This is a genomic window from Citreicoccus inhibens, assembly GCF_019039035.1.
GTDB classification, from domain to species: Bacteria; Myxococcota; Myxococcia; order Myxococcales; family Myxococcaceae; genus Citreicoccus; species Citreicoccus inhibens.
In genome coordinates, this window is the sequence record NZ_JAHNZT010000038.1 from 1 (window position 1) to 57671 (window position 57671).

48 protein-coding genes and 1 tRNA gene are annotated in these 57671 nt (G+C 70.0%); 31 read left to right on the forward strand and 18 right to left on the reverse strand.

Going from position 1 to position 57671, the window contains the following annotated elements:
* The 4 genes from KRR26_RS30405 to KRR26_RS30420 all read left to right on the forward strand — a co-directional run.
* Positions 1-422, forward strand: a 422-nt coding sequence (locus KRR26_RS30405; RefSeq protein WP_217081521.1) for a transposase, incomplete at its 5' end; no start/stop codon positions are given.
* 61 nt (positions 423-483) lie between these two features.
* Entirely contained in the window at positions 484-2574 is a 2091-nt protein-coding gene (locus tag KRR26_RS30410) for a DUF927 domain-containing protein (RefSeq protein WP_217081522.1), read from the forward strand.
* On the forward strand, positions 2571-2825 hold the full coding sequence (locus KRR26_RS30415; protein WP_217081523.1) for a helix-turn-helix domain-containing protein: 255 nt from the start codon (positions 2571-2573) through the stop codon (positions 2823-2825). Before KRR26_RS30410 ends, KRR26_RS30415 begins: the two co-directional genes overlap by 4 nt.
* Positions 2822-4036 (forward strand): tyrosine-type recombinase/integrase, encoded by a 1215-nt coding sequence (locus KRR26_RS30420; RefSeq protein WP_217081524.1) that lies wholly within the window; start codon positions 2822-2824, stop codon positions 4034-4036. Before KRR26_RS30415 ends, KRR26_RS30420 begins: the two co-directional genes overlap by 4 nt.
* Positions 4037-4083: 47 nt before the next feature.
* Here KRR26_RS30420 and KRR26_RS30425 read toward each other — a convergent pair.
* The 6 genes from KRR26_RS30425 to KRR26_RS30450 all read right to left on the reverse strand — a co-directional run bounded on the left by KRR26_RS30425 (position 4084) and on the right by KRR26_RS30450 (position 10704).
* A tRNA-Leu gene (locus KRR26_RS30425) sits at positions 4084-4165 on the reverse strand.
* Positions 4166-4258: 93 nt separating this feature from the next.
* Positions 4259-4642: a preprotein translocase subunit SecG gene (gene secG / locus KRR26_RS30430; RefSeq protein ID WP_120200762.1), complete on the reverse strand. Its 384-nt coding sequence runs from the start codon at positions 4640-4642 to the stop codon at positions 4259-4261.
* 82 nt (positions 4643-4724) lie between these two features.
* Positions 4725-5495, reverse strand: a complete 771-nt coding sequence (tpiA, locus tag KRR26_RS30435) for a triose-phosphate isomerase (protein WP_120200764.1) — start codon at positions 5493-5495, stop codon at positions 4725-4727.
* A 39-nt stretch (positions 5496-5534) separates the two neighbouring features.
* Positions 5535-6722: a phosphoglycerate kinase gene (locus KRR26_RS30440; RefSeq protein ID WP_120200766.1), complete on the reverse strand. Its 1188-nt coding sequence runs from the start codon at positions 6720-6722 to the stop codon at positions 5535-5537.
* 36 nt (positions 6723-6758) lie between these two features.
* Positions 6759-7769, reverse strand: a complete 1011-nt coding sequence (gene gap / locus KRR26_RS30445) for a type I glyceraldehyde-3-phosphate dehydrogenase (protein ID WP_217081525.1) — start codon at positions 7767-7769, stop codon at positions 6759-6761.
* Positions 7770-7869: 100 nt separating this feature from the next.
* Positions 7870-10704 (reverse strand): golvesin C-terminal-like domain-containing protein, encoded by a 2835-nt coding sequence (locus KRR26_RS30450; protein WP_217081526.1) that lies wholly within the window; start codon positions 10702-10704, stop codon positions 7870-7872.
* An 80-nt stretch (positions 10705-10784) separates the two neighbouring features.
* On the opposite strand from KRR26_RS30450, the gene KRR26_RS30455 reads away from it, so the two are divergent.
* Positions 10785-11429 carry a diacylglycerol kinase family protein gene (locus tag KRR26_RS30455; protein WP_120200772.1) on the forward strand — a complete coding sequence of 215 codons (645 nt, stop codon included), beginning with the start codon at positions 10785-10787 and terminating at the stop codon, positions 11427-11429.
* 162 nt (positions 11430-11591) lie between these two features.
* Here KRR26_RS30455 and KRR26_RS30460 read toward each other — a convergent pair whose 3' ends face one another.
* Positions 11592-11804: a hypothetical protein gene (locus tag KRR26_RS30460; RefSeq protein ID WP_120200774.1), complete on the reverse strand. Its 213-nt coding sequence runs from the start codon at positions 11802-11804 to the stop codon at positions 11592-11594.
* A 323-nt stretch (positions 11805-12127) separates the two neighbouring features.
* Between KRR26_RS30460 and KRR26_RS30465 the strand changes: the two genes are divergently transcribed.
* The 5 genes from KRR26_RS30465 to KRR26_RS30485 all read left to right on the forward strand — a co-directional run bounded on the left by KRR26_RS30465 (position 12128) and on the right by KRR26_RS30485 (position 18989).
* Entirely contained in the window at positions 12128-13723 is a 1596-nt protein-coding gene (locus tag KRR26_RS30465; RefSeq protein WP_217081527.1) for an NAD(P)/FAD-dependent oxidoreductase, read from the forward strand.
* Positions 13724-13768: 45 nt separating this feature from the next.
* A complete protein-coding gene (locus KRR26_RS30470; protein WP_120200876.1) occupies positions 13769-14155 on the forward strand; it encodes a hypothetical protein in 387 nt (128 codons plus the stop codon).
* A 154-nt stretch (positions 14156-14309) separates the two neighbouring features.
* Positions 14310-15449: a class I SAM-dependent rRNA methyltransferase gene (locus KRR26_RS30475; protein ID WP_158611333.1), complete on the forward strand. Its 1140-nt coding sequence runs from the start codon at positions 14310-14312 to the stop codon at positions 15447-15449.
* Positions 15450-15496: 47 nt separating this feature from the next.
* On the forward strand, positions 15497-17011 hold the full coding sequence (locus KRR26_RS30480) for a 3'-5' exoribonuclease YhaM family protein (RefSeq protein WP_217081528.1): 1515 nt from the start codon (positions 15497-15499) through the stop codon (positions 17009-17011).
* 4 nt (positions 17012-17015) lie between these two features.
* Positions 17016-18989, forward strand: coding sequence for an HD domain-containing phosphohydrolase (locus KRR26_RS30485; RefSeq protein WP_120200780.1), 1974 nt, complete (start codon positions 17016-17018; stop codon positions 18987-18989).
* Positions 18990-18996: 7 nt separating this feature from the next.
* Here the strand turns inward: KRR26_RS30485 and KRR26_RS30490 are convergent, their stop codons facing one another.
* From KRR26_RS30490 to metG, 3 genes are read right to left on the reverse strand one after another with little or no spacing between them, the layout of a single operon-like run.
* Entirely contained in the window at positions 18997-19773 is a 777-nt protein-coding gene (locus KRR26_RS30490; RefSeq protein ID WP_217081529.1) for a TatD family hydrolase, read from the reverse strand.
* A complete protein-coding gene (locus tag KRR26_RS30495) occupies positions 19770-20747 on the reverse strand; it encodes a HEAT repeat domain-containing protein (protein ID WP_120200784.1) in 978 nt (325 codons plus the stop codon). The genes KRR26_RS30490 and KRR26_RS30495 overlap by 4 nt, the downstream gene beginning before the upstream one ends.
* Position 20748: 1 nt before the next feature.
* On the reverse strand, positions 20749-22848 hold the full coding sequence (gene metG / locus KRR26_RS30500; RefSeq protein ID WP_120200787.1) for a methionine--tRNA ligase: 2100 nt from the start codon (positions 22846-22848) through the stop codon (positions 20749-20751).
* 110 nt (positions 22849-22958) lie between these two features.
* Here metG and KRR26_RS30505 point away from each other — a divergent pair, with 110 nt between their 5' ends.
* Positions 22959-23771: an NRDE family protein gene (locus KRR26_RS30505; RefSeq protein WP_120200789.1), complete on the forward strand. Its 813-nt coding sequence runs from the start codon at positions 22959-22961 to the stop codon at positions 23769-23771.
* Here the strand turns inward: KRR26_RS30505 and KRR26_RS30510 are convergent.
* The gene (locus KRR26_RS30510) at positions 23740-24648 is read right to left on the reverse strand and encodes a patatin-like phospholipase family protein (RefSeq protein WP_217081530.1); all 909 of its coding nucleotides are present in this window, start codon (positions 24646-24648) and stop codon (positions 23740-23742) included. The two genes, KRR26_RS30505 and KRR26_RS30510, sit on opposite strands and share 32 nt — an antisense overlap.
* A 279-nt stretch (positions 24649-24927) precedes the next feature.
* On the opposite strand from KRR26_RS30510, the gene KRR26_RS30515 reads away from it, so the two are divergent.
* Positions 24928-25806, forward strand: coding sequence for a pirin family protein (locus KRR26_RS30515; RefSeq protein WP_217081531.1), 879 nt, complete (start codon positions 24928-24930; stop codon positions 25804-25806).
* A 6-nt stretch (positions 25807-25812) separates the two neighbouring features.
* Here the strand turns inward: KRR26_RS30515 and KRR26_RS30520 are convergent, their stop codons facing one another.
* The 5 genes from KRR26_RS30520 to holB form a co-directional block, all read right to left on the reverse strand.
* Complete coding sequence (locus KRR26_RS30520; protein ID WP_120200796.1) at positions 25813-26340, reverse strand: AraC family ligand binding domain-containing protein; 528 nt, start codon at positions 26338-26340, stop codon at positions 25813-25815.
* A 200-nt stretch (positions 26341-26540) separates the two neighbouring features.
* The gene (locus tag KRR26_RS30525) at positions 26541-28436 is read right to left on the reverse strand and encodes a M4 family metallopeptidase (protein WP_120200798.1); all 1896 of its coding nucleotides are present in this window, start codon (positions 28434-28436) and stop codon (positions 26541-26543) included.
* 324 nt (positions 28437-28760) lie between these two features.
* The gene (locus tag KRR26_RS30530; RefSeq protein ID WP_120200800.1) at positions 28761-29216 is read right to left on the reverse strand and encodes a methyltransferase domain-containing protein; all 456 of its coding nucleotides are present in this window, start codon (positions 29214-29216) and stop codon (positions 28761-28763) included.
* Positions 29217-29264: 48 nt separating this feature from the next.
* Positions 29265-30569 carry a DNA polymerase III subunit delta gene (gene holA, locus KRR26_RS30535; protein ID WP_120200880.1) on the reverse strand — a complete coding sequence of 435 codons (1305 nt, stop codon included), beginning with the start codon at positions 30567-30569 and terminating at the stop codon, positions 29265-29267.
* 8 nt (positions 30570-30577) lie between these two features.
* Positions 30578-31609 carry a DNA polymerase III subunit delta' gene (gene holB / locus KRR26_RS30540; protein WP_217081532.1) on the reverse strand — a complete coding sequence of 344 codons (1032 nt, stop codon included), beginning with the start codon at positions 31607-31609 and terminating at the stop codon, positions 30578-30580.
* Between the two features lie 81 nt (positions 31610-31690).
* Between holB and KRR26_RS30545 the strand changes: the two genes are divergently transcribed.
* From KRR26_RS30545 to nadE, 9 genes are all read left to right on the forward strand, one after another.
* Positions 31691-33172, forward strand: a complete 1482-nt coding sequence (locus KRR26_RS30545) for a mechanosensitive ion channel family protein (RefSeq protein ID WP_120200804.1) — start codon at positions 31691-31693, stop codon at positions 33170-33172.
* A 134-nt stretch (positions 33173-33306) separates the two neighbouring features.
* Entirely contained in the window at positions 33307-35712 is a 2406-nt protein-coding gene (locus tag KRR26_RS30550; RefSeq protein ID WP_120200806.1) for an ABC transporter permease, read from the forward strand.
* A 166-nt stretch (positions 35713-35878) separates the two neighbouring features.
* Positions 35879-36679, forward strand: coding sequence for a hypothetical protein (locus KRR26_RS30555; RefSeq protein WP_236069351.1), 801 nt, complete (start codon positions 35879-35881; stop codon positions 36677-36679).
* Positions 36680-36683: 4 nt separating this feature from the next.
* The gene (locus KRR26_RS30560) at positions 36684-37226 is read left to right on the forward strand and encodes an acyltransferase (RefSeq protein WP_120200810.1); all 543 of its coding nucleotides are present in this window, start codon (positions 36684-36686) and stop codon (positions 37224-37226) included.
* Positions 37223-37810: an acyltransferase gene (locus tag KRR26_RS37720; RefSeq protein WP_120200812.1), complete on the forward strand. Its 588-nt coding sequence runs from the start codon at positions 37223-37225 to the stop codon at positions 37808-37810. Before KRR26_RS30560 ends, KRR26_RS37720 begins: the two co-directional genes overlap by 4 nt.
* A 93-nt stretch (positions 37811-37903) precedes the next feature.
* Entirely contained in the window at positions 37904-38152 is a 249-nt protein-coding gene (locus KRR26_RS37075) for an acyl carrier protein (RefSeq protein ID WP_120200814.1), read from the forward strand.
* A gap of 6 nt (positions 38153-38158) precedes the next feature.
* On the forward strand, positions 38159-40132 hold the full coding sequence (gene asnB, locus KRR26_RS30575; protein WP_217081534.1) for an asparagine synthase (glutamine-hydrolyzing): 1974 nt from the start codon (positions 38159-38161) through the stop codon (positions 40130-40132).
* Positions 40129-41727, forward strand: coding sequence for a class I adenylate-forming enzyme family protein (locus KRR26_RS30580; protein WP_217081535.1), 1599 nt, complete (start codon positions 40129-40131; stop codon positions 41725-41727). The genes asnB and KRR26_RS30580 overlap by 4 nt, the downstream gene beginning before the upstream one ends.
* Positions 41724-42719 carry an NAD(+) synthase gene (gene nadE, locus KRR26_RS30585; protein ID WP_217081536.1) on the forward strand — a complete coding sequence of 332 codons (996 nt, stop codon included), beginning with the start codon at positions 41724-41726 and terminating at the stop codon, positions 42717-42719. The genes KRR26_RS30580 and nadE overlap by 4 nt, the downstream gene beginning before the upstream one ends.
* A 59-nt stretch (positions 42720-42778) precedes the next feature.
* Here the strand turns inward: nadE and KRR26_RS30590 are convergent, their stop codons facing one another.
* Positions 42779-43732, reverse strand: a complete 954-nt coding sequence (locus tag KRR26_RS30590) for a TPR end-of-group domain-containing protein (protein ID WP_217081537.1) — start codon at positions 43730-43732, stop codon at positions 42779-42781.
* Positions 43733-43944: 212 nt separating this feature from the next.
* Here KRR26_RS30590 and KRR26_RS37080 point away from each other — a divergent pair, with 212 nt between their 5' ends.
* From KRR26_RS37080 to KRR26_RS30615, 6 genes are all read left to right on the forward strand, one after another.
* Entirely contained in the window at positions 43945-44616 is a 672-nt protein-coding gene (locus tag KRR26_RS37080) for a hypothetical protein (RefSeq protein WP_199723628.1), read from the forward strand.
* A 28-nt stretch (positions 44617-44644) separates the two neighbouring features.
* Positions 44645-44815 (forward strand): DoxX family protein, encoded by a 171-nt coding sequence (locus KRR26_RS37085; RefSeq protein WP_268905908.1) that lies wholly within the window; start codon positions 44645-44647, stop codon positions 44813-44815.
* A gap of 130 nt (positions 44816-44945) precedes the next feature.
* Complete coding sequence (locus KRR26_RS30600) at positions 44946-48512, forward strand: DEAD/DEAH box helicase (RefSeq protein WP_217081539.1); 3567 nt, start codon at positions 44946-44948, stop codon at positions 48510-48512.
* 341 nt (positions 48513-48853) lie between these two features.
* Positions 48854-50059 carry a hypothetical protein gene (locus KRR26_RS30605; protein ID WP_217081540.1) on the forward strand — a complete coding sequence of 402 codons (1206 nt, stop codon included), beginning with the start codon at positions 48854-48856 and terminating at the stop codon, positions 50057-50059.
* 114 nt (positions 50060-50173) lie between these two features.
* Positions 50174-50857 carry a hypothetical protein gene (locus KRR26_RS30610; RefSeq protein WP_120200882.1) on the forward strand — a complete coding sequence of 228 codons (684 nt, stop codon included), beginning with the start codon at positions 50174-50176 and terminating at the stop codon, positions 50855-50857.
* A gap of 180 nt (positions 50858-51037) precedes the next feature.
* Positions 51038-52096 carry a M35 family metallo-endopeptidase gene (locus KRR26_RS30615; RefSeq protein ID WP_233576420.1) on the forward strand — a complete coding sequence of 353 codons (1059 nt, stop codon included), beginning with the start codon at positions 51038-51040 and terminating at the stop codon, positions 52094-52096.
* 12 nt (positions 52097-52108) lie between these two features.
* On the opposite strand, the gene KRR26_RS30620 is transcribed toward KRR26_RS30615, so the two are convergent.
* On the reverse strand, positions 52109-52843 hold the full coding sequence (locus KRR26_RS30620) for a pyridoxal-phosphate dependent enzyme (protein ID WP_120200832.1): 735 nt from the start codon (positions 52841-52843) through the stop codon (positions 52109-52111).
* 247 nt (positions 52844-53090) lie between these two features.
* Here KRR26_RS30620 and KRR26_RS30625 point away from each other — a divergent pair, with 247 nt between their 5' ends.
* The 4 genes from KRR26_RS30625 to KRR26_RS30640 all read left to right on the forward strand — a co-directional run bounded on the left by KRR26_RS30625 (position 53091) and on the right by KRR26_RS30640 (position 57544).
* Positions 53091-54929, forward strand: a complete 1839-nt coding sequence (locus KRR26_RS30625; RefSeq protein ID WP_120200834.1) for a sensor histidine kinase — start codon at positions 53091-53093, stop codon at positions 54927-54929.
* A complete protein-coding gene (locus KRR26_RS30630) occupies positions 54926-55651 on the forward strand; it encodes a response regulator transcription factor (RefSeq protein ID WP_217081541.1) in 726 nt (241 codons plus the stop codon). Before KRR26_RS30625 ends, KRR26_RS30630 begins: the two co-directional genes overlap by 4 nt.
* A 119-nt stretch (positions 55652-55770) precedes the next feature.
* Entirely contained in the window at positions 55771-56532 is a 762-nt protein-coding gene (locus KRR26_RS30635) for an energy transducer TonB (RefSeq protein WP_217081542.1), read from the forward strand.
* Between the two features lie 112 nt (positions 56533-56644).
* Positions 56645-57544 carry an SAM-dependent methyltransferase gene (locus KRR26_RS30640; RefSeq protein ID WP_120200840.1) on the forward strand — a complete coding sequence of 300 codons (900 nt, stop codon included), beginning with the start codon at positions 56645-56647 and terminating at the stop codon, positions 57542-57544.
* Positions 57545-57671: the final 127 nt, after the last annotated feature.

The following is a 57671-nucleotide window of genomic DNA, read 5'->3' on the forward strand; positions in this document are numbered from 1 at the left end:
ACCTCACCCGCAACGTCCTCGCCAAGGCCCCCTGGAGGCTGCGCGGACGACTCGGCAAGGAGACCTCGGCCGTCTTCGAGGCTCCGACTCTCCAGGACGCCAGGAAGCGCCTGGAGGCGCTCCAGTCTGGCCTGGGCCGACAGGTCCCCGAAGCCATGGAGTGTCTGCGCGAGGGCTTCGCCTCGGCCACCTGCTTCTTCTCTTTCCCCAAGGCCCACTGGAAGCGGCTGCGCAGCACCAACGGCTTGGAGCGACTCCATGGCGAGGTGAAGCGTCGCATCCGCTCCGTGGGCGCATTCCCGGACCGAGCCAGCGCCCTGCGCCTCATCACCGCCGTCGCTCTTGAAGTCACTGGCATCTGGGATGACCGTCGCTACCTCGACATGGCCTTGCTGACTTCAAACCCAGGCACCGCTGAATGATGCCGCCAAGGAGCTTTCCTCCCCCGTACCCCCTCCGAACCGACTACACACGATTCGGGACTTGACCCCGCCCGCACGGGATGGGCGCACGGAAGAGCAAATCTGGGCCCGCTGGCAACAGACGAGCGACCCCAAGCACGCGGCAGCGGTGAAGCGCGCGAAGAAGGAGCAACCCCTGTTCCCGCCCGGGGAGCATGACGAGAACCTCTGGGCCCTCCTCTCTTACCTGCGATTCAAGACCCCGGAGGCGTCGGACGAAACCGTGTTGCGCATGCTCGGCCCGTCCGTTGCGGCGATGGCCTGCACAGACCATGGCGCCGCGCACGTCGCCAATCGCCTCCAGGAGGTCAACGAGCAGTACGGCGAGGCACTGGCCCAGCGAGAGAAGGACGCCGCCTTGTTCAAAAGCTTGGGCCATTCACGGCCGTCAATCGAGGCCACGCCCCCGCTTGACGTTGACGCATGGATGACAGCCCCGGGCTACGCCACCCACGATGGACAGTCGCTCGGCATTTTCAAGTTCACCGACAAGGACAAGCTCTCCACGGTCGCCGCCGCCCCCATCAACATCACGGAGACCGGCGAGGATGAACACCGCACCTGCTACGTGACGGTGCGCTGGCTGTACGGGGGCCATGCGCGCGTCGAGACGATGCCGCGCGCCAAAGTCTCAGGGAACGAAATCCTGGAGCTGTCTGGGCGGGGTGCCCCCCTCACCAGCAGCAACAGCAAGAAGGTTCAGGATTTCCTCCAGGCACAGGAGCAACACAACCATGCGCGGCTGCCTCAGGTGCGCATCTTCACGCAAAGCGGCTGGTCCCAGGACATGCGGAGCTTCGTCGTGGGGCGGGAGGTGATTGGCGAGCCCGGCCGCGTCATCATGCCCGGCGAAGCGGCCTTCCTCGATGCGCTCATGTCTCGTGGCTCGGCGGATGAGCACCTGCGGTTGACGATTGCCGTTCGCGACAGGAGTCCCTTCGCGGAGATGGCTTGGGCATCGGGCTTCGCCGCGCCCCTGTTGCGGCTGCTGGAGCTGCGCAGCATGTGCTTGTCCATCTGGGGTGCGTCTGGGACAGGCAAGTCCGCCGTTCAGGCCACCACCACGTCAATGTGGGGGCGCCCATCGGGCCTCAAGGTCAGCGGGGATGTCTCGTCCGCCGCGTTGCAGGGGGAGTTGGCGCGACACCGCGACCTGCCCACCTGGATTGATGACACCCAAGTCACGCGCGAGGGGATGACGAACCTAATGGCTTACATCGTGGGCTCAGAGACGAGCGGCTCGCGCGCCACACAGAACGGGGAGCTTCGCGCGCGGAAGTCGTGGCGCTCGCTGGCCTTCATCTCGGGAGAGAGACCGCTGTTGCAGATTGGCGGCGCGGCGGGCGCGAAGAACCGCACGCTGGAGGCATGCGCGCAACCGCTGGGGGATGCGGCCCTGGCCACACAGACGCACCAAGGACTGGAGAAGCATCACGGCCACGCGGGGCCCGCATTCATCCGAGCACTCATGGCGCGCTACACGGATCGACTCGATGAGCTGCGCGACCTGCACCGCCAGGTTGCAGCCCAGTTGGTGACGGAGACGACGGAACAAGCCCGCTATGCCGCGCTGCTGGTGCTTGCGGACCGACTCGCGCGCGTCCACATCTGCGGCGAGGACGAAGCGCGCGCCCAGGCGGCCTCTCTCGAAGCGGGCAAAGCATTCTGCGCGGCGGTGCTGAAGGAGTCTCGCGAGACGAAGACGACCGCCGACGCGGCTTACGACTTCGTCATGAACTTCGTCGCGTCCAACTGGATGGGCTTCGACGGCGTGAGCCCCATCCATCGTCCCGGACTGGTGGTGGACGAGAAGGACGACAGCGGAAGGCGCTTCGTGGCCATCTTCCAAACGGCGATGAACGACATCGCGCGCGCGGGACGCTTCGACATCCGGCAAGTGATGACGGAGCTGTCCGCCAAGGGACTCGCGGCCAAGGAAGATGGGCACCTCACGCGCAAGGTGTCCGTCGACGGCAAGCGAGTGCGTGCCTATTGGTTGGTCCTCGACGAAGAGAAGGTGGGGGCGGAGAGTACGCATGGATCGCCCAATGGCCGCCCCGCCATGTCGCGGCCTCCATCGCATCACGCGCGAATGGGAGGCACGCCCTCATGAGCCACGACACATGGCAGAGAGGCGTCGTCCCCTCTGAGGTTGCGCCCACCTCTGAGGTCCATGAGTTCCTCACCGTCGAAGAAGGCGCCGCGCTCCTGCGAGTGAACCGGAAGACGCTCTACGAAGCCATTCGGCTCGGGCAGGTGCCCGGGGTCGTCCGGGTTGGGAAGGCCCTCCGCATTCGCCGCGCGGCCTTGGTAGGGTCATCGATGGGTCAAGGCGGTCCTGCGCTCAAGGAGACGCACCCATGAGCGTGAGACAGAGGAAGTACACGGATAAGGACGGAAGGAATCAGCAGGTGTGGTTCGTGGACATCAAGTTCAAGCATGCGAACGGGGGAGTCGAGCGCGTCCGAAAGGACAGCCCGGTCAACACCCGACGCGGTGCAGAGCAGTACGAACGAGACATCCGCGCGGCCCTCCTGATGGGGACATTCCGCAAAGAGAAGGAGCCTGAAACAAACGGCGAGACAAAGAAGGTGCCGACCGTGAAGGACTTCACTTCACGTTTCCTCACCTACAGCGAGAACAACAACAAACACTCCAGCGTCGTGAGCAAACGGCAGCTCCTCGACGACCACTTGCTTCCGTTCTTCGGAGAGACAGCCCTCGACGCAATCGGCCCGGCCGAAATCGAGGACTTCAAAGCCGCGATGAAGAAGAAGCCCCGGCGGCTCAGCGGACACTCCGACACGGCCTCCAGGCGTGCCCTCCGAAGGCGCAAGGTCCGCACGACCAAGCTCCTGAGCCTGAAGACCATCAACAACGCGCTCGCCGTCCTCAGCAAGTTGCTCAATCTCGCGAAGGAGCAGAGCGTCCTGGCTCATGTCCCGGACGTGAAGCTCTTCAAGGTGAAGAAGCCCGACTACGACTTCCTCACCTTCGAGGAGGTGGAACGGCTCCTCGCGGCGGCAGGCCCCGAGGACTTCGCCCTCCTGACGGCAGCCCCCAAGACGGGACTGCGGCAAGGGGAACTCATCGGCCTCCAGTGGCAGGACGTTGACGTCCCCCGCGCCAAGCTCCACGTCAAACGGACCATCTGGCGCGGTGTCGAAGGCACTCCCATGGGCGGCAGCACTCGGACGGTGGACCTTCCTCAGTCCGTCGTGGATGCCCTCAAGGCCCACCGGCACCTTCGAGGCCCCTTCGTCTTCTGCCAGGAGAACGGCGAGCACCTCACCCCGGGGATGATGGATCACCTGCTCATCACCACGCTGAAGCGAGCGGGCATCTCACGGGAGACGGGCACGATTGGGTGGCACGACCTGCGGCACACCTACGGCAGCCACCTCGCCATGAAGGGCGTTCCCCTGAAGGTGATCCAGGAGCTGATGGGACACGCCACGCTCGACATGACGATGCGCTACGCCCATCTGAGTCCGCAGGTGAAACAGGATGCGGTGAAACTCTTGGATGGCCCCTTGCTGGAGAGGGGCAATACAGGGGCAATGACAGGAAGCTAAAAAGACAGAAGGCCCGTAACCCCTAAGGATTACGAGCCTTCTGAGAGTGCCCAGGGCGGGATTCGAACCCGCACACCTTTCGGCGCCACCCCCTCAAGATGGTGTGTCTACCAGTTCCACCACCTGGGCAACTTGTGCAGTCCATGTACCGAACCGCGTTGAATCACGCAACGACTATCTCAACCGCTGCGTGATTCTTTTCTGCCTCACCCCGAACTGCGACTACTGCTTCGGGGCTTCCTGCTGGCCCTGCGGTGCCTCGGCCGGCGTCGACGTCGGCGCGGAGGACTCCGCGGGAGCCGCCGCACCACCCGGCGTCGCCGGTGCCGTGGCCGCCGGCGGCTTCTTCGCCGCCGAACCACCCGCCGCCACCGACGTCCGCAGACCCACGAACGACAGGCCCAGCGACGTCAGGAAGAACAGGCCGGCGCAGATACCCGTCAGCTTGCTCAGGAACGTCACCGCCCCGCGCCCACCGAAGGCACTCGTGGCGGCGCCACCTCCCAGCGCGGACCCCATACCGGCGTCCTTCCCGGGCTGCAGCAAGATGACGAAGATCATGAACACGCAGAGCAGGACGTGCACGATCGTAAAGAAGGTCAGCATGGCGCTTCCAGACGCTCCGTGGAAAGAGGGCGCACCCTACACAATGAGGTGAACGCGTGACAACTTCTTCCGGCGAGCCCGATCATCCCGCCGACTTCACGATGGCCAGGAAGTCCCCAGCCTTGAGGCTTGCTCCCCCGACGAGCGCCCCATCCACGTCCGGCTGACCCAGCAATTCCGCCGCGTTGTCCGGCTTCACGCTGCCGCCGTACTGGATGCGCACCCGCCCCGCCGTCTCCCCGTCATACAGCCGAGCAACCAGGCCCCGGATCGCCGCGTGGACCTCCTGCGCTTGGGCCGTCGTCGCCGTGCGGCCCGTGCCGATCGCCCACACCGGCTCGTACGCCAGCACGAACTTCGCCACGTCCGCCGCCTCGAAGCCCACCAGCGCCCCACGCACCTGACGCTCCACCACCTCCAGCGTCCGGTTCGCCTCGCGCTCCGCCAAGGTCTCGCCCACGCAGAGGATCGGCGTCATGCCCGCCTTCTTCACCGCGTGCGCGCGCTTGTTCACCGTCTCGTCCGTCTCACCGAAGAACTGCCGACGCTCCGAGTGCCCCACGATGACGTAGGCGCACCCCAGCTCCGCCAGCATCGGCGCGGACACCTCTCCGGTGAACGCTCCGGAGGCCTCCCAGTGGCAGTTCTGCGCCGCCAACTGGAGGGGCGCACCCTCCAACGCGACATGCACCGCCTGGAGCGCGACGAAGGGAGGCGCCACCACCACCTCCACCTTGTCACCGAGCGGCGCCACCTGGGCCCGCAGCTCGCGCACCAACGCGAGCGCCTCGGGCACCGTCTTGTTCATCTTCCAGTTGCCAGCGACAATCTTGCGGCGCGCTCCGGTGGCCATCGCATCCCCCAGGTGTGAGTCCGGTTCGAACGGCGCAGACTACTTCGTCTCCAGCGCCTTGATGCCAGGAAGTTCACGGCCCTCGAGGAACTCCAACGAGGCCCCGCCGCCCGTGGAGACGTGGCTCATCTTCGAGGCGTAGCCCATTTGCTCCACCGCGGCCGCGCTGTCCCCACCGCCGATGACCGTGGTGGCCTGCGTGTTGTTCGCCATGGCCAGCGCGACGATGCGCGTGCCCTCGGCGAACTTGGGGACCTCGAACAGGCCCATGGGCCCGTTCCACACCACCGTCTTCGCGTCGCGGATCCGCTCGGAGTACATCGCGCGCGTCTTCACGCCGATGTCCAGGCCCATCATGTCCGGCGGGATGACCTGATCCGGCGTCTCGGTCGCGGGGCTCTTGTCCGAAGGCTCGGTGCCCACGATGTGGTCGATGGGCAACACGATGGGCGTGCGCAGCCGCTGCGCCGCGTCCAGCAGGCGCGTGGCCAAGGAGAGCTTGTCCTCCTCCACCCGGCTCTTGCCCACCTCGATGCCCTGCGCCTTGAGGAACGTGTAGGCCATGGCGCCGCCGATGAGCAGCGCGTCCACCTTGGGAAGCAGGCTCTCGATGACCTTGATCTTGTCGCTCACCTTGGAGCCACCCAGGATGGCCACGAAGGGCTTCTCCGGGTTGCTGAGCACCTTGCCCAGGTACTCAATCTCCTTGCGCATGAGGAAGCCGGCGCCCTTCTCCTTCACGAAGGGGACCATGCCCGCGGTGGAGGCATGGGCGCGGTGCGCGGTGCCGAACGCGTCGTTGATGTAGACGTCCGCCTGGGACGCCAGCTCACGCGCGAAGGACTCGTCGTTGGCCTCTTCCTCCTTGTGGAAGCGCAGGTTCTCCAGCAGCACCACCTGCCCTTCCTTCAGCTCCTTCACCTGCTTCTTCACGCCGTCGCCCACGCAGTCATCCGTGAGGATGACCTCGTGCTTGGGGCCGAGCAGCTCGGCGAGCCGCACGGCCACGGGCTCCAGCGACAGCTTCGGATCCGGGCCCTTGGGCCGGCCGAGATGGGAGGCCAGGATGACCTTCCCGCCCATGTCGAGCGCGCGCCGGATGGTGGGCAGCGCCTCACGGATGCGGGTATCGTCGGTGACGCGGCGGCCCTCCAGCGGAACGTTGAAGTCCACGCGGATGAAGACGCGCTTGCCCGTCAGCTGCATGTCATCGATGTAGCGGATCATCTTGGTGCTCCCGTCTCGGTCAGCCTGGCGCTCGAACTAGATGCCCTTGGACACGAGGAACTTGGCCGTGTCCACCATGCGGTTCGAGAAGCCCCACTCGTTGTCGTACCAGGCCATGACCTTCAGGAGCCGCTCGCCCATCACGAAGCAGTTGGTCGAGTCGAAGATGGCCGAGTGCGGGTTGCCGTTGTAGTCCACCGACACCGTCTGCGCGTCGCTGAACTCGAGCACGCCCTTGAGCGAGCCGGCGGCGGCCTGGCGGTACGCCTCCACCACGGCCTCCGGCGTCACGGCCTTGGACGTGTTCACCGTCAGGTCCACCAGCGACACGTTCGGGGTGGGCACGCGCACCGAGATGCCGTGCATCTTGCCCTTCAGCGAGGGGATGACCTCACCGATGGCCTTCGCGGCGCCCGTGCTGGTGGGAATCATGGAGAGCGCGGCGGCGCGAGCGCGGCGCATGTCCTCGTGCGTGAGGTCCAGGATGCGCTGATCGTTGGTGTAGCTGTGCACCGTGGTCATCAGGCCGTTCTCGATGCCGAAGTTGTCCACCAGCACCTTGGCGATGGGCGCCAGGCAGTTGGTGGTGCACGAGGCGTTCGAGACGATGTGGTGCTTGGCCGGGTCGTACTGGTCGTGGTTGATACCGTACGCGATGGTGAGGTCCGGGCCCTTGGCCGGGGCCGAGATGAGCACCTTGCGAGCCCCCGCCTTCAGGTGCTTCTCCGCGCCCTCACGCGAGGTGAAGCGGCCGGTGCACTCGAGCACCACGTCCACGTTCATGGCCTTCCAGGGCAGCGCGGACGGGTCCTTCTCGGCGGTGACGGCGATCTCCCGGCCATCCACCACGATGCCCTTGTCCGTGTGCGACACGGTGCCCGGCCACGTGCGGTGCACGGAGTCGTACTTGAACAGGTGCGCCAGCGCCGAGGGCTTGTCGAGGTCGTTGATGGCGACGATCTCGAGGTTCTCCTTGCGGCTGAGCGCGGCGCGCAGCACGCACCGGCCGATACGACCGAAACCGTTGATGGCGATCTTGATGGCCATGGTGTCCGTGTCTCCTTCCAAAGGCGCGTGGGGCGAAACGGCCCGCACGTCGTGAAGTTCGCTAGAGGGCGGCCGACCGTAGGCACGCGCCCCCGCTGAGTCAACGCTTCACATGGCCTGTTCGGGCCCGCGCGCGCCTCCGATGAACAATCAAACCGAACAGCAGCCACAAGCCCGAGCCCACCCCCGCGCCCCCTGCCCCGCAGCCGCAGCCGCTGTCTCCCAACCCGTAATAGAACTGCGGGAGGCCCTCTCGCACCGTGGGAGGCGGATCCACCGGGGGGATGACCACCGGGTGCGGATCCACCGCGCGCGCCGCGATACACCCCGTCAACGGCCGGGGGCTCACGGATGACACGACATCCGGGGGTGGCAACGCGGGCACCTGGGTCAACAGGCCCGCGTGAACCAGGAACTCGCCCACCAGTTGACCTCGCGTGCTCCCACTGGAGAGGCCCTCGAACGGAACCCCGAGGAACAACACGGTGCCGCCAGGCGAGGAGGCCACCCCGGCGCCCAGGCCCGTGCCGGCGTAGCGCAGCACGCCCGTGCCGCCCGCCAGCGGAGACAACACCTCGGGGGTTCCCACGGCGTAGGCCCCCAGCGTGCCATCGTCCAGGCCCACGGCGCCCACGCCCGCGAGCCAGTCGCCCGGCGCGCCCTCGACTCGGAGCGGCGGCGTCCCCACCAGGACCGAGGCCCGCAGGATGTCCGCGAGGAAGGCCCGGTCCGCGTCGCTGCCCTGGGCCAGCGCGGACGCCACCCGGGTGCCGGACACCAGCAGATGTCCGCCGCCGAGCACGAACGCGCGCAGCGCATCCTGCGCCTCCCGCGACGGCCCGAGCCCCCCCACCCCACCGCGCCCCATGAACCAGTCCACCACGCGATAGCCCGAGGGCGACACGAGGCCGGCCGCCATCGCGCCACTCGTCGCGCCATCGAAGGACTGCGCCGCCAGGGCGAACGCGGCACCGTGACGCGTGAGATAGCCTCCGTCGTTCATCGACTCGATCAGCACGCGGACCGGGGCCTCCAGGTCGTAGGCCTTCAGCTCCTCCGCGCACGTCATCGTCGCGTCCAATCGCTCGAACGCGTTGACGAGCAACACGGCCGCCGTCGTCCCCGCGCGAACGCCCACCGTGGCCGAGGGGAAGGACTCGCCGCCCGCGTTGAGCGCCGCGACGCGGAAGTACTTCACGGTGCCCACCGCCACGGGGAGGACCCATGAGGTCCCCGTCACGTCCGTGCCCTCGTCCCAGCCGAGGCCATCCACGCTCTGATAGACGCGATAGCCCGTGGCCCCGTCACGCCCCTCCTCCGTCGGGTCCAGGGTCGGCGCGGCCCAGCGCACCTCCACCGAGCCCTCCGCCACCGTGCGCGCCACCACGGCCGTCGGAGCCTCGGGAGGCAGGCTCACGGCCACGGAGTCCCGCGCCGCGAAGTACTTGATGAGCCCCTGGACAATGGCCCGCGCGGCCACGTGCCGCACCCCCGGCTCCTTCAGCTTCGCCGCGTCCGCCGTGGCGTCGTGATAGGCCATCTCCAGGAGCACGCTGGGCATCTCGGGGTTGTGGGTGGGGTTCACCTCGCCCAGGTTCGCCGAGCGCAGCGAGCGCACCTTCCAGTTCGGATCCACCTCGCGCTTCATGTCGCGGGAGATTTCATCCAGCAGGGCGCGCGCCATGATTTCGCTGCCCGGCACGCCCGTGAAGTTGTACGTCCCGTCCACCGGGTTGGGGCCGTAGACGTAGCCCTCGGTGCCCACCACGTTGCCCGTCGTCGAGGCGTTGGTGTGCCAGGCCACGTAGACCGCGTCCTCGCCGTCCTCGTGCAGCCACGCCGCGAAGCGCGGGCGCGCCGACACGTCCGCGTTGCGCTCGTTGCCCAGGCCATTGGCGCCCGTGGGCGCGTACACGATGGCCGGCGCGCCGCTGAACTGCACGTGGTAGCGCGCGCTCTCCTCCGAGCGCGGACGCGCGAGCATGGCCACCGTGCCATCGCCCACGTCACCGCGCCCACCGCCGAGGCGCACCGCGTCCGCGGACACCGTGGCGCCCGGCGTGGCCGAGTCGTTCAGCAGCGTCACCGCCCCCGAGTCCGGATGCGTCCCCGCGCGGAAGAAGAAGCGCCCCAGGAGCATCCACGTGCCCCCGTGGCGGCGCTGGTTGACGCGGAAGTGGCTCTCGCCGCCCGCGTGCCGCACCACGTAGTGCGCGTCCGTCGCGCGCGTGGGGTCCGAGCCATACGAGACGTAGACGTTGTACGCCGCGTCCGCAGGCACGTCGGGCGCCCACGTCGCCTGCGCGGATGCGACCGAGGTCGTCGCCACCACGCGCGTGGTGCCCTGCGTGAACGGCTCCGTTGCGTTCGTCAGGGGCGGCGCCACCGTCTTCCAGCCGGGCTGCGCGGGCGTGCTGAAGAGCGTGGCGTCCGACTCGGCGTAGCCCGCCTCGCCGTCGTCCACGATGACCATCAGCGGATTCAGGTCCGTCTCGCGCACCGGAATCACCGTGGCGCCCGCGCCCACCAGCATGGGCAGCAGTTCCTGGCTGGCGACCTCCATGGAGATGAGGTCCTCCACCACCGCCCACGAGTTGCCGCGCTGGGTCGCCCACCGGCGCAGCGAGCTGTCTCGATAGAACCCGTGTCCAGGGCTCAGGTACACGACCTTGCCGGACAGCGCGCCCGTCCGCTCGCGTCCCTGCGGAACGCCCGCGAGCGCGGACTTCGTCCCTCGCGTGGGAGCCTCGCGTCGCACGCCGGCGGGCTCGTGCGCGGACATCCGGGATTCATGGGGGCGCGGGCCGGGGGCAGGCAGGTACTGCACGCCGGGCGGCTCCAGGCCCCAATCATCCCCCTCGAAGGAAGGCGCGGGTTCTTGAGCCGCCGCCAGTGTCGAGGTCAACAACAGGGCCGCCACACAGTCGAGTCGCATCACGGGTCGGACCTTACCCGTTCAGACTCACACGGCAATCGCACCCGTGGATGCTAGCCTGCTCATCCCTTCACGCTCCGATGACCGTCCCTGCCACTCCGCCTCCCCGCTTCCCCTCCCGGCGCAGCACGGGGCTCCTCGCCTCCTTCGGACACGCCTGGGCGGGCCTCATCCACACCGTCGTGTACCAGCGCAACATGCGCATCCACGTCGTGTCCGCCGCGCTCGTGGGAATGGTGGGCAACGGCATCGCGCTGGGGCTCGCGGAGAAGGTGACGCTCATCTTCTGCGTGGTGCTCATCTTCTTCGCGGAGATCCTCAACAGCGCGCTGGAGCAGCTCGTCGACCTGGCCGTGCAGCAGTTCGACGAGAAGGCCCGCCTCACCAAGGACGCGGCCGCCGCGGGCGTGCTCGTGCTCGCGCTGGGCACGGTGGTCATCTTCGCCGCCATCCTCGTGCACAACTGGGAGACGGTACGCACCAGCACCGAGGCCATCGTGAGACAGGTCGCGCTGGGGCTGCCGCTCACCGCGTGCGTCACCGTGCTCGTGCTGCCTCAGCCTCGGCCGCGCTGGGTGGACGCGCTCGCGCTCATGGGCGGCTTCGCGCTCCTGGCCTGGATGGCCACGTTCTCGGCCAGCCTCGTGTTCACCGTGCTGACCGCGGGCCTGCTCTTCATCGCGGGGTCCGCCGCACGCATGCGGCGCCGAGAGCGCGGCGGATAGCTCGCGAAGCGCCGAGCGCGCGGCGGGCAACGCACGGGGCGCCCGGAGCGCGGGCACAAAAAAACCGGCGGCCGCCGGTTCATCCGCCACCACGCGGGCGGGAGCCCCGAAACCAGTCCGGAGCCCACTCGCCCGCGAGGGTCTGGGGGAAAGCCTAATGACTCAGGCGCGCTGGCGCCACTCGGCCCCTTGCTCCGGTGTCGCCTGGACGGCAACGCCCTTGTCGCCTTCCTTCAACTCCGCCAGGTCCGTGGTCACGAGGTCCAACAGCTCCGTGGCGATGCCGATGACCTGGTGGGGCGTGTAACCACTCGCGCGCAGCTGGTTGAAGAACGTGCGCGCCAGGATCCGGGTGCCCTTTTGGTCGGTGCTCACTGTGAATGCCTCCGAAGGTGGCGCGAAATGAGGCGGCGCCGGGAAATCACGGGGCCCAGCTAGTTCAACCGCCGTGCCAGCCGTTGCCTTCCGGACGGATTCCCCTGCGTTCCTCGGGGGTTGAAGCGGCGTGGCGCTGGCATCCCCACTCGGAGACTGCGAAACCGGCTTCGCACCTCGCGGGCGCACCGGGCCTGTAGCACCCCCAGGTGCATCGGCGGGTACGCACCCCGACTGCCAGGCGGCGGCCCGCCGTGTTTTCAAGTGCTTGCATTCTTTCAACAGGGTGGAGCAGATACGCGCCCCCACCAGGAGCGGAACAGATGGCGTATCGGGTGAACAACATCGGGCTGTGGCTGGACGAGCCGGAGGAGCTGCTCGGTCAGCGCGCCGCGGAGAAGCTGGGCGTCACCCGGAGCGACCTCGCTTCTGTGCGCGTCATCCGTTCGGTGCTGGACGCTCGCAAGAAGGGCAGCCCGCGCTACATCTACACGCTGGAGGTGGAGCTCGCGAAGGGGCGCAAGCCCGCGCGCCTGCCCCCCGACGTGGGCGAGGCGCCCCCTCCTCCCGAGGCCCAGCCCCGGGTGAAGGAGCCCGAGCAGTGGCCCATCGTCATCGGGACGGGGCCCGCGGGCCTGTTCGCCGCGCTGGGGCTCCTGGAGCGCGGCGTGCGCAGCATCCTCCTGGAGCGAGGCCGCGAGGTCATCACGCGCCGCAAGGACGTGGCCAAGCTCATGCGTGACGGCACGCTCGACCCCGAGAGCAACATGAACTTCGGCGAGGGTGGCGCCGGCGCGTACACGGACGGCAAGCTGTCCACGCGCATCAACCACCCCATGGTGCGCAAGGTCATCGAGGCGTTCGCCCGCTACGGCGCGCCGGACCACATCCTGATTGAGGGCAAGCCGCACATCGGCTCGGACCTCCTGCCGGGCGCGGTGGCCAGGCTGCGCGAGGAGCTCATCGCGGGCGGCTGCCAGGTGCACTTCGAGACGCGCGTGGACGACCTGCTCTACAAGGACGGCCACATCGCGGGCGTGAAGCTCTCGGATGGCCGCACGCTGGAGAGCAACCGGGTCATCCTGGCGCCGGGCAACTCCGCGCGCGAACTGTACGAGCGCTTCGCCACCGATGGCCGCGTCAGCGTGGAGGCCAAGCCGTTCGCGCTCGGCTTCCGCGCCGAGCATCCCCAGGCCCTCATCAACAGCATCCAGTACGGCGCCGCGGCGAAGAATCCGCGCCTGCCCCCCGCCGACTACAAGCTGGCCGAGAACCTGGACGTGGACGGCGAGGTGCGCGGCATCTACTCGTTCTGCATGTGCCCCGGCGGAATCGTGGTGCCCACTCCGACGGAGGAGGGGCTCCAGTGCACCAACGGCATGAGCAACTCGCGCCGCAACGCGCGCTACGCCAACGCGGGCATCGTCGTCTCCGTGTCCGTGGCGGACTTCGAGCGCGAGGGCTTCACCGGCCCGCTCGCGGGGCTCAACTTCCAGCGGCACTGGGAGCAGAAGGCGTATGAGCTGGGCGGCGGCCGCTTCTTCGCGCCGGCGCAGACCATCCCGGACTATCTGGCGGGCCGCGTGACGAAGGATCCGGGCGGCACCAGCTACCGACCGGGCCTGGCGCACGAGAACCTCAACCGCCTGTTCCCCGAGCGCCTCACCCAGTCCATCAAGGGCGCGCTGCGCACGTTCGATCGGAAGATGCGCGGCTTCATCAGCGACGAGGGCAAGCTCATCGGCATCGAGAGCCGCACCAGCTCGCCCCTGCGCATCACGCGCGGCGACGACCTCCAGTCGGTGTCCATGCGCGGCCTGTACCCAGCGGGCGAGGGCTGCGGCTACGCGGGCGGCATCGTCTCGTCGGCCATTGATGGGCTGCGCATCGCTGAGCAGATTGCGACCGAGCTGACTTGAGCTTTCCCCGTGGACCGGGGGAGGCTCGTGCGAGGAGCGATGGCCATGCCCTATCAGGTGCGGACCCCGGACGGTGAGCTGACCTACCCCACGCTGGGCGACGTCGAGCAGGCCTATGTCCAGGGGCTCATCTCCCCCGAGGACGAGGTGCGCGAAGAGGGCGCCTCGGCCTGGCGTCACGCCGGCTCCATCCCCGCGCTGGCGAATGCACGGGACAAGACCCAGGAGCTGCTGGCACGCCGGGCTCAAATCTACACCGTGGGCCTCGGGGTCTTGATGGGGACGGTGGCCGCGATCCTCCTGCTCCGCGGCCACCTGTACGTGACGTCGGTGATTGGAATCGTGCTGGCCTTCCTGACGGCCTCGCTGTTCACCCGCGTGGCGTACCGGGCGTACGTCCGGCCGGGCGCCCCCGCCACACCCAGGCGCTAGCTGGCTCGGCGGCCCGGCTTGTTCCCTCCCCTGCCCCTCGGAGCGGGGGCCCGGCGTTCGCCGCCAGCGCGACCCGCGCGGCCCATGTTTTCCCCCTGGCGGATGCCCCGCGGACAGGCCCGCGCCTCGGCTTCGACCAGGGGAGGACGCCGACGTGTACAGCACCTACCTGTCTCGCGAAGCAGCTCGGCGGCTGCGCCATGGGAGCCCCTGGCTGCGCCGCGAGGACATCGTCTCCATGGAAGGCACGCCCCAGCCCGGCGAGCCCGTGCAGCTGCGCGACGAGGACGGGCAGGTGCTGGGCCTGGGCGACGTGGACCTGGAGGCCTCGCCCGCGGTGCGGCGGCTGGGCCTGCCCGACGACGTGGAGGAAGGCCCCATCCCCCGCTACCTGCGCCACGCCTTCGAGCGGCGCGCGCAGTGGGTGGATGACCCGCGCTTCTGCCGCATCGTGAACGATGACGGAGACAGCCTGCCCGGCCTCATCGTGGACCGCTACGAGAGCCACTTCGTCATCCAGACGCTCACCCGCTCCATGGACGCGCGCCATCAGGAGATCACGCGTGCGTTGGGCGAGGTCGCGGGCGCCAGCTCGGTGCTGCTGCGCAACGACACGCTCCGGCGCCGACGCCTGGGCCTGCCGCTGCAACGGCCCCATGTGCTGTACGGCACCCCGCCCCGCTGGTTCCGCCTGCTGGAGATGGGCGCGCGCTTCACGGTGGACCTCACCTACGGCCGAGGCACCGGCTACCCGTACGCGCTGAGGGACCTGCGCCGCTTCGTGGCGCACCTGGCGCAGGGGACGCGCGTGCTGGACGCGGCGTGCGGCGTGGGCGGCCTCTTCGTCCACGCGGGGCTGCATGGCGCTCGGCAGGTGCTCGCGTTCGACGCGGATCCCGACACGGCGGACCTCGCGCGGGAGAACGCCGAGGCCAACGGCCTCATGGGGCGGGTGACCGTGGCGCGCGGCGAACCCCTGGAGACGCTCACGGAGTTGACGGACACCTTCGACCTGGTCCTGTTGGACACCCCTGGGCTCCAGGGCGCGGAGGAGTTCGTGCGGCGCATGCGAGGTGCCCTCCAACGCACCCGCCATGGCGGGTTCCTGCTGGTCGTGGGCTACCGTCCCCCATTGGCCCCGGGTGAATTCGACACGCTGGTGGCCAGCGCGTGTGAGCAGGAGGCCCGGCCGGCCTTCCGTCTGGCGCGCCTGGGACTGCCTCCGGACCATCCCACCCCCGTGGGCTCCCCGGGGGTCGACACCCTCGACGCCGTGGCCTTGGAGGTGAGCTGACTCCATTCGCCCCCAGGGCCCTGCTCGGTGGTAGTGTCCGCGCCGCGATGACCAACGACAACGAGACCCAGACCGCGAATCCCACCCCGGAGGCTTCCGTCGAGACCGTCCGCAAGGTGTATGCGGCCGATCTGCGTGAGAAGGACCGAGTCAACACCGTCTTCCGCGTCACCAAGAAGGAGAAGGTGACGGCGCGCAGTGGCAAGGTCTTCCTGGCCGTGACGTTCGTCGACAAGAGCGGCGAAGTCGACGGCCGCGTCTTCGAGACGCTCGACACCATCGAGCCCGCCTTCCAGAAGGGCGACTTCGTCCTCGTCCAGGGCAGCGTCATCCTCTTCCACGGCCGGCCCCAGGTCGTCGTGGAGGGCGTGGAGCGCCTGGACCCCGAGCCGCTCGATGCCCGCGAGTTCGAGCCGCCCCCCGCCCCGCCGGCCGAGGCCAAGCCCGCCCCCGAGGCGAAGGAGCCCAAGGAGGCCAAGGAGCCGCGCGAGGCCAAGGAGGCCAAGGAGCCTCGCCCCGAGCCGAAGTCCGAGGGCGGCCCCGCGGGCGCGCGCGCCGTGGGGCAGATTCGCGAGTTGGTCACGGACCGCGTGAACGATCCGTTCGTGAAGCAGCTGCTGCTCGCCTTCCTGGATGATCCGCAGATCGCCGCGGGCCTGCCCATCGCCCCGGCCGCGAAGAACGTGCACCACGCGTGGCGCGGCGGACTGGCCGAGCACCTGCTCTCCGTGATGCGCCTGACGCTGCGGGTGGCGGACCACTACCCCATGGCGGACCGGGACCTGCTGCTGGCCGGCGCGCTGCTGCACGACGTGATGAAGGTCGGGGAGATCTCCCCCGAGAAGGGCTTCGACTACACCGACGAGGGCCGCCTCGTGGGCCACCTGGTGATGACCGCCCAGAAGATCCGCGAGAAGTCGCTGGCCATCCCGGGCTTCCCGCCGCTGCTGGAGCAGCACCTGACGCACCTGGTCCTCGCCCACCACGGCCAGCTGGAGTACGGCAGCCCCAAGGTGCCGATGACGCTGGAGGCGCACATCGTCCACGCGCTCGACTCGCTCGACTCGCGCATCGCCTCGTGGGTGGAGGCCATGCAGCGCGACCCGAACGAGAAGTGGACCGAGAACCTGCGCCACTACGATCGCCAGCTCTGGAAGGGCCCGGTGCCCACCGTGCGCGGTCGCGCGCCGGTCGAGGGCGGTGGCCGCCGCAAGGGCCGCGAGGAGAAGCGCAAGGCCCGCGGGGACAACAAGGCCCCGCACGCGGGCGGAGGCACTCCCGCCGAGGCGCCCAGCACGCCGGCCGAGAGCCGCAAGGAGCGCGCGGAGCGTCCGCCGCGCGAGGACCGCCCACCGCGCGAGCCCCGCGCCGAGCGTCCGCCTCGCGAGGACCGCCCGCCGCGCGAGCCCCGCGCCGAGCGTCCGCCTCGCGAGGAGCGTCCGCCGCGCGACCCGAACAGCCTCCCCAAGGAGCTGACGTTCAAGCCGTTCAGCGCGCTGTCGTCGCTGGCCCCCGAGTCGCCCAAGGCGGGCGGCGAGGGCGAGGGTTCTTCGGAAGGCTGACACCATGGCAAAGCGGCTCGGAGAGCGCTTGATCGAAGCCGGCCTCACCACCCCAGGGGCCGTGGAACAGGCGCTGGAGCACCAGAAGATCACCGGCCACAAGCTGGGGGACTGCCTGGTGGACCTGGGGCTGCTCCAGGAAGCGGCGCTGCTGCGCTTCCTGGCCGCGGAGTTCCAGACCCGCTTCGTCAGCGCGGACAAGCTGGCCAAGGCGAAGATCGACACCAAGGTGCTCGACAAGCTGCCGGTGCGGCTGGCGGAGGCGCAGAACGTGCTCCCGCTGGCCGTGGATCCGGAGCGCCAGCTCTTGTCCGTGGTGGCGGCCGAGCCGCAGAACCAGGCGCTGCTGGACGAGATCGCGCTCGTCACGGGCATGTCGGAGGTCTACGCGTACGTGGGCCTGCGCAGCGCCATCGCGGCGGCCATCCGCAAGCACTACTACGGCGACCCCACGGCGTTCACCGCGCTGCTCGAGGGAGGCCCCACGCCGGGCGCCGCGCCTCGCCGCCCCGACACGCCCTCCAACACCGGCGTGCACGAGACGGGGCAGACCGGGCGCAGCACCACCACCGGCCGGGGCGTGCCCAGCATGCAGATGCGGCTGGAGACGGACGCGCGCATGCGGTTGCAGCGACCGAGCGGCGGTACGCCCTCGGCGCGCTCGGCGACCCAACGGCGTGAGCCCGGCGGGCCGCGTGGACTCATCAGCGACACGGACTACGTGGAGACGCTGAGCATCCTGGTGGGCGTGCTGGAGCAGGACCGGCCACGGCACCGCGGCCACTCGGCGCAGCTGGCGCGGCAGGCGGGCATCGTCGGCCAGCGCATGGGCATGCCCCACAAGGAGCTGGCGGCGCTGTCCATCGCCGCGTACCTGCATGACCTGGGCAAGCCCTCCGAGCGGCACTTCTCGCTCGCGAGCAACGCGGCCAACCCCGAGTGGAAGGCCCAGGCGAAGGCGAGCTGCCGCGCGCCGACGAAGCTGTTCGAGACGGTGCACCTGCCCGCGCAGGTGAACACCATCCTCGCGCAGCTCTACGAGGCCTGGGACGGCTCGGGCACGCCCCAGGGCGCCAAGGGTGAGGACATCACGCTGGGCGCGCGCATCCTGGCCGCCGTGGACAGCTTCCTGGAGCTGACCAAGAACCCGGGCAATGCCCACGGTCGCGTGCTGACCAAGGAGCAGGCCTTGGAGCACCTGCGCAAGAACGCGGGCGTGCTCTATGACCCCGTGGTGGCAGACATCGTCTGCCAGCTCCAGAGCGGCGAGCTGCTGCGGCACCGGCTGGCCAGCGACGGCCGGCAGGTCCTCATCGCCGAGCAGGACGAAGCGGCGCGCGGCGAGTTGCTGGAGGCCGTGCTCAAGCAGGACCTGGTGGCGCACGCCCTCTCCACGCTGGATGGCGCGCTGGACGGACTGGCTCGGCAGGACTGCGACGTGCTCGTGGTGAGCCTGCGCCTGGGACAGACCGAGGTGCTGGAGCTGCTCCAGGTGGCGCGCTCGACGCCGGAGAGCGCGGGCCTGCCCATCGCGGTGGTGGGCGAGCCCGACGCCGCGACGCGCGACCGGCTGCTGATGGCGGGCGCCACGGCGGTGCTGACCCCGGCGGACAAGCCGGCGGTGGCCAAGGCCGTGCGCGCCATGCTGGAGGACCGGGTGCTGCACAACGGCCCAGGCCGCGTGGTGCGAGGCAGCTTCGACGAGCTTCCGCCCCGCGAGCTGCTCCACACGTTGGGCGGCGGTCGCAAGAGCGGCCGACTCCAGCTGCGCCACCACACGCTGGAGGGCTACCTGCACCTGGAGCACGGCCGCGTCGTCTACGCCTCCTTCGGAGGCCACGCGGGAGAGCCCGCGCTCCAGGCGCTGCTGCGCATGAAGCAGGCGGACTTCCAGTACGACCCGGACGCGCTGCTGTTGGAGATGCCGCACCTGGACCAGGACCTGGAGGCCCTGGCCGGAGCCCTCACCGCGGCCTGAGGGCGGCTCAGCGCAGCGGCAGTGAGAAGAGGCGGGCCGCGTTGGCGGTCGTCACCGCGGCCACCTCTTCCACCGACACCCCCTTCAGCTCGGCCACCTTGCGCGCGGTCTCCACGACGTGCGCGGGCTCGTTCTTGCGACCCCGGTGCGGCACGGGCGCGAGGTAGGGGCTGTCCGTCTCCACCAGGAGGCGCTCCAACGGCGCGAAGCGCACCGCGTCCTGAAGCGCCTCGGTCTTCTTGTAGGTGACGACGCCGGACAGCGACAGGAAGAAGCCTCGGTCCAGGTAGCGGCGCGCGGCGTCCGTGTCCCCCGTGAAGCAGTGGATGACGCCGTGGGTGACCCGCTCGTCCGCGAGCACGCGGTCGCAGTCGTCATGGGCGTCCCGCACGTGCACCACCAGCGGCTTGCCCAGCGCGCGCGCCAGGGCGCACTGCCGCCGGAAGACGGTGGCCTGCACCTCGCGCGGCGAGTTGTCGTAGTAGTAATCCAGCCCCGCCTCGCCCACCGCGCGGACCTCGGGCCGAGCGCAGGTGCGCTCCAGCACCGCGAAGTCCTCCTCCGTCACGCGCGCGGCCTCGTGGGGATGGATGCCCAGCGTGGGCGAGAGGAACTCCGGGTGGGCCGCGGCCAGCTCCAGCGCGTTGCCCCAGTTCCCCGGCCCGTGGAACTGCCCCACGAGCACCGCGTGCACGAGCCCCGCGGCCCGGGCGCGCTCCAACACCGGCCCGACCTCCGCGAAGTCCTTCGGCTCCAGGTGGCAGTGCGCATCCACCAGCTTCATGGCTCTTCCTCCAACAAGTCGGTCAGCTCCAGCCGTGCCTCGGCGGAGGTGAAGGTGGACATGGCCGCTCGGATGCGCTCGCGCCCCTCGCTGCCGCCCAGGCGCCACACCCCGTCCGCCGCGTCCAACCGGAGGTCTTCGGTGGCGCCCCGGTCGTCCAGCAGCGCCAGCAACCAGGGCAGCGCCTGGGCATCTCCCAGGCGGCCCAGGCCCCGGGCCGCCGCGCCTCGGGCGGCATCCTTCCCGTCATCCAGGATGGCCTTGAGCCGCTCCAGGGCCCCCGGCACGCGCAGCTCGCCGCACAGCTCCACCGCGAGGGCGCGGTCCGCGCTCCACCGGCCGCGCCGCGTGCGCTCCAACAACCAGGTCGCGCCCTCGGGGTCGCCCAGCTTGGCGAGCACGCCCGCCGCCTGCGTCTTGTCGAACGCGGGCAGCAGCCACTTCCCGAACAGTCGCTTCACCGCGGGCAGCGCTCGCGCGTCCTCCAGCTCCGCCAGCGCGCCCAGGGCCCGGAAGCGCAGCGTCTCCTCGTCGAGCGCGGCGAGGAGCACATCCAGCCCCGCCGGGTGCTTCAGCGCCGCGATGCCACGCGCGGCCTCGAAGCGCACCTGCGGAAGGTCATCCTCCAGCATCCCCGCGAGCGCACCCCGCGACTGCGGGAGCGCCAGGTCCGCGAGCCGCCCCGTGGCCTCCAGCCGCACGCCGCTGTCGTCGTCGCGCAGGCGCGACAAGAGCGTGTCCGGCAGCTCCTCGGGGGGCAGCACCACCGCCGCGAGGCTGACGCCGGAGCGCCTCACCTCCGGCTGCACGTCCGCCAGGAGCCGAGCCAGCGCGGCGCCCAGCTCCGGCGCGCGCGCCGCATCCTCGGCACCCAGGTGAAAGAGACTTCGGGCCGCCTCGGCTCGCGTCGCCGGGCGCTTGTCGCCCTCCAGCACGAGCAAGGCGCGGTCGCGCTCGGCACGCCAGTCCGTCACGTCACTTCACCTCGCTGCCCGGCGCCACATTGCCCGGATCCAACAGGGACAGGTCCTTGCCGCCCGGCCCGGCGCTCAGCAGCATGCCGCGCGACTCGATGCCCATGATCTTGCGGGGCTTCAGGTTCGCGACCACCACCACGTTGCGCCCCACGAGCTGCTCGGGAGCGAAGGCCTCGGCGATGCCCGAGACGATGGTGCGCGGCGCCGGCTCGCCCAGGTCCACGGTGAGCTTCAGGAGCTTGTCGGCCTTCTTCACCTTCTCCGCCGCCAGCACCTTGCCGGTCTTGAGCGCCACCTTGAGGAAGTCACCAAACTCGATGTCAGCCGGCACCGCGGGGGCAGCGGACTCGGTCGTCACGGCAGGCGCGGCGGCAGGGACTTCCACTTGCGTCTCCTTCTTCGTCTCAGGTGCGAGGGGCTGCGGCGCGGACGCAGCAGCATCCGGCGCCTTGATGATGGCGTTCACGCGCTCCTCCTCCATGCGAGGCAGCAGCGGCTCCGGCGTTCCGATGACGCCAGTGCGATCCAGCAACGGGTACTTCGCGGTGGCCAGCGCCTGGAACGTGAGCGGCGGCGCGTTGAGCTGCGCGAACAGCTTCTCCGACACGCGCGGCGTCACGGGCGCCAGCAACGCGGCCAACAGGTAGGCCACGTCCGCCGCGTCCGACAGGTCGGCGCGCGCGGCCTCGGCGTCCTTCTTCACCTGCGCCCACGGCGCCTGCGCCTGCAGGAAGGCGTTGGCCGCCGAGGCAATCTCCGTGATGACCTTGATGGCGACGCGGTACTCCAGCTTCTCGAACGCCTCGCGCACCTCGGGCACGCGAGCCAGCGCGGCCTCCACCAGCGCGCGGCCAGCCCCCTCCGCGCGCGCCGGAGCCAGCTTCTTCTCCAGCGGTCCGGCCAGGAGCGACAGCGCGCGGTTGGCCAGGTTGCCCACGTTGTTGACCAGCTCGCCGTTCACCCGGTTGCGGAAGTCCTTCAGGTTGAGGTCGAGGTCCTCCACGCCCGCGCCCAGGTTGGCCGCGTAGAAGTAGCGCAGGTAGCTGGGGTCGAGCTGATCCAGGTAGTCGCGCGCGGGCACCAGCGTGCCGCGGCTCTTCGACATCTTCTCGCCGTTCACCGTGAGGTGGCCGTGCACCTTGATCTCATTGGGCACGTGGAAGTTGGCCACGCGCAGCACGGCGGGCCAGAACAGCGCGTGGAAGTAGACGATGTCCTTGCCGATGAAGTGGATGATGCGCGTGTCGGCGTCGGCGGCCCAGTAGTCCAGCGCGCTCGCGGCCTTGCCGGTGTCCTTGGCCCACTTCTCCGTCGTGGCGATGTACCCGATGGGCGCGTCCAGCCAGACGTAGAAGTACTTGTCCGTCTCGCCCGGGATGGCGAAGCCGAAGTACGGCCCGTCCCGGCTGATGTCCCAGTCCGACAGGCCCTTCTCGAAGAAGCCCTGGAGCTGCGCGGCGAGGCCCGGGTGGATGAAGCCCGGCGTGCGCAAGAGCGTCTGGAGGAAGTCCGCGTGGCGCGACAGCTTGAAGAACAGGTGCTCCGAGTGGCGGCGGACCGGGGGCGTCCCACAGAGCGAGCAGCGCGGATCAATCAGGTCCGTGGGGTTGTAGGTCTTCCCACACTTCTCGCAGGCGTCGCCGTACTGATCCGGCGCCTTGCAGTTGGGGCACGTGCCCTTGATGAAGCGGTCGGGCAGGAAGCGGCGGTCCTTCTCGCAGTACGTCTGCTCGATGTCGCGGCGCTCGATGTCGCCCTGCTCCTTCAAGCGCCCGTAGATGAGCTCCGCGTAGTGGCGGTTCTCCGGCGAATTGGTGGAGTGGAACTTGTCGAACCGGATGTCGAAGTCGTGGAAGTCACGCTGGTGCTCGTCCTGAAAGCGGGCGACGAACTCCTCCGGCTTGATGCCCTTCTTCGCGGCGTTGATCTCGATGGGCGTGCCGTGCGTGTCGTCGGCACAGAAGTAGACGACGTCCTTGCCGCACGAGCGCAGGAAGCGCACGAAGATGTCGGTCTGCACGTACTCCACGACGTGGCCGATATGGATGGGACCGTTCGCGTACGGAAGCGCGCTGGTGACGAGGGTTCTCTGCGCCATGGACTCTCCTGAGGGCGGCGGACAATAGCCGCTCGAAGGGTCGAGGTCATCGCTGGCGTTGCGAGGGACCGCTGCGCCTCGACGCCGGCGGTGTTATCGACCGGATACGCATGTGCACCCTCGTGATACTCCGCCACGTTCACCCGGAATGGCCGCTGGTGCTCGCCACCAACCGGGATGAATTCCTCGCGCGCCCCGCTTCGGGCCCCCAGGTGCTCTCCGAGTCTCCCCGAATCGTGGGAGGCAAGGACCTGGAGCGGGGTGGAACGTGGGCCGGAGTCACTAACGGGGGCGTCTACGTCGGGCTGACGAACCAGCGCGGCGCGGGAGGACGGGGCCCGGCCGCCCGCTCGCGCGGCGAGGTGGTGCTCCGCGCGCTCCAGGCCGGCTCGGTGGCCGCCATCGACCAGTACCTGGACACCCTCCCCGGCGACGCGTTCCTGCCCTTCAACCTCCTCTACGGCGACGCGCAGACGCTCCGGGTCGCCTATGCCCGCCCCGAGGCCGCGCGACTGCTCCGACAGGACGTCCCGCCCGGCGTGCACGTGCTGCCCAACGGCGTGCTGGACGCCCCTGACATCCCCAAGGTGGCGCGAGCCCGCTCGCTCGCGACGCGGGTGGCCCAGCGCCCATGGCCCGAGCTGGCCGAGGGCCTGAAGGCCCTGCTGGCGGACCACGCCCTGCCCGACGTGGAGGCGCTCCCGCCCGCCCTCGATGGAGACGCCCTGCCGCGCGAGTTCGTCCGCCAGCTCCAGGCCCTGTGCATCCACACTCCCGGATACGGAACGCGCTCCGCGGCGCTCATCGCAATGGCCCCGGGACAGGTGGGCCACTACCTGGCCACGGAGAACGCCCCCTGCCAGGGAGGCTGGCGGGACGTCAGCGGCCTGCTCACAACGGCCGCGCGGACAGGGCCGCGATGACGGCGTCGTAGCCCGCGGCGTACACGGCCTCGAACGCAGGGCCCGTCCCCGTGAAGGCGTCTTCGGCGGGAGAGGCCACGTCGACGCGAATCTCCCGCACCTCGCACCCCTGCCCCGGTTGGTAGAAGGCCGCCTCGCCCGTCACGTTGATGGCGATGAGCCGCGCCCCTGGGAAGAGCACGCAGGCGTCGTGCACCGGGACGGCGGACACGCGGTCCGCGCCCGGATCGATGCGCTCCAGCGTGGCGTCCTTGAACAAGAACGGATTGGCGGCACTCGCGGCCACGGCCTCGGCCAGCGAGCCCTCCGTCACCGTCACCCGCGTGAGCCCGTCCGCGGTCGGCTGTTGGTAGAAGGTCGCGAACGGCACGGGCAGCCGCTCCACGCGAGCCCCCGCGTAGAACGTGTCCAGGACATGGGTGAAGCGCGCGTGGCTGAGCTGCGGCACGGTGGCCGCTCCGCCCGCCGCGCCCAGCACGCCCGCCACTACCGCCGGCGCCAGCGCCCCGCCCGACAGCGCCACCGCCAGCAGGCCCAGCGTGGCGCCCACCACGCCTCGCCCCGCCGCGGCCTCCGCCGTCTGGTGCTCATACTCGGTGAAGAAGGCCCGGTAGCGCGCGCGAGGCTCCATGCCCGGCGCGGACGCATAGAGGCTTCCCACCACCGCGCCCATGCTGTTGCCCACCACGCAGTCCACCGGGACGCCTCGCGCCTTCAGCGCCGCCAGCGCGCCCAGGTGCGCCAACCCTCGCGCGCCTCCCACGGACAGCACCACGCACGTGCGCTCCGGCGCGCCGCGCACCGCCCCCCGATGACACGACGTGCCCACCAGCAGCACGCACCCGGCCAGCACGGCCCAGCCGAACAGCCGACCCATTCCCACCTCCGACGAGGACTCCGTCCGCGCACCCTACTCCCAGTCGGGCCTGGAGCGCCGGGCCGCCCTATTGAGAAGACTGACTCTCACTTTGAGAGCCAATTCAGCAGGCAAACGTCCAAGCCCCTGAAATCACGTCGCGTGAAACTGGCCCCTGGGATGCACTTCCAAGCAGGGACAGCCTCTTGCCGCGGACCGGCGGGAGCGACGCATCGCGAGGACAGCATGGAAACGAACCCTGGGACCCTCCCTCTCACCGCTCCGAATGCGGGACGCAGCGTGGCCAGCACGGCGCACGCGTGGCGCACGCTGGAGGGGGCTGGCTTCGAAGTCCGCCGGCCCTTCCCCACGCCCAGCCTGGACGCGTTCGATCCCTTCTTGCTCTTGGATCACATGGGGCCCATGGAGCACGCGCCTGGGCAGGCCCAGGGCGCTCCGGATCATCCCCATCGAGGCTTCGAGACGGTGAGCTACATGCTCGATGGCGAGTTGGAGCACTCGGACAGCACCGGCCGCTCGGGGAGGATCGGCGCGGGGGACGTGCAGTGGATGACGGCCGGCGCGGGCGTGGTGCACTCGGAGATGCCATCGCGCAGGCTTCAGGAGCAAGGGGGCCGCATCGAGGGGCTCCAGCTCTGGGTCAACCTCCCCCGCCGGGACAAGCGCATGGCGCCGCGCTACCAGGAGGTCCCCTCGGCGCGCATCCCCGTGGGCACCAGCGCGGACGGTCGCGTGCGCGTGAAGGTCATCGCGGGCGAGGCATTGGGACAGCAGGCCGTCATCGAGACGCGCACGCCCATCTTCTACCTGCACTTCACGCTCGCCCCGGGCGCCAGACACGTGCAGCCCGCGCCCGCCGCGTACAACGTCTTCGCCTACGTGCTGCGCGGCCGCGTGAAGGTGGCGGGTGAGGACGTGGCCGAGGGCGACGCGGTGTTCCTCAAGCGAGATGGAGACACGGTGGAGCTGTCCACCGAGGGCACGGAGGGCGCGGACGTGCTGCTGCTCGGCGGCGTTCCGCTCCACGAGCCGGTCGCGCGCTACGGCCCGTTCGTCATGAACACGCGCAAGGAGATCCTCGAGGCCATCGAGGACTACCAGGCCGGGCGCATGGGCCAGATTGTCCCGAAGGATGAGTCCACCGCCGGCCGTGGGTGACGCACGTCACCCCGGCGCGACGGTGCTCTGCGCGGAGGGCTCCGCGTCCGTCGGGGCCAACCGTGCCACGAGGGCCGCGAGGAACGCACGCAGCCGCGAGGCCACCGCGGGCGAATGCCCCGGACTTCGCAGCGCGCGATGCAAGGACACGAAGTCACGCGCGAGCTGCGGGTAGCCGAGCACCGAGTCGCGCAGCCCATGCCACGGCGTGTGGAGACCGCTCGCGGCGACGGCCTCGGAGAGCGCCTCCAGCGGCAGCATCAGGCCGTAGAGCATGCCCGGCCGGCCGCCCTCGGCGCGCAGCAGGTGCACCTCGCCGGGGGGCACGACGACGAGGCTGCCGGGCGGCGCCAGCCAGTGGTGCCCTCCCGACATCCCCTCCTGAAGCTGGGCCGAGTCAAGCGTGAGTTGCAGCTCCGGATGGACGTGCGGCGCCTCGGTGAGCCGGCGCCCCTGAACGCGATAGAGCCACACCCCGGGATAGGCCTCCGGCCGCCAGACCTGCCCCGCGCGCTGCGCCTCACTCTCCTCCATGCCCCTGGCTCCCCGGCGCAGCTCCCGGAAGGGAGCCGACCGCGAAGCAAGATGCGGAGGCCTCGTCACCGCAGCAAGCCTCCCCCAGGAAGCGAGCCGTCCTCCAAACGACACCGCCCCCAGCGCACGAGGCGCCGGAGGCGGTGTTCCCCGCGACACGCTCGAACAGGAGGTCCGAGCGCGCCGCTTGGGAAGGACGACTAGTACGCGGCCTTCAGCGACGTGCCGCTGTAGGCCGAGTAGCCACGGAGCATGATGTACATGCGGCCCGCGGCCGTCTTCGCGGCGGCGGAGCACGACTCGTTGTTGCCGCTCAGGTACGGGCGGCAGTCATACGAGGACGTGGTCGGCGCGGAGCCGAACTTGATGTACATGTCCGCGTCGCCCGTGCCGCCGCTCAGCGTGTACGTGGAGGCCTTCGAGGCCGGCAGGTCGATGCAGTAGTAGGTGTTGGAGCCGCTGGCGCCCGACAGGCCCGTCTTCGCCACGCCGTTGGTCAGCGTGGTGCAGGTGATGGGCACGCCCACGCCCACCGCCTCCCAGGCGGCCTTCACGGCGTCCTGGGTGGCCTGATCGTAGCCGAGCTGCTGCGCGGCCTGGATGGTCCAAGCCTTGGCCTGCTCATACGTCGTGCCCGCCGTGTACAGGTCCGTGTTGGCCTTGTACCAGATGGCGCCGGCCTTCTGGACGCCGATGCCCGGCACCACGATGGACGAACGGCCGCGCGGGTGCGTGCCGCCCGTGGAGAGCAGCGCGAACGCCAGGTTGGGAACGCCCGAGCTGTAGTGCACGTCGGTGCTGGACGTGAAGTCCGAGGCGTAGTCGATGGACGCGCCGTCCTTCTTCGGGTCGTTCATGTAGCGGAGCGCGTCGCCCGGCGTGGCGGGCGTCCAGATGTCCTCGCCGACCATCCACACGTCCGCGTTGGTGCTCCACGTGCCCGACTGCCAGCTCTCACAGTAGGCGCCGAACGTGTCGGACATGGCCTCGTTGAGGCCACCGGACTGACCGGAGTACGTGAGGTTGGACTCGTTCTCCGTCACGGCGTGCGTCAGCTCGTGCACGGTGACGTCGCCGTCCTTGCCCAGCGGGCCGGAGTTCACGCCGTCGCCATCGCCGTACACCATCTGGGTGCCGTCCCAGTACGCGTTCACGTAGTTGGCGTCGTAGTGCACCGTGCTGATGTACGTGTGGCCCAGGTTGTCGTACGAGTCGCGGTTGAAGTTCGTCTTGTAGCAGTTGTACGTGTAGCCCAGCATGTCGTAGTTCGTGTCCACGACCGCGTCGCCGGTGGCCGCCTGGCCCTCGCTGCGCTTGAGTGTACCGGGCTGCACGACCTTGTTGCCGGCCGAGTACACTTGGCGGCTCAGCGCGGTGTGGATCTCCGGAACGTTCTGCGTGATGGAGGCATCCGCGGCGTTCACATAGACGCGGTTGCGCAGGGGCATGCCCTCGCCCTGGCCCACGACGCGAACCTCGTACGCCAGCTTGATCTGCTGATCATTCTGGTCGCGCACGTAGACGAGCCGGGGCTCGCCCTGGACGGACAGCTGGGTGCCCTTCGTGGCGCGCAGGGCCGCCACGGTCGCGGCCTGCGAGGCGATGCCAGCGCGCGCCGACGGCGTGGCGCCGCTGCGGCCCGAGCCGTTGGCCATGAAGATGTTCCCGTCGCGGTCGACGTGAACGACGATCTCCTCGCCCACCACCGGCAGCCCATTCAGCGTCTGGCTGTAGCGGATGTGCGAGGTGCCCTTCTCATCCACACTCACGCGACGGACCTTGAGGTCGTCGGCGTTCAGGCGGAAGGCGGACGCGATGGAGGGCATCGCGGAGGAGATGGAGTGGTGCACGTCCGCGAGCGCGAAGCCCGACAGCGTGCGGTCGGCGGTGCCCAGGTGGCCCAGGAGCGTGTGAGGGGTGCCGTCCTCGTTGGAGCCGGCGATGCTCGCGCCGGGCATCGCGCTGAGGGCGTGCTGCACTTCCGCGACATCGTCGACCTTCGGCGTGTCAACGGTGTTGGTGTCGGCGTCGCCCACACCACAGGCGGCGATCGGCATGGTGGCCAGCAGAGCTGCGACGAAACGAGTGCGAACCAAGATGGTCCTCCTGCCCGGCGGCGGGGGTGTCGCCGTGGCAGGCCCGCTGTTAGCAGTCTTCAGGCCAAGTCATTAAGTGCGCGAAATACCTCGCATCAACACAAGTCCGAGCTTTCCTGGTTGGCGCATGCCCGCCCCAGAAATGTTCCAGGGGATGCATCGAATCGTTACAACCTTGCTCGCAAGTCCTCGAATCTTAAAGATTTTGACGAAGAACACGTCCCTGTCCTGAAACGCGACACCCCGTCCGACGCTTGTCCTGGATTCAAACAATCCAGAATTCGCGGACTTTTCTTGTGCTCAAATGGACTCTCGAATTACCGATTAGGCCACGAACGCGCCGAGGACGACGCGGGCGCGGCCGTCCATGGAGAGGGTGCGCTCCTCCACGTGGGGGAAGCCGGACGTGCGGGCCAGTTCCTGGAGGTGCCGCATCCAGGGGTTGTAGGGCATGCCGTTGTCGGAGCAGCACGGCACCACAGCGAAGGGCAGCTGGTGGCGCGCGGCGTACTCGATGATGACGCGGGTGGCGCCATCCGGGTGCATGCCCACCACCAGCTCGGCCTCGCAGGGCTCGTCCAGCGTGAAGATGCGCTGGGCGTAATGCCGCACGGGCAGGTGCTTGTGACGCAGGTCGAAGGTGGTGACGGTGCGGCCCCGCTGGGTCAGCGCCTCGTTGAGCCGGCCCTGGCCCCCCGCGACGTCGAAGATGCGCGACGCGCTCGGGAAGCGCTCCACCAGCAGGTCCGCGAAGAGGTCGAAGCGCCGCTTGTCCGCCATGCGCCCCCCTCTATCCGAGAGCGCCCGGCGGCGCATCCCTCTTCGGGCCTAGGTCCGCTCGCAGACCGTCCAGAGCAGGCGCTCGATGACCAGCCGGCCATTGCCGGAGGACTTGAGCGCCAGGTCGGCGTCCGCACAGGCCACCACCGCGTCGAGCAGCTCGCGGCGCTCATAGCGCGCCGCGGCCTGCATGCCGAACGCGAGCGCCCAGGCATTGGGCATCTTGCGCTTGGTGGCCTTCAGCTCCGCCTCCAGCTTGGGGAGGATGCGGGACTCCACGTCGCGGCCCGTGCGCGGCGGCGTGCCCCCCGCGTACTTCTCCAGCCACGCGTGGTTCTCCAGGAGCGATCGCACGATGGAGGCCACCGCGCCCAACAATTGCAGCGCGTGCGTGCCCTGCCCCATCGCGTCCTCCGCGTAGGAAAGCGCCGCGCGCAGCTCGCGCTTCTGGAGGGCCTCGGTCAGCTCGAAGAACTCCTCCTCGCGCGCGTGATGCACCAGCAGCGCCACGTCCGAGGCGTCGATGGTGGCGCCCTCGGCGTAGGTGGCCAGCTTCTCCAGCTCGGATTGGAGCAGGCGGATGTTGCCGCCGATGCGCTCCTTGAGCCCCTCCAGCGCGCCGGGCCCCAGCTTCTTCTTGAAGGGCGCCAGGAACTCGCGGGACAGCTCCGTGAGGTCCAGGTCCTTGTGGCGCGCGGCCACCTTGCGCTCGACCAGCCGCCCCTTGTCCTGGGCGAACTTGAGCAGCGGGTTGCGCGAGTCCACGTCGGTGGCGGCGAGCACCAACGCGTGCCCCGCCGGCACGCCCTTGTTCAAGAGGTCCAGCAACGCCGAGGCGTCTCCCTCCGGCGCGCTGATCCGCTCCTCGCGACAGAAGGCCGCGGCCTCCTTGAGGAAGGCGAGGTCCGCGTCCGCCAGCTCCACGTTGAGCTCTTCCTTCCACTGCTCCACCGTGGGCGCGCCCGCCGCGTTCGGGTCCAACTTGTCCACGCCCCAGCCCGCGCGCCCCGCCAGCGCGAGGAGCCGCCGCGCGCCTTCCTTGCGCTTGCCCGCCTTCCACGCCTCGCGCGCCTTGGCGAGCGCGTCCCCGCGGCCCTTCTTGGGCGCGAGGAACTCCGGGTCGCGCACCAGCACCACCTTGCGCCCGGGGAACAGCGGCAGGGTGGCCACCTCCTGCGACACCTCGCGAGGTGACGCGGCGTCCAGCGCCACCAGGTTGAGCCCCATGGCGGCATCCGGCACCAGCGCCTTGACGAGTTCGTCGGCGCCCCGGCGCACCAGGAACTCCTCGCCCCACAGGAGGTACAGCGGCCACACGCGGCCGTCCTTCACCTCCTTCAACACCTCGTCCATGTCCGCGCTCACCGCGCCTCCAGGAACAGTTCGATGAGCATCCGCTCCAACTGGAGCCTCGGCGAGCCGTTGCGCGTGACGATGGCCGTCCGCGCCGACTCCAGCAGCGCGTGGCGGCGGTGCAGCGCGGTCTCGGAAGTCCGCGCGGCCACCTCGCGCGCCAGGGCCAGCAGGTCCGCGTTGGCCAGGTGCTCACCGCCGGCCTTCGCCAGCGCCACGTCGCGCGTCCACAAGAGCAACAAGTCCAACATGCCCTCCGCGTCGTCGCGTGAACCGCCGTGCGCGTCCGCGAACCGCAAGAGGGCCGGGACGTCATCGCCGCGCAGCGCCTCGAAGGCGGTCACCCCCTCCTTGCGCTCCGCCAGCGCCTCCAGGTCCAGCGCGAGCGCGCGCCCGAGGCTGCCTCCCGACATCACCGCGGCCAGCCCCGCCGTCGCCGCGTCCAGCTTGCGCTCTTGCTGCACGCGCTGGGCGATGAGTCCGGCGGGCAGCGGTCCGAAGTGGACCTTGCTGCACCGGCTGCGGATGGTGGGCAGGAGCCGGTCCATGGCGCTCGCCACCAGGATGAGCGTGGTGTCCGCGGGCGGCTCCTCCAGCGTCTTCAGGAAGGCGTTCTGCGCCTGCACGTTCATCGCCTGGGCGCTGACGATGATGGCCACCTTGCGCCGCGACTCCAGGCCCCGGAGCGCCACGCGCTCCTGGAGCTGGCGGATCTGCTCCACGCGAATCTCGCGGCTCGGCGTGCCGGTGAAGTCCGAGCGCCCCGCGAGGCCACGCGACACGCGCTCGTCGTCCGGCATGAGCCACGTGACGTCCGGGTGCAGGCCGCGGGCGACGCGCGCGCAGCTGCCGCACTGGCCGCAGCCCTCGTCGGGCCGCTCCGGGCACGTCAGGGCCATGGCCAGCCCCACCGCGGCCCGCTCCTTCCCTACCCCTTCGGGGCCCGCGAACAAGCAGGCGTGGTGCACCGCGCCGGCGCGCAGGGCCGCCTGGAGTGAATCAATCGCGCGGGGCTGTCCCAGCACGGAGGCGAGCGTCATGGGGGGTGTATCCCCGCTCGCGCCGGGCACGTCAACCGCCGCATTGACCTGGGCGTGACGGGGCGGTGAGATTCGCGAGGCTTGCTTCCCTTCCTTCAGAGCAATCTCTCCCTGGCGGTGGGGGCGGTGCTGGCCGTCCTCCTGCTGGGCGCCCTCGCGGCCACCTCCGACAAAGACCTGCGCCGAGACTTGCGGGGCGCGCTGCGGTTGCTCATCGCCTTCGTGGTGCTGCGGCTGGCGGCGTGGGCGCTGCCCGACACGTCGCACAAGGCGGCGCTGAAGCTCGTGCGCGTGGCGTGGATGCTGATGTTCGCCTTTGGCGTCATCCGCGCCGGGGTGGGTTTCGGGCTGAAGCTCTGGCGGCTGCGCTCGCCCGGCACCACGCCAAAAATCCTCCGCGACGTCATCGACTTCACGCTCTACGCGCTGGCCGCGGTGCCCATCCTCCAGACGCAGCTCAACCTGGACCTGGCCGGGCTCGTGGCCACGTCCGCGGTGCTGTCGGTGGTCATCGGCCTGGCGCTCCAGGAGACGCTGGGCAACCTCTTCGCGGGGCTGTCGCTCCAGTTGGATCGCCCCTTCGAGGTGGGCGACATCGTCCACATTGGCGAGCACAGCGGGCGCGTGGTGCACCTGGGCTGGCGCTCCATCCGGCTGGCCACCTTCCGGCGCGAGCTCATCACCCTGCCCAACGGCATGGTCGCCAAGGAGAAGGTGAAGAACTACTCCCAGCGCCACGAGCCCGTGGGCGTGGATGTGACGCTCGGGTTGTCCTACGACGCGCCGCCCAACCGCGTGAAGCAGGCGCTCGTGGAGGTGGCCCAGGAGATTCCGCACATCCTCGTGGATCCCCCGCCCTTCGCGCGCACGGTCTTGTTCGACGAGTCCTGCGTCCGCTACATGGTGCGCTTCTTCCTCTCGGATTTCACGCTGGCCGAGACCGTCAAGGAGGAGCTGCACACGCGGCTGTGGTACCGGCTGCGCCGCGACAGCATCGACATCCCGTTCCCCCAGCGCACCGTGCACGTGCGGCAGGAGACGCGGCGTCTGGAGCTGTCCGAGGAGACAGTGCACGACCTGTTGCGCGCGGTGGACCTGTTCAGCCCGCTGGGCACCTCGGAGCTGGAGCGCCTGCGCCGCGAGGTGGCGGTGCGCCGCTTCGGCCGGGGTGAGCGGATCATCCAGGAGGGCGACGAGGGCCGGACGTTCTACGTGGTGGGCTCCGGCGAGGTGAGCGTGCGCGCGGGCAAGGCGCAGGCGGAGGTCACCCGGCTGGGACGCGGCAGCTACATTGGCGAGATGTCGCTGCTGACGGGCGAGAAGCGCGCGGCCACGGTGGTGGCGATGGAGGACTCGGTGCTGCTGGAGCTGGACCGGCCCACCTTCGGGCGGCTGTTCTCCGAGCATCCACAGCTGGCCGGGCAGCTCTCCCGCCTGCTGGCCCAGCGGCGCACCCAGCTGCGCGCCGTGGCCGAGGCCCATGGCGTGAGCGTGGACCCCGCCCCCGAGGCGGGCCGCATCCTCGGGCGCCTGCGGCAGATCTTCGGACTCGCCCACGAGTAGGGCTGTTCGCTTCTGGGAATCGCTGTCCCGGGTCCGAGCGCCCGCGCGGCCAGCGGCCGTGGTTCACAGCCCCCTCCCCGAGTCAAGGCCGCGCCGGGGAGGGTTGGCACGGCATTCGCTGGGAGCGGACGGACATGGACACCCTTCGCCAGGACCTTCGTTACGCGCTGCGCACCTTGTCGCGCACCCCCGGCTTCACCGTGGCCGCCGCGCTGACGCTGGCGCTCGCCATTGGGGCCAACACGGTCCTGTTCAGCGCCATCCACGCGGTGCTGATGCGCCCCTTGCCCTTCCCCCGCGCCGAGTCGCTGGTGCGCATCTGGGACACGCAGGAGGGCATCGACCGCGCCTCCGTATCCGAGCCCGAGGTGCTGGGGTGGCGCGAGCAGACGCAGGGCTTCTCACAGATGGCCGCGTATGACCGGGCGGACTACAACCGCCAGGCCGTCGACAGGCCGGAGCGGGTGCGCGGCGGGCGCGTCACCACCAACTTCTTCGCGCTGCTCGGTGTGGCGCCCGCGCTCGGCCGCGACTTCACCGAGGAGGATGCCCCGCCTGCCGCGCCCTCCTCGCGAGTCATCGTGAGCAACGGCTTCTGGAAGCGCGCGATGAACGGCGCGCCGGACGCGGTGGGCCAGACGCTGGTGCTCGATGGGCGCAGCCACACGGTGGTGGGCGTGCTGCCCGAGTCCTTCACGTTCCCGGACTTCAGCGACGAAGCCGACGTCTGGGTACCGCAGTGGATGGATCCGCAGCGGCACGGCATGCACCACCTGAGCGTGCTGGGGCGACTGGCCGCGGGGCGCACGGTGGAGGCGGCGACCGCGGAGCTGTCGCGGGTGGCGGGGCCCATCTCGCACGTGAGCGCCGGAGAGAAGCCCCATGGCGTGCGGCTGGTGTCGTGGCGCGAGGCGCTGGTGGAGGGCACGCGCCCGGTGCTCTGGACGCTCTGGGCCGCGGTGGGCTTCGTGCTCCTCATCGCCTGCGCGAACGTGGCCAACCTGATGCTGGTGCGCGCGCTCGGGCGGCAGCGCGATGGCGCCATCCGCGCCGCGCTGGGCGCGCCCCGGGCAAGGCAGGTGCAGCAGGCGTTGGTGGAGAGCGTCCTGCTCGCGTTGCTGGGCGGCGCCGTGGGCATGCTGCTCGTGCTCTGGGGCTTGGAGCTCGTGCGCACGCTCCTGCCGCCCAACATGATCCGCATGGCGCCGATGGAGCTGAGCGGCGCGGCGCTCCTCTTCAGCTTCGGGCTCTCGGTGGGAACGGGCGTGCTCTTCGGCCTCGCGCCCGCGCTCTACATGTCCACCGTGAACGCGATGGGAGTCCTTCGGGGCTCCAGCCGCTCGGTCTCCGGCACCAGCAACCCGCTGCGCAGCGGGCTCGTGGCCGTGCAGCTCGCGCTGGCGCTGGTGTTGCTCGTGGGCACGGTCCTCATGGTGCGCACGCTCGACAACGTCCAGCGCGTGGACCTGGGGTTCGATCCGCACGGCGTGCTGACGGCGCGCCTGTCCCAGCCGCTGACCCAGAGCCCCGGAGACCTGGCTCGGCGCGCGGCGCTCTTCGAGCAGATGCGGCAGCGGCTCTCCGCGCTGCCCGGCGTGGAGGCCGCGGGCTTCGTCAACGACGCGCCGCTCGGCGGCAGCAACAGCAACGGCGACTTCGTCATCGAGGGGCGCGGCGCGCCTCCGGAGGGCCAGCGCTGGCTCACCGAGCTGCGCGTGGCCACCCCGGACTATTTCCGCGCCATGCGCATCGCCCTGCGGAGTGGAAGAACGTTCGAAACCGGAGACATCGCGAGCGCGGCGCCCGTGGTCATCATCAACGAGGCGTTCGTCCGCCGGTACTTCCCGGGTGAGGACGTGCTGGGCAAGCGGATCCGCGTGGACTGGACGGACGCGGAGCCCTACCGGGAGATCGTCGGCGTGGTGGGCGACGTGCGCCATGAGCGCCTCACGGATCCAGCCAAGCCCGAGTCCTATGTGCCGCTCACCCAGTTCCCGTGGCCCACCATGACGCTGGTGCTGCGCACGCGGGGTGACCCCGCCACGATGCTGGCCTCGGTGCGCACCGAGGTTCAGGCCGTGGACAGCACCCTGCCCGTTCAGGACCTGCGCCCGTTCGATTCCCGACTGGACAACGAGCTGCGACGTCCCATGGCGGTCACTCGACTCCTGGGGTGCTTCGCGCTGCTCGCGCTCGTCTTGGCCGGCGTGGGCGTCTACGGCGTCATGGCCTACGCGGTGAGTCAGCGCACGCGGGAGCTGGGCATCCGCCTGGCGCTCGGAGAGCACCCGAGTTCGGTGCTGCGCCTGGTGCTCGGCCAGGGCATGCGCCTGACGCTGGTGGGCGTCGCCGTGGGCGTGGTGGCCGCGCTCGCGTGCACGCGCCTCATGGCGAGCATGCTGTACGGTGTGAACGCCAACGAGCCGCTCATCCTGGGCGGGGTGGCATTGACCCTGTCCTTCGTGGCGCTGCTGGCCAGCGGCGTGCCCGCGTGGCGCGCCAGTCGGGTGCCGCCCACCGTGGCCCTCCGCGCGGAGTAGGAGCGCACGCTCGTGCATGGTGGGAAACGCGTGACGCTCGCCACTGCACTCGCGGTACCTGCGACCCTTTGACGCCCAGCATGGGACGCGATTAAACGCTCCCATGCACTGCGACTGGACCTTTCTTGTCCGAGCGAGCGCCGTCGTCGTTCCTGGCGCGCTGCTCATGGCGTTGCACGCAGCAAGCGCCGCGACCCCGCAGGCGACCCCGGACACGCCCGCGGGACTGGAGAAGCTGTCGCGACGGCGCATCTTCTTCGGGCACCAGTCGGTGGGGGCCAACCTGCTCGAGGGCATGGGCCGGCTCATGTCGCGAGGAGGGCCCGCGCCCCAGGTGCGGGAGGTGCGCGAGCCCACCGCCGCCGTCGCGCCCGGCACGCTGGCGCACGCGATGCTCGGCCACAACGAGCAGCCCGAGTCCAAGCTCGCTGACTTCGAGCGGTACATGGACGGCGGGATGGCGGCGCAGACGGACGTCGCGCTGCTGAAGTTCTGTTACATCGACTTCAACGTGCACACGGACGCGCGCGCGCTGTTCGCCCGCTACCGCGCGACCCTGGACGGACTGAAGGCGCGCCATCCCCAGGTGACGTTCGTGCACGTCACCGTGCCGCTCACCACGGTGCAGTCGGGGGCGAAGGCGTGGCTCAAGGAGCTGATGGGCCGCTCGGTGTGGGGCGTGGGCGAGAACGTCACGCGCGAGGCGTTCAACGCGCTGATGCGCCAGACGTACGCGGGCAAGGAGCCCCTGTTCGACCTGGCCACGCTGGAGTCCACCCGGCCCGACGGAACCCCCGAGACGTACACGCTCAACGGCCGCGCGTATCCGGCGATGGTGGCCGCGTACTCGAACGACGGGGGACATCTGAACGAAGTCGGGCAGGCGCGCCTGGCCACGGCCTTCATCGACTTCCTGGCCGCGTTGCCACCCGCCACACGGACCTCTCCCGCCCAGGCCGTGCCGTGACGCCATGGCCACGACCCTTCCGCTGAGGCGCGGGCTCGGAACCCTCCTCGCCCGCCTGAAGCTCCACCGCTGTCGGGCAGTGGGGCTGGCGCCCATTGTCCTGGGCCGGGTGTGGATCCACGGCGAGGGCGAGGTGGTGCTCGGCGACCACGTGGTGCTGGACGGCCGCGTGGCGCCCATCGAGCTGCACGCGCAGCGCGGGGGCCGCATCGTGCTCGAGGACGACGTGGCCATCGAGGGGGGCAGCTCCCTGGAGGCGCAGTCATGCATCACGGTGGGCGCGCACAGCCGGCTGGGGACGTGGTGCAAGGTGATGGACAACCAGTACCACCCGCTGCGGGGCAACCGTCACGAGCGCCCCGCCTCGGTGCCGCTCACGATTGAAGAGGACGTGACGGTGGGCAGCCGCTCTATCCTGTTGCCCGGGACCCACCTGCAGAAAGGCGCCCGGCTGGCACCCGGCACCGTTGTTTCTCGGCGCATTCCCTCGGGAGTCCGGGTGGGGGGTTCACCCGCCCGAGTGTTGCGCACGGAGGAGCCAGGATGAACGCGCCCACCTTCCCACTGCACCCGGCGCTCGTGATGGCCCAGCTCGCCGAGATGCGCGATCAATTCCGCCCGCGCGCCGAGCGCGCCATGGGGATCCTCCGCGCGAAGTGGTTCCTGCGCGACTGTCATCTGGATTGGGGCGTGGCCACCTACGGCCGTGTCGTGGTCGACAACCAGGGCGTGGTGGAGTTGGGCCCGCGCCTGAGCTTCATGGGAGGCATGGTGCCAACGACGCTCACGTGTCACCCCGGCGCGAGGTTGGTGGTGGGTGCCAGCTCGCACTTCAACTACGGCGTGTCGTTGGAGGCCTGGGAGTCGGTGTCCATTGGCGAGCGCTGCATGTTCGCCTCGTTCGTGCGCATCTGCGATCGCGACGGGCACCGCACCGCGCCCATCGTCATCGAGGATGACGTCTGGGTGGCCCACGGCGCCATCCTCATGCCGGGCGTGCGCATCGGCGCGCGCTCGGTGGTGTCCGCCGGCAGCATCGTGACGCATGACGTGCCACCGGACATGCTGGCCATGGGCAATCCCGCGCGGACGATGAGCATGGACCTCGTCGCCCGGGGCACTGGCACCTGACGGTCCCTTTCGCGGCGGGACTCAAGGAAACGCCCCGCCGCCGTTCTTCTCTCCTCGTTCATCCCTTCACCGCACAAACGATAGGACCCTACCGTGAGCACACGCGACAGCATCCGGAGCTTCATCGTCGACACCTTCTTCGTGGATGAGTTCGGCGACGATGATTCGTTTCTTCGCAAGGGGCTCATCGACTCCACGGGAATGATGGAGCTGGTGGCCTTCGTGGAGTCGGAGTTCGGCATCAAGCTGGAGGACAAGGAGCTGGTGCCGGAGAACCTGGACTCGCTCTCGCGCGTGGTGGCCTTCGTGGGCCGCAAGCAGGCGCTGGCGAAGGCGAGCTGACCCGTCATGTGCGGCATCGGGGGGTTCACCTTCGCGATGGGCGGCACGGACGTGCACGGCCCGAACGCGGCGCGGCTGCGCCAGATGACGGCCAGCCTCCGACACCGGGGGCCGGACGCGCAGCGCGCGCGGCTCCTGGAAGGGGTGGCGCTGGGACACACGCGACTGTCCATCGTGGACCTCGCGTCCGGGCACCAGCCCATGCACGACGAGGCCACGGGCGTCACGCTCGTCTTCAACGGTGAAATCTTCAACCACGTGGAGCTGCGCGAGCAGCTCGCGTCGGGGTACGCGTTCCGCACGCGCTCGGACACGGAGGTCATCCTCGCGGCCTATCTGGCGTGGGGAATGGACTGCGTGCGCCGGTTCGAGGGCCAGTGGGCCTTCGCGCTGTGGGACCCGCGCGACCGCACCCTGTGGATGTCGCGAGACCGGGTGGGCATCTGCCCGCTGTACTTCGCGAGGCTGCCGGACGGACAGGTGGCCTTCGCGTCGGAGATGAAGGCCCTGTTCGCCAGCGGGCTGGTGACGCCCGCGTTGGACGCGCGGGGCCTCAAGCAGACCTTCCAGCTGTGGGCTCCGGTGGCGCCGCGCACGTCGTTCGAGGGCGTGTCGCTGCTGCCCCCCGCGCACACGGCGCGCTGGCGCGACGGCGCGCTGACGCTCCTGCGGTACTGGGACCTGGACTTCGGCGTGGCGCCCGAGCCCGTGGAGGACGCGCCGCGGCTGCTGGAGGAGCTCGACGCCGTGCTGGAGCGCGCGGTGCGGTTGCGGCTGCGCGCGGATGTGCCCGTGGCGGCGTACCTGTCGGGCGGGTTGGACTCGAGCTTGCTATGCGCGCTGGCGCAGCGGCAGCTCGGGGGCACGCTGCGCACGTTCTCGGTGGGCTTCGCGCACGCGCGCTTCGATGAGCGCAGCCATCAAGCCGCCGTGGCCCAGGAGCTGCGCACCGAGCACCGCGTGGTGGAGATGCGGGATGGAGACATCGGCGGGCTGGTGCCAGGCGTCATCTTCCACGCCGAGCAGGCGATGATGCGCTCCGCGCCCGCGCCCTTCCTGCGGCTGAGCTCCTGGGTGCGCGACAACGGCATCAAGGTCGTCCTCACCGGGGAGGGCTCGGACGAGATGTTCCTGGGCTACGACCTCTTCAAGGAGACGAAGGTCCGCCAGTTCTGGGCGCGCGCGCCGCAATCGCGCTGGCGCCCGCTGCTCCTGCGCAAGCTCTACCCCACCCTGTCGGTGAGCCAGCAAGGCGTGGAGCTCTTGCGCGAGTTCTACGGCCAGGGACTGGAGGAGCCGGGCGCACTGGCCTTCTCGCACCTGGTGCGCTGGTCCAACAGCGGACGCATCCAACGCTTCCTCGCGCCGGAGTTCGCGGCCCGCGTGGCGGACGAGGATCCGGTGGCCTCGCTGTTGGAGACGGTGCCCGCGCACGTGGGCACCTGGCGCCCCCTGGCGCGCGCGCAGTACCTGGAGGCGCGCACGCTCCTGTCCGGGTACCTGCTGTCCGCGCAGGGCGACCGCATGCTCCTGGGCAACGCGGTGGAGGGGCGCTTCCCGTTCCTGGACACCGCGGTGATGGAGTTCGCCGCGCGCGTGCCCGAGCGCCTGCGCCTGCGTGGACTGGACGAGAAGCACCTGCTCAAGCGCTACGCGCGCGGCAAGGTGCCGGCGTCCATCCTGGAGCGACAGAAGTTCCCCTACCGCGCGCCCATCGCGGGCGCCCTGGTGGGCGCCGAGGCCCCCGCGTGGTGCCGCGAGCTGCTCGCGCCCGAGGCCGTGGCCACCACGGGCGTGTTCGATGCGCGCAAGGTGGAGCGGCTCGTCGCCAAGCTGCGCGCGCCCAACGCGGCGGAGAGCGAAGCGGACACCATGGCCCTGTTCGCCGTGGCGTCCACGCAGCTGCTCGCCCATCACTTCCTGTCCCCGCGTCCGCCGCCGTCCGCGGAGGTAGAGGCCGTGGCGCTGGAGGCCGCATGAGCGCCCCGGACACCGCGCCCGCGTGGGTCTGGGCGCACGCGGACACCACGCCGGAGGCCCCCGCGGTGGACTCGCCCTGGGCGCGGCTGACGTACCGGGAGCTGGCCGCGCGCATGCGGGCGCTGGGGGGACACCTGCGTGGCTCGGGCGTAGGGCCGGGGGTGCGCGTGCTCATCGCGCTGCCGCTGGGCTGCGCGTCCGCCGTCGCGTCCCTGGCCGTGCAGGCACTGGGCGCGTGCGTGGTGGAGCTGGACCGCACGACGAGCGGGACCACGCTGGACGCCATCCTCGCGCAGACGGGCGCGCGGCATGCGTTCTTCTTCGGACAGGACGCGCGGCAGTGGGCCGGGCGCTCGCAGCTCACGCACCTGTGGGTGGTGCACCCGTCCGCGCCGCCGGAGAGGATGCTCGGGCTGCTGCGGGGTGCCGCGAGCGCGTGGGTGCAGGAGGACGGCGCGCTCGGCGCGCAGCCGCACGAGGCGCCGCTCGAGGCCCTGCCCTTGGTGGCCTCGGACTCGCCCGCGGCCATCGTCTATACCTCGGGGAGCACGGGCACACCTCGGGGCGTCGTGCAGACGTTCGCGAACATCGCGGCCAACACGCGCGCCATCGTGGAGTACCTGGGACTGTCCGCGCGCGACCGCGCGATGCTCGTGCTCCCGCTGCACTATTGCTACGGCAAGAGCGTGCTCCAGACACACCTGCTCGCGGGCGGCTCGGTGTTCCTGGATCCGCGCTTCATGTACCCGCAGGTGGTGCTGGACGCGATGGCCACCGAGGGCTGCACGGGCTTCGCGGGCGTGCCCCTCACCTTCGAGCTGCTGCGGCGGCAAGGCGCGCCCGAGGCCCTCGCGAAGCTGACCTTGCGCTACCTCACGCAGGCCGGCGGAGGCATGTCGCCGGACACCGTGCAGTGGGTGCGCGAGGCCTTCCAGCCCGCGAAGCTGTTCGTCATGTATGGCCAGACGGAGGCCACCGCGCGGCTGAGCTACCTGCCCCCCGAGCGCGCTCACGACAAGATCGGCTCCATCGGCATCGCCATCCCCGGCGTGGAGTTGCGCGTGGTGAGCGAGGACGGGCTGCCGCTGCCCACGGGTGAGACCGGCCATCTGGTCGCGCGCGGCGCCAACGTGACGCCGGGCTACCTGGGCGCGCCCGAGGACACGGCGGCCATCCTGCGCGAGGGCTGGCTGTGGACGGGCGACCTCGCGTGGAAGGACGCCGACGGCTTCTTCTTCCTGGTGGGCCGCGCGAAGGAGATCCTCAAGATTGGTGGCCACCGCGTCAGCCCGGCGGAGCTGGAGCACGCGCTGGCCCGCCACCCCGCCGTGCTGGAAGTGGCGGTGGTGGGCGTGCCCGACGAATTAGGCGGAGAGGCGGCCCTCGCGGCCGTGGTGCTCCGTCCCGACGCGGCGGTGAAGGAAGACGACCTGCGGCGCTTCTGTCGCGAGTCGCTCCCCGCCCACAAGGTGCCGCGCCATGTCGTCTTCTCCGACGCGCTGCCACGCGGTCCCAACGGCAAGGTCCTGAAGGCCGAGCTGCGAACCCGACTCACGACCCCTGTCTCACCCTCTCAACCGAGGTCCTCGACATGAAGTTTTCCAAGCAGGTGCTGGAGCTGGACTGGGAAGCCAAGGCGGCCTCGCTGGCAGAAGGGCTGCGCGAGGCGGTGCTGCGCAAGCTGCGTCGGCGCGGGCTGGTGGTGGCCATCTCCGGCGGAATCGACTCGGCGTGCGTGGCCGCATTGGCGGTGCGCGCCCTGGGACCGGACCGTGTGTTCGGCCTGCTCCTACCGGAGCGCGACTCCAGCGGCCTGTCCTCGCAGCTCGGCCGAGAGCTGTGCAGTCACCTGGGCATCCAGCACACGTTGGTGGACATCGCGCCCGTGCTGGAGGCGGCGGGGTGCTATTCGCAGCGCGACGCGGCGGTGCGCTCGGTGTTCCCCGGGTTCCAGCCAGACATGAAGTGGAAGATCGTCATGCACGGCGATCGGATGAACACCGACGCGCTGAACGTCTTCTACGTGGTGGTGCAGGTGAACGGCGAGGAACAGCGCTTCCGCCTCACGCCGCAGGCCTACGTGCAGATTGTCGCGGCCACGAACTTCAAGCAGCGCGTGCGCAAGATGATGGAGTACTACCACGCGGATCGGCTGAACTTCGCCGCGTCGGGCACGCCGAACCGGCTGGAGTATGACCAAGGCTTCTTCGTGAAGCTCGGCGACGGCGCGGCGGACGTGAAGCCCATCGCCAGCCTCTACAAGACGCAGACATACAAGCTGGCGCGGCACCTGGGCGTCATCGACGGCATCCTCAACCGCGAGCCCACCACGGACACCTTCAGCCTGGAGCAGTCACAGGAGGACTTCTATTTCTCCGTGCACTACTCGCAGCTCGACCTCATCCTCTGGGCGAAGAACCACGGCGTGCCCCCCGAGGAGGTCTCCGCGCAGATGGACCTCACGCCGCAGCAGGTGCAGCGCGTGTTCGATGACATCGACCAGAAGCGCCGCACCACCGCGTACCTGCATGCGCCGCCGCTGCTGCTGGAGCCCGTGCCGGAGCTCGCGCCGTTCAAGATGGGCTGAGCCCGACCGAGCCGCGAGCCGCGTCGAACCCTGTCGCGTCTCGCGGCCCTGGGCGTCCCCTACGGGAACGTCCGGGCCTGGGGAATGTCCTTCAAGGGACTGAAGCCCCAGCGCGCGCGCTCCTCGTCCGTCACGCGCGGGTCCATCGTGTAGAGCACCATCTGCGGGGTGCCCTGAGCGGGGACATACTGCGTGCCGAAGCGCTGCGGCTTGCCGGCCCGCATGAGCCACCGGTCCCACGCGGCCGCCGCCATCCAGAGGCCCTTGGGGTGCCCTCGGCGCGCGGCCTCGGCGCCCATGTCTCGGGCCATGGCGTAGTCCTCCAACGTGCCCCCGTGCTGGAAGATGATGCCCGCGGAGAAGAAGTCCGCGCCCGTCTTCAAGTCACCGTGCGCCACCATCTCCTTCACCCGCGTCAGGCGCTCACGGTCCTTCGCCATGAACTCGGCGAGCTGCTCCTTCGTGGGCTTCATCACGAGGTGGGTGCGCGCCTGCTGATCCTCGGCGTACAGGCGCTGCAGCTCCGCGTTCGAGCCGGGAAAGGGCTCCGGCATCTTCGCGATGCGCTCCAGGAGGGCCGTGAACTCCGGCTCGGCGCGCAGCGAGGCCAGGTCGTCGTCCTTCTTCATCCACTCCACATCCCGGTAGCCCGCCTCGGCCGCCTTGGACAGCCACGCCAGCGTCTCCGCCTTGCGCTCCAATCGCCCCGCGGCGCACGCCGCCGCGTAGGCCGCGTCGCCATCGCGGTTCCCCGCGCTCCAAGCCTGCGTGTAGAGCACCAGTGCTTCCTCGGGCTTGTTCTGGTGCAGCAGCGCATCCGCGATGCGGACCTGGCTGCGCCCCGGCATGGGCGTGGCAGGGGGCTCCATGAAGGGCAGCTCGCTGGCCGTCTCCGCGCCCGGCGCGAGCGGCGGCGCGACAGGTGTCGGCGCGGACGAGGATTCCTGCGCGGGCGCATGAGCACAGGCCGAGGCCAGGGAGAGGCACAGTGCGGAGGCAATGAGCAGTCGCATCCCCACACTCTAGCCAGGACCGCAAATCAGGTCACACGCAACAAACCAGACGCTCCCCTGACATCCGCGTCATGACATGCGCGTCGCGTCTGCCATTCCTCGGGTGTATCGACCGGGCCAGGACGCGCGGCCTTCCACTCGGAGCGCTCCCTTGGCCATTCAATTGCACAGGGGCGCCGCGGCCGACTTCGACGTCCTTCTCCTGGGGTTCCATGCGTTCTCGATGCCACGCCGGGCTGTTGCTGCTGCTGTGCCTGTCCACCGCTCCCGCCTGGGCCGAAGACGCCCCCGAAGCCCCACCCCGGGAGCAGCGCAAGCACCTCCTCCTCGGGCTGCGTCTGGGTTATGCCTTTCCCGCGGGGGACCTGGTCCGCGACCAGAAGCTCTCCTCCCGTTACGTGGGGATGATCACCCCCCAGTTCGACGTGGGCTACAGCCTCACCCCGAACTGGTCGGTGGAAGGCGCGTTCCAATTCGGCATCGCGCGTGTCGCGCCAGGCGCCTGCGACCCGAGCGTGCGTTGCAGCGGAGCCATGCTGCGGTTCAGCACGGACGTGAACTACCACTTCCTGAGCCAGGGGCCCCTCCAGCCTTGGATGGGCGCGGGCCTCAACTTCGAGTTGGCCTCGCTGAGCACGGGCCGAGAAGGCAGCTCACAAGGTCGCCAGGCCTCGGGCTTTCTCTTCGCGCATGTCCAGGGAGGCATCGACGTGGAGGTCGCTTCGTTCCTGCGCGTGGGCCCCTACTTCACGGGCACCCTGGGCAAGTACACCACCGTCTTCGAGACCTTCGACCCATTCGGCGGCAGCCAGACCGTGCCGAGCTCACGGCGAGCCTTTCACGCGTGGCTCCAACCCGGGCTCCGCCTCCAGTTCCTGCGCTGAGCCCGCGCTCACCCGCATCCAACCGGACCTGACGTGGCTCGCGGAGCTGGGCTGCGCGCTCTTGCAAGCGGGGGCGATCGCCTTTCACCTCTCTCGCGGGGAGGCGGCGAACACGCCCTTCAACCTCTTCCTCCTGGCGCTCTCGCTCTTCGTGTCCTGGGGCCGCCGCGCGAAGGCGCCCATCGCGCCGCGAGGGTGACGATTCCGCCCCCCGGCCTCTCCCCGACGCATCACCTCGCCGCTCGGACAGCCGGACGCCGCGTCTCAGCCACACCCCGCGCCGCACTCTGGCCTTGCGTTTCCCCGCCGCATCGCGAACAAGCAGCGGCATGTCGGAGGAGCGCAAGCCACCGGGGCCCTTGCCCACTCAGGTCGCGGGGACTCCCCCCTTCGACACGGACGCTGAACTCAGGGCCTGGCTCCAGTCCGAGGGCATCGAGCATGTCGCGCGCTACAGCCTGGGCCCGCTCACGCCCCGCGTCGACCCGGCGCTGATGCCGCAGTTCCGCCCCGCCATCCTCCGCCGCCGAATGGTGGAGCTGGTGAGCGCCGAGTCGGTTGCCCGGTGGAGCGCCGAGTCCCAGCCCTCCCCGAAGATGAAGGAGCTGCTGCCCCGGCTCGCATGGAGGTTTCTCGAAGAGGAGGCCGTGGCCGCACGGGACGCGCGCGCCGTCGTCGATGCGCGGCTCGCGCCCCCGCCCGAGCCACGCACGCACCGGGTCCACGCGTTGCTGAGCACACTGCGCGCGCGCATTCCCGCGTCGATCGCGCCGCGACCGGCGGACCTGCTGCACGCGGAGGCGCTCGAATCGGACGCGCTGCTCCCCGGCTTCCGCCTGCGCGAGAGCGGCATCTCGGAGCTGCCGGTGGGCGTCCAGGCGGGCTTCATCCTCCCGGAGACGCGCCTGGCGTTCTCGCCCAGCTCGGCGAGCGTGGAGTGCACCTGTGGCGCCACCGCCTGTGTGCATGGCCTGGCCATGGTGGACACCGCGCTGGCGTGGCTGCGCCAGCCCTGGTCCGAGCGCTTTGGAGAAACGCTGGACGAGCTGGTGCGCCCCTCATGGGAGCGCACGTTGCGAGCCCTGGAGCGCGCGGTGGAGGAGAACCCCGCGGGCGCGCCGGGCTCGGAGCTCTCCTGGCGTCTGGAGGTCATTGAGGGCTACGGCGTGGAGGTCGCCGCGTATGCCCACCGCCGCAACAAGAAGGGGCAACTGAGCGCGGGGACGCGGCTGAGTCGGCGTCGGCTGTTGCAAGAGTACGGCGCGCAGCTCTCGCCGCTCGACGCGCGCCTCGCGGTGCTCCTGCCGGAGACGACCGCGCCGGCCTCGCGCGCGCTCCTCTTCGAGCTGGTGGACCATCCGCGCATCCACCTGGATGACTCCCCGGACCTCGTGCGCGTCGAGCGCGCCAGGGTGGGCCTGGTGGCGGAGGACCGAGGCGGCGCCGTCATCGTCACCGCGGGCGTGGAGGGCGCGTCCCTGCCCTCCGCCATGGTGGAGCGCGTGCGCCGCTCGCGCCCCGAGGAGGTCCTCTACCTCTGGGACGAGGCCGCGCTGAAGCTCACGGTGCTCGACATCAGCCCGGATGCCCGGACGCTGTTGGGTGTGCTCGCGCGCCACGGCAACAGCTTCCCGCCCGAGAGCCACGGCGCGCTCCTCCAGAACCTGTCGCAGCTGTCCGTCCGCCTTCCGGTGGCCCTGCCGCGCAGCGTGATGGGCCAGGAGGTCGTGCCGCTCGATCTTCCCGTGGTGCGGATGGAGGCCCAGCCAGGCGGACAGGTCCGGGTGGAGCTGCGCACCCGCCCCCTTCCCGAGAGTCCGCCGCTCGTGCCCGGTGAGGGCTCGCGGGACGTGCACGTCCGCCGAGGCACCGAGCCCATGCACGCGGTGCGCGACTTCGTGCGAGAGCGCGCCCTGGCCGAGGCCCTGCGCGCACGCCTGCCGCTCGATACGGCCGAGCCCCAGGACATGCCGTTCAGCTACCTGTTCACCAGCGCGCAGGGCGGCCTCACGCTGCTCGCCGCCGCTGTCGCGCTGAAGCCGCGGCCCGAGCTGGAGTGGGTGGGCGCCCCCATGCGGCTGCTCGCGGGGCGCGGCGCGGGGTCGCTGCACATCGCGCTCGACAAGAAGCGCGACTGGTTCGGCGCGCTCGGAGACCTCTCCGTGGACGGCGAGCGCGTGGAGCTGGCCCGCCTGCTCGACGCGGCCCGGCGCAAACAGCGCTTCGTGCATGTGAGCGCGCAGACCTACGTGGAGATCGAAGACGCCCTGCGCGCGCACCTGGAGCGGCTGGCGGACCACGCGCACAGCTCGCGCCATGGATTGGAGTTGGGTCCCTCCGCGGTGGAGACCCTCACCGCGCTGGAGAACGCGGGCGCAAAGGTGGAAGCGGACGCGGCCTGGAAGTCGCTGGTGGAGCGCATCTTCGCCGCGAAGGAGCTGCGGCCCCGCCCCCCCACGACGCTCAAGACGACGCTGCGCGACTATCAACTCGAGGGCTTCCGCTGGCTCATCCGTCTGGCCTCATGGGGCGCGGGCGGCGTCCTCGCGGATGACATGGGGCTGGGGAAGACCGTGCAGGCGCTGGCCGTGCTGCTGGAGCGCTCGCGGCTGGGCCCCGCGCTCGTCATCGCGCCCACGTCGGTGGCGTTCAACTGGGTGGACGAGGCCCAGCGGTTCGCGCCCTCGCTGCGCATGAAGCTGTTCTCGGAGCAGGTGGACCGCGGCGGCACGCTGGAGCGCCTGGGCCCTCGAGACGTGCTGGTGCTCAGCTATGGCCTGCTCACGCGGGACATCGAGCGACTGGCCGCCGTGCGCTTCTCCACCATCGTCTACGACGAAGCCCAGGGCCTGAAGAACGCGGTGACCCATCGCTTCCGCGCGGCCCGCGCGCTGCAAGGTGACTTCAAGTTCGCCCTCTCCGGCACCCCGCTGGAGAACCACCTGGGCGAGCTCTGGAGCCTCTACGCGGTGGTGTTCCCGGGCCTGCTCGGCAGCTGGGAGGCCTTCCGCACCCGCTTCGCGCTGCCCATCGAGAAGAACGTGGACCCCACCGCGGCCCCGGCGCTCGCGCGCGTGCTGCAACCCTTCCTCCTGCGGCGCACCAAGGCCCAGGTGGAGGCGCAGCTCCCGCCTCGCACCGAGGTGCGCGTCCCGGTGGTCCTCTCCTCCGCCGAATGGCAGCTGTACGAGGACGCGCGGCTGGCCGCCCTGTCCGACCTGGAGTCCCGCCCCGAGACGATGCGCGACCAGGAGCGTCGCATCGAAATCCTCGCCGCGCTCACGCGCCTGCGACTGCTGGCCTCGCACCCCCGGCTGTATGACGCCAGCTCGAAGCTGGAGTCCTCCAAGTTGGAGCGGCTCATGGAGCTCATCGACGAGCTGCGCGCGGCGGGACAGCGCGCGCTGGTGTTCAGCCAGTTCACCTCGCACCTGGCCCTCGTGCGCGAGCACCTGGATGCGCAAGACATCGCCTATGAGTACCTGGATGGACAGACACCCGCCGGAGCCCGCGCCGAGCGCGTGCGGGCCTTCCAGGAAGGTGACGCCCCCCTCTTCCTCATCTCCCTGAAGGCAGGCGGCTTCGGGCTCAACCTCACGGCCGCCACCAGCGTCATCCACTTGGACCCCTGGTGGAACCCCGCCGTCGAGGACCAGGCGTCGGACCGGGCCCACCGCATTGGACAGGACCGCCCTGTCACCATCTACCGGCTCGTGGCGCGCGGAACCATTGAAGAGAAGATGTTGTCATTGCATGAGCACAAGCGCGCCCTCGTCGCGGGCGTGCTCGACGGCAAGGACCAGGCCGGAAGGCTCTCCGTGAAGGAGCTGCTCGGGCTGCTGTCTCAACGTCTGACGACACACGACGACGACGAGATTCCTGATTCACGGCACTGAATCCCGAGCCGTGGCGGCGCGAAGCCAGACACGCGGCCCCCTCTGGACTCCCTCCCTGGGACGTAGCATCGTCCCAGAAGCGAACAGCCCGAGCGCGCAGCCCATCCGAGACGTCTCCCTGTCACACGGATGCAACGCCTGACACCTGCGCGCGCGAATACACATCCATCGCGCGCAGCACAGCATCTGCCAGTGAAAGCAGCCGATGCTTGCGAATTGAATGACACCACGGCCACGCAACTATTCCAGTTGAGCAAAACTGGCAATTCACGTAATGCCGTCCAGTCTTTGATTGCGTCTTTTCATCTGTGAACCGTTTCCCAAGGACTGGAGAAATCACCATGGCATCTCGAAGCATCGCGCAGGGACTCCTGCGTCCGTCGCGTTGGGCCTGGGCCCTGCTGTCGGTGGCGGTCGGCTGTGGCCAGGAGCCCGCCGCGCCGGCGCCCCAGCCCGAGCACCCCGCCGCGGAGCAGTCCGTGCAAGACATCCAGCAGAAGGCCTCGCAGCTCCAGGCGCCCGCGGGATGTACCGAGGTCACCCTGGGCGCGCTGCACACGGGCGTGGACCTGACGCCGACGCAGTACTCGGCGCAGCCGACGTACCGGGGCAACTTCGCCAACTTCGCCGGGACGGCGGACGACCTGGCGCGCATCCGGCTGGACGTGAACACGATGCCGGGCCTGTATGACTTGTCCACGGGCGGCACGAACCTCTTCACGTGCGAGCAGTGCGTCTACGGCTACAAGGACGTCGGGACGGCGGACCAGACGCTGTTCGTCGCCGAGTCCGGCTCCATGCTGCTGGCGCTCAAGGTGTCGCCGGACCAGACGGTGGGCGCGCTCGCGAACGTGACGCTGCGCCAGTCGGAGGACGCGGCGCCGTTCTACGCGCCCTACACGGGCAGCGCGCCGGTGCCCGGCGGCCAGTGTCTGTGGATTCGCTTCGCGACGTGGAACACCGTGCGCAATGGCGGGTGTGATCCGCGCCAGGGCGCGCTCACCTCGAACATGCCGGGCCTGACGTGCGCCGCCACGGACGCGGCCGGCAACGACGGCACGCTGGAGAAGTCGCTGGGCACCAAGACGCAGGGCGCCGCGTGCACCCTCACCCCGGCCGCCTCCTCGCACGAGCTGGCCACCACGGACTGCGCGACCGGCTACGCCTGCTCGGACACGTACACCGCGGACCGCCAGTGCCTGGCCACCTGTGACTTCCTGGCGGCCAACCCCGGCTGCCCCACGGGCACGGTGTGCGGCGTCTACGGCCTGTGCATGCAGCAGTCGGTGATGGAGTCCCAGGGCTTCGACTTCGACCCCGCGCTCATCGGCCAGACCTGCACCAAGAGCTGGGCCGAGTACTGCGGCGCCGAGGGCGCCCGCGGCGTCTGCGTGGACCTGGACGGCGACGGCCACGGCACCTGCTTCCGCGCGGCGCGCGCCCGCTCGGCCTGCGGCGCCGGTGAGGAGCTGGGCTACATCGGCTACCCGCTGGCCAACAGCGGCTACGACCGCTCCTACGGGTTCTGCTACCCCGACGGAAACTGAGTGACACCCCACCGGTCCGGGCCCCTGCGCCCGGGCCGGTGGTGGCCCCGGACATGTCAGACCCCTCCAGTATTCTTCCTGAATCGCAGACGAAACCTGGGAGGGCTGCACATGATGGTTGAAACCCGTGAGTCGCCGCGTGTCTCGGTCAACAAGCTGGGCCAGTTCCTCACCGGCACGCCGGCGTTGCGCAAGCGCATCATCTTCATGCAGAAGCACCCGCCGGAGCCGCAGTACCTGTTCTACCCGGAGGCCACTCGGGCCATCACCGAGTACCTGTGCCACGGCCGCAGCGACGCGGTCCTTCGCCATCACCAGCGGTGCCTGGTCGAGGCCGCCGCGCAGAACCCCGAGGATGCGCACCGGCTCGCTTTCAATGCCGATGCCATCGAGCGCTTCCGGGTCGCCGCGGACGAGCTGGCCCACAGCCACGCCGTGCCGAGCCCCGCGGACGCGTCCGCGCCGCCGTTGGAAGTCGCTGGCGTCTCCATCAACGTCCGGCCGGAGATGCTGCTGCGCTCCATGGACCGCAACGGGGAGATGCGCTCGGGCCTGATCAAGCTCTACTTCTCCATGCACCGCCCCCTGGACGAGCGCGCCGGGCAATACATCACCACCGTGCTCCAGGAGTACGCCGAGCAGCGGCTGGAGCAGCAGGGCGTGGTGGATCACCGTCTGGTGCGCGTGTTCGATGTGTTCGCCGGCCGGGTGTTCGTGGCCCCCAGGGCGCGTCAGCGTCGCCTGAGCGACGTGCGGCTCGCGTGTGAGGAGATTGCCGCGCGTTGGGATGTGCACTGAGCCACGCGCGCGTCAGGTGATGATCCCCCGACGGGCGCGTCCGCCCGTCGGGCAGGCCAGTCCATGAAGACTTTCCGCTAGGGATAAAGGCGTTGCGAGAGACCGGAATGATTTTCCGGCGCGGTGCCTTTCCCCGAAAGGAAGTCGACATTGAGCCAGAGCCTTCGTGGTGGCAGGTGGATGTTTGGGTCGGTCCTGAGCGCGCTCCTGCTGAGCGCGTGTGGCAGTCATCCGGAGGACGAGTCTCCCGCCCGGGCCGAGGACACCGCCCCGGAGGGGAAGCTCAGCGCGACCGTGTCTGTCCCCAAGGCCGCGCTCGCGGCCGGCGAGGAAGTCACGGTCCGCGTCACCCTCACCAATGACTCGTCACACCCCGTCAAGCTGCTCAAGTGGCGAGCGCCGGGGGCGGGGTTGATGGACGGCCGGCTCGACATCACCCGGGATGGCGAGCCCGTGGCGTACACGGGCGCGCACTACAAGCGCGTGGCGCCGCGGCCCCAGGACTACGTGACGTTGGAGCCCGGGGAGAGTCTCACCGGGCCGGTCGCCGTGTCCGGGGTGTATGACTTGTCGCGCTCGGGCACGTACCGCATCCGGTTCGAGCTGCCCCCGCGCGCCGACGAGACGGTGGCCGCGATGGACGCGCCCGAGGTGAGCCTGTTCATCGAGGGCCGACCCGAGCGGCGCGCCTCACAGCCCTCGCCCCAGGTCTCCAGCGCCAGCCTGGCGTTCTCCGGGGGCTGCACGCCCGCGCAGCAATCCACCATTGGCGCGGCGCTCAGCACCGCGATGAACTACGCGAGCGTCGCCGCCAGCTATTTGTCCGCGGGCCCCACCATCCCCGCGCTGCGCTACACGACGTGGTTTGGACTGTACCGCCCCAACGGCTGGAGCCTGGCGAAGAATCACTTCGCGCGCATCCAGACCACGCTCGCCACGGCGTCGCTGGTGGTGGATTGCAGCTGCGCGGACAGCGGCGTGTATGCCTATGTCTACAAGAACCAGCCCTACAACATCTACACGTGCGGCGCCTTCTGGAACGCGCCCACGCGGGGCTCGGACTCGAAGGCGGGCACGCTCATCCACGAACTCAGCCACTTCACGGTGGTGGCGGACACGGATGACTTTGCCTATGGGCACACGGGCGCGACGACGCTCGCGTTGACCAAACCCTCACAGGCCTTGGACAACGCGGACAACCACGAGTACTTCGCGGAGAACACGCCGCCCATTCCCTGACGTGGACGTCCTTCATGGCCTCGCGCCGTGCGCGATGACGAGCACGGTGTCGGGCTGGGGATGCGCGCGCGCCCAGTTCTGGAGGGCCCCGAAGCCATCTGGAGCCGGGCGCGCCGTGTCCAGCGGCACCTCGTCCCGGTGGGGATGAAACAAATCCCGAGCCCCCAGGTTCTGCGTGGCCCAGGTGCGCCACCCCGGCAGGGACTCGCCGGGAGAGGGCTGTAGCGCCACCACCGAGAAGCCCGCTGGGGCGAACACGCGGTGGAGGCCCACGGCCGTGGCGCCCGTGCCAAAGCCACACACGAGCGTCCGCACGGCGGGGAAACCATCGCGCACGCGGGCGAGCAAGCCTTTGGCCCAGTCCTCGACACAGCCGATGAGCGCGCCATTGGCGAGCTGCCGAGGCCAGAGCCAACCCTCGCGCTCCAATGCCAGACAGCGCTCCCACTGCTCCGCCAGCCCGCCCCCGGTGCGCACCTCGCCACGGAAGCCGCGGGCGCGCAGGTAGGTCTCTCCCGAGGCGTCGGTCAGCGCCACGGTGGGCAGGCCGCGCTCGCGGCCCAACGCATCCAGGGCCAACGCCGTGGAGGCGCCCGACATCTCCACCAGCCCTCGCGCATCACCCGGCATGTCCGCCAGGAAGCGCGAGAAGGTCAGGTACTTGAGGCTGCCCGAGGGCAGCGCTCCTCCCCAGAGCACCACCGGTCCGCCCGCCTCCGGGCGTGACAAGGGAAGCGACATCCGCATGGCCCGTCCTCCGCGCGAGCCCGCCAGGGGCTCGCGCTCCTTGCACGTTCGCGTGACACCCGGGGGCGCTCCACTGAGTCAGGGGGGCCCCGCCGAGACTTCGTGTACCGGAGGACGATTCACGGCGAGCAGGAAGGCGGGCCCGGGCCCGACTCCGTCGGGCACCCGCCTTGGCCCAGGACGCCCGGAGGCTCACTGCGGCGGTAGCGCGCTCATGCGAGCGTGAGATAGTGGACCTTGGACGCGCATGCATCGTCGGCTCCTCCCCACACTCCTGGCGCTCGGCTGCGGCCTGCTGGCCCTGGGTTGGGGGCTGGTGAGCCTCCAGCGCATCTTCGCCCAGGAGCGAGACGATGCCCGCGCCCAGGTGCGCTCGCGCCGCGAGGCGTTGGAGCAGCTCGCCACGGAGGCGCTGCGGCGAGCCCTCGCGCGCAAGCTGGAGGAGAACGTCCCCGCGATGCACGCGGCCATGGGCGACGCGCTCGCGCCCGCCGAGGGCTTCTACCTGTCGTTCCGCGGCCATCAATACCTGCCGCGCCTCGCGCGTCCGAGCATGGGCAACCAGGCCCCCGCGCGGGCGGCCTATGAGGCGATGGCGCGCCAGCTCGCGGAGGGGACGGCGAGCGGGCCGTGGCACGAGCGACTCGCCCGCTTGCGGCAAGTGGAGCTGGAGTTGAACGCGGGAGACCGCGCGAGGACCTCCGCGAGCGTGGAGGAGCTGCTGCGCTACCACGCCGCGCACCCGCTGCCGTCCACGCAGGAGCTGCCCTTCACGTTGCTCGTGGTGGAGCGGCTGCGCCGGGCCTCGGCCACGCCGCCCCTGGTGCGCTCGCTGCTGCGCGAGGGACTGCCGGAGGACTACGGCGGCGTGGCGCGCGGGGCGGGCCTGCAACGAGACCTCCTGCGCGAGCGAGACCGCCTCACCCAGGCGGACTTCGACTTCCTGCACGAGCGAATCGTCCAGGTGAGCACCGCGATGGGAGAGCGCAGCGACGACTTCCAGGCCCGTGCTCGCGAGGAAGGCGCCGGCGCGCTGGTGATGCCCGCGGGCCTCGTCGGCCCCATCCTGTTGGGCGAGCGTTGGTACGTGGAGCCGGGCAAGGACGAGGTCGTCCGCGGCCTGACGGTGGACGTGGACGCGATGCTCGGCGACATCACCCGAGACCTACGCCGGCGCGGACTCTTCGGCCCCAGCGGACAGGTGCTGCTGAGTCCCACGGGCGCGGTGCGACCGCTGTCGGACGTGGGGCTGGTGGTGGCCATGCCCGAGTGGGCCGCGGCGGAGGCGGACATCGACGCGCGCTATGGCTTGAAGACGCTGCTCGGGGCCGCGTGCGGCGCGCTGGCGGTGGCCATCGTCGCGGTGTCGGTGGTGGCGCAGCAGCGCAAGCACCGCTTCCTGGAGCTCAAGAACGACTTCATCGCCACCGTGTCGCACGAGCTGCGCACGCCCCTGGCCTCCATCCGCCTGCTCGGCGAGACCTTGGAGCGGCGGCTCGGCCACACCGAGGCGGCGGGCGACTACCCCACGCGCATCGTCCGCGCCGCGGATGGACTGCACTTCCTCGTGGAGAACATCCTGTCCTTCAACCGCATCGACAAGGGACGCTGGAAGCTCCAGGTCTCGCGCGTGCGGCTGGAGGAACTCGTGGGCCTCTTGCGCGACGACCTGACGGACGTCGTCCCGGTGCCGGTGTCACTGAGCTCGGATGTGGACGAGTTGGAGCTGGAAGCGGACGCGTCCCTGCTGCGCATGCTCTTCGCGAACCTGGGCCGCAATGCGTGCGCCTACAACCGCCGCAGTCCGGTGGCGTTGTCCGTGCGCGCCACGCGCGTGCCCGGCCAGGGCTGCACGGTGCTCGTCTCCGACAACGGCGTGGGCATCCCCGAGTCCGAGTGGGAGCGCGTGTTCCAGGACTTCTACCGACTGTCCCCGCCCGGGCAGGAGACGCAGGGGAGTGGCCTGGGACTGGCCCTGTGCCGCAGAATCATGGCCTTGCATCGGGGCACGCTCCACATCGTCGCCTCCGGCCCCGAAGGCACGACCTTCGCGCTGACCTTTCCCGAGTCGCGCCTCCACCCATGACGCTCTCCAGTCCAACGCCGTCCACCCGCCCCACCATCCTCATCGTCGAGGACGACGCCAACCTGCGCCTGGGCCTGCGCGACAACCTGCGCGACGAGGGCTACGACGTCACGGAGGCCTCGTCCGCGCGCGACGCCGAGCCCCACCTGCGCGAGCGCGAGTTCGACCTGCTCATCCTCGACGTCATGTTGCCGGGCGAGGACGGCTACGCGTTCTGCCGCCGCCTGCGCGCCCTGGGCGTCAAGAGCATGGTGATGATGCTCACCGCGCGCTCCCTGGAGGATGACCTCATCCGTGGCTTCGACGCGGGCGCGCAGGACTACCTCACCAAACCCTACCGGCTGAGGGAGCTGCTCGCGCGGGTGCAGGCCCTGGTGCGCCGCGCCGGCGTCACGCCCGCCCAGGTGATGGGGTTCGCGGGCTTCAGTCTGGACCTGGGCCGCCGCACGCTCACCCAGCCCGATGGAGCCCTGGTCGAGCTGACCCGCACCGAGTTCGATCTGCTCGCCTTCCTGCTGCGACACCGAGACCGCGCGCTGCCCCGCGGAGAGATTCTGGACGCGGTCTGGGGGCGCGACGTCGTGGTGGACCCGCGCACGGTGGACAACTTCGTCTCCAACCTGAAGAAGAAGCTCGGGTGGACGAGCACCTCGGGATTCACCATCCACACCATCCGCGGCGTGGGCTATCGCCTGGAGCTGTCCGGTCCTCTCACGTCATGACACAACCATGACGAAGAGATTGCACCCCGCCGGCCAAGGCGGGGGGCGGACTCCGTAGGTTGACTCTCGTGAAGGCGCGGCGCCTGAAGCGCCGGCCTTCCGGTGAGGAGGCCAGTCGGATGTTCCAGTCCGTGTTGGAGCGACAGGGATTGCGCGCGGGGCGCCTGGGCAGTGGTGCATGGGTTTCCTTCGGAGTGCACGTGGGGCTGTTGGCGGCGGTGGTGCTGATGACCGGCCAGGCCCCCGCAGCGCCGGACATCCCGGCCCCCGTGGTGCTCAAGACCTACCCCCGTGGGCCCACCATCGCGAAGGGCACGCCCGCTCCCGTCAAGCCGGCCCAGGCCAACACCCCGCCGCCGCGTCCCAAGCGCCCGCACATGCCCTCGGCGGTGAAGCCGCTGCCGGTGGATCAGCCGCCCCCGGACGTCGACCCGCCGGCGACCTCCTCGTCCACCTCCGACGACACGACCGCGGCGTCGACGGGCGGTGGTGAGCAGGAGGGCGACCCCAACGGCGATCCGAACAGCACCAGTCCCATTGGCCATCTGCCCATCCCCGGCCTCGAAACGGCCCTGGAGTCCACGGGCACGGACATCCTCCCGTTCGGCGCGGCGATGACGCCGCCGGTGAGACAGGGGGGCGAGCCGCTCGCCTACACCCATGAGGCCCTGGCGGCGCGCGTGGAGGGCAGTCTGGTCGTCAAGTGCGTCATCACCGACACGGGCTCCGTGCACAAGTGCCGCATCATCAAGGGATTGCCATTCATGAATGAGGCCGTCGTGGAGGCACTCGAGTCCTGGCACTACTCACCGGTGTTGTTCCAGGGCCGCCCCGTCAGCGTCTCGTATGTCTTCAACCTCAAGCTGAAGCTCCCGCGCTGAAGTGAGCGCTCCCGCCGGGTTCCCTGGACGACAACACACCGTCTCCAGGGACCCTTGACGGGCGCGAAACCCCGCCCCCACTTTCGAGCCGAACCCGGCGACGGGAGGGGACGTGGCCACGGCGACGGATCTCGACTTCACGTACAGCCAGATTGACCGCATCTTCCGTCTGTCCATTGGCGAGATGGCCGACTTCAGCGGCGCCCGCTACGACGGCGACTTCTCCCTCAGCCTCGAAGAGGCCCAGCACCGCAAGCACGAGTTCATCGCGGAGAACCTGGGCATCACCTCTGGCTCCCGCGTGCTGGACCTGGGCTGCGGCTGGGGCCCTTTCCTGCGCTTCGCGGAGTCACGCGGCGCCCACGCCACCGGCGTCACGCTCTCCCGAGGACAGGCCGAGTCCTGCCAGCGCCACGGCCTGGACGTGCACCTGCGCGACTGCCGCACGATTACGCGAGACTCGTTCGGTGGCTTCGACGCGGTGGTCAGCCTGGGCGCCTTCGAGCACTTCTGCTCCATCGACGAGTACCGCCAGGGAAGACAAGAGGCCATCTACTCGCAACTCTTCGCCTCGGTGCGCGAGCTGCTTCCCACAGGCGGGCGCTTCTATCTCCAGACGATGGTGTTCGGGCCCAAGATGCTTCCTTACGAAGCCATCGACCTGCACGCACCGCGCGGCTCGGATGCCCATGTGCTGGGGTTGATGACCGCGCAGTTCCCTGGCTCGTGGTTGCCCTACGGCCGTGAGCAGTTGGAGCGCACCTTCGCCCCCTTCTTCCGGCTGGTGTCGGCGACCAGCGGTCGGCTGGACTACATCGAGACCATCCGACAGTGGCGCCAGCGCTTCTCCGAATTCAGCCTGCCCAAGTTCGCCGTCAAGCTGACCCTGCTGCCGCGCTACCTCCTCAGCCGGCAGTTCCGCAACGCCTTCGCCTCGGGCATCAGCGCCAACTCGGTGTGCTTCGAGCGTCACCTCTTCGACCACTATCGGATGGTCCTCGAGGCCGTGTAACCCGGCCAACGAACGCCCGACGAAATCGAACTGGGCTGTCGAAGAAATCGCGTTCCCCGCGTTCTGTGAACATCCGATGTCGCGCCCCCGCGCGGCCTCGGCGGAACCACATCAAAGGGGGAACACC

Bases quoted from the DNA above. Each gene is read 5' to 3' on its own strand.
- KRR26_RS30415 (WP_217081523.1), top strand. From the start codon at position 2,571: ATGAGCCACGACACATGGCAGAGAGGCGTCGTCCCCTCTGAGGTTGCG.
- KRR26_RS30420 (WP_217081524.1), top strand. From the start codon at position 2,822: ATGAGCGTGAGACAGAGGAAGTACACGGATAAGGACGGAAGGAATCAG.
- secG (WP_120200762.1), bottom strand. From the start codon at position 4,642: ATGCTGACCTTCTTTACGATCGTGCACGTCCTGCTCTGCGTGTTCATG.
- tpiA (WP_120200764.1), bottom strand. From the start codon at position 5,495: ATGGCCACCGGAGCGCGCCGCAAGATTGTCGCTGGCAACTGGAAGATG.
- KRR26_RS30440 (WP_120200766.1), bottom strand. From the start codon at position 6,722: ATGATCCGCTACATCGATGACATGCAGCTGACGGGCAAGCGCGTCTTC.
- gap (WP_217081525.1), bottom strand. From the start codon at position 7,769: ATGGCCATCAAGATCGCCATCAACGGTTTCGGTCGTATCGGCCGGTGC.
- KRR26_RS30450 (WP_217081526.1), bottom strand. From the start codon at position 10,704: ATGCGACTCGACTGTGTGGCGGCCCTGTTGTTGACCTCGACACTGGCG.
- KRR26_RS30455 (WP_120200772.1), top strand. From the start codon at position 10,785: ATGACCGTCCCTGCCACTCCGCCTCCCCGCTTCCCCTCCCGGCGCAGC.
- KRR26_RS30465 (WP_217081527.1), top strand. From the start codon at position 12,128: ATGGCGTATCGGGTGAACAACATCGGGCTGTGGCTGGACGAGCCGGAG.
- KRR26_RS30470 (WP_120200876.1), top strand. From the start codon at position 13,769: ATGCCCTATCAGGTGCGGACCCCGGACGGTGAGCTGACCTACCCCACG.
- KRR26_RS30480 (WP_217081528.1), top strand. From the start codon at position 15,497: ATGACCAACGACAACGAGACCCAGACCGCGAATCCCACCCCGGAGGCT.
- KRR26_RS30485 (WP_120200780.1), top strand. From the start codon at position 17,016: ATGGCAAAGCGGCTCGGAGAGCGCTTGATCGAAGCCGGCCTCACCACC.
- KRR26_RS30490 (WP_217081529.1), bottom strand. From the start codon at position 19,773: ATGAAGCTGGTGGATGCGCACTGCCACCTGGAGCCGAAGGACTTCGCG.
- metG (WP_120200787.1), bottom strand. From the start codon at position 22,848: ATGGCGCAGAGAACCCTCGTCACCAGCGCGCTTCCGTACGCGAACGGT.
- KRR26_RS30505 (WP_120200789.1), top strand. From the start codon at position 22,959: ATGTGCACCCTCGTGATACTCCGCCACGTTCACCCGGAATGGCCGCTG.
- KRR26_RS30510 (WP_217081530.1), bottom strand. From the start codon at position 24,648: ATGGGTCGGCTGTTCGGCTGGGCCGTGCTGGCCGGGTGCGTGCTGCTG.
- KRR26_RS30520 (WP_120200796.1), bottom strand. From the start codon at position 26,340: ATGGAGGAGAGTGAGGCGCAGCGCGCGGGGCAGGTCTGGCGGCCGGAG.
- KRR26_RS30530 (WP_120200800.1), bottom strand. From the start codon at position 29,216: ATGGCGGACAAGCGGCGCTTCGACCTCTTCGCGGACCTGCTGGTGGAG.
- holA (WP_120200880.1), bottom strand. From the start codon at position 30,569: ATGGACGAGGTGTTGAAGGAGGTGAAGGACGGCCGCGTGTGGCCGCTG.
- holB (WP_217081532.1), bottom strand. From the start codon at position 31,609: ATGACGCTCGCCTCCGTGCTGGGACAGCCCCGCGCGATTGATTCACTC.
- KRR26_RS30550 (WP_120200806.1), top strand. From the start codon at position 33,307: ATGGACACCCTTCGCCAGGACCTTCGTTACGCGCTGCGCACCTTGTCG.
- KRR26_RS30555 (WP_236069351.1), top strand. From the start codon at position 35,879: ATGGCGTTGCACGCAGCAAGCGCCGCGACCCCGCAGGCGACCCCGGAC.
- KRR26_RS30560 (WP_120200810.1), top strand. From the start codon at position 36,684: ATGGCCACGACCCTTCCGCTGAGGCGCGGGCTCGGAACCCTCCTCGCC.
- KRR26_RS37720 (WP_120200812.1), top strand. From the start codon at position 37,223: ATGAACGCGCCCACCTTCCCACTGCACCCGGCGCTCGTGATGGCCCAG.
- asnB (WP_217081534.1), top strand. From the start codon at position 38,159: ATGTGCGGCATCGGGGGGTTCACCTTCGCGATGGGCGGCACGGACGTG.
- KRR26_RS30580 (WP_217081535.1), top strand. From the start codon at position 40,129: ATGAGCGCCCCGGACACCGCGCCCGCGTGGGTCTGGGCGCACGCGGAC.
- nadE (WP_217081536.1), top strand. From the start codon at position 41,724: ATGAAGTTTTCCAAGCAGGTGCTGGAGCTGGACTGGGAAGCCAAGGCG.
- KRR26_RS30590 (WP_217081537.1), bottom strand. From the start codon at position 43,732: ATGCGACTGCTCATTGCCTCCGCACTGTGCCTCTCCCTGGCCTCGGCC.
- KRR26_RS37080 (WP_199723628.1), top strand. From the start codon at position 43,945: ATGCGTTCTCGATGCCACGCCGGGCTGTTGCTGCTGCTGTGCCTGTCC.
- KRR26_RS30600 (WP_217081539.1), top strand. From the start codon at position 44,946: ATGTCGGAGGAGCGCAAGCCACCGGGGCCCTTGCCCACTCAGGTCGCG.
- KRR26_RS30605 (WP_217081540.1), top strand. From the start codon at position 48,854: ATGGCATCTCGAAGCATCGCGCAGGGACTCCTGCGTCCGTCGCGTTGG.
- KRR26_RS30610 (WP_120200882.1), top strand. From the start codon at position 50,174: ATGGTTGAAACCCGTGAGTCGCCGCGTGTCTCGGTCAACAAGCTGGGC.
- KRR26_RS30615 (WP_233576420.1), top strand. From the start codon at position 51,038: ATGTTTGGGTCGGTCCTGAGCGCGCTCCTGCTGAGCGCGTGTGGCAGT.
- KRR26_RS30620 (WP_120200832.1), bottom strand. From the start codon at position 52,843: ATGCGGATGTCGCTTCCCTTGTCACGCCCGGAGGCGGGCGGACCGGTG.
- KRR26_RS30625 (WP_120200834.1), top strand. From the start codon at position 53,091: ATGCATCGTCGGCTCCTCCCCACACTCCTGGCGCTCGGCTGCGGCCTG.
- KRR26_RS30630 (WP_217081541.1), top strand. From the start codon at position 54,926: ATGACGCTCTCCAGTCCAACGCCGTCCACCCGCCCCACCATCCTCATC.
- KRR26_RS30635 (WP_217081542.1), top strand. From the start codon at position 55,771: ATGTTCCAGTCCGTGTTGGAGCGACAGGGATTGCGCGCGGGGCGCCTG.